This is a genomic window from Ruegeria sp. BC3 (genome assembly GCF_056539265.1).
In genome coordinates this window covers 221100-276556 of the sequence record NZ_JBQFUP010000004.1, presented here as the reverse complement: position 1 = coordinate 276556, position 55457 = coordinate 221100, and the positions used below count along the sequence as shown (strand labels likewise).

Sequence of the window (55457 nt, the reverse complement as noted above, 5' to 3'; positions counted from 1 at the left end):
ATTGGCCCGCGCCTATACCGGCCGCGACAAGATTCTGAAGTTCGAAGGCGGGTATCACGGCATGAGCGCAGAGGCGCAGATGAGCCTCGCCCCCAGTCGCCGCGTGAATTTCCCACAGGCCGTACCCGACAGTGCGGGCATCCCCGACAGTGTGGCCGAGCAAATGCTGGTCGCGCCCTATAATGATCTTGAGGCAGTCGAAAACCTGCTGAATGAGCATGACGACATCGCCGCCATCATGGTCGAACCCTTGCAACGGATCATTCCGGCGCTGCCAGGTTATCTTCAGGGATTGCGCGATCTGTGCGACAAACACAATGTCCTGCTGATCTTTGATGAAATCGTCACCGGGTTCCGTCTGGCCTTTGGCGGTGCGCAGGAACGATATGGGGTGACACCTGATATCTGTACGCTTGGCAAAATCATCGGCGGAGGCTTCCCTCTGGCCGCGTTGGGCGCAAGCGCCGAGATAATGAAACACTTCGATAAAGCCCAAGTCGGCGAGGAAGGCTGGCTGATGCAGCTAGGGACGTTGTCGGGCAATCCCGTCGCCTCGGTCGCGGGGTTGAAGACGATGGAGGTTCTGGGGCGCGAGGGCATGTATGACCGACTGCGCGAAATCGGGGCCGAGTTGCAGAAAATGCAGGTGGATGCGCTGACCCGGGCGGGGATCCCGCATCGGATCTGTGGCGATGAAACTCTGTTTGATATCTATTTCACCGATGCAGATTGCCGCGACTATCGCAGCGCGCAACATGACGATCCGCAGCGCGGCGCGCTCTACAACGCGACCCTGCGCTCAAATGGTGTGTTTAAGGCACCGGGCAAGGTGTATCCCTCGTTGGCTGTCACCGCAGCCGATCTGGAGCATACGCGATTGGCCGTCGAAAAAGCGGTTCAGGCGATAAGTGCAGCCTAAGAAACTAAGCGGGCCGCTGTCTTCTCAGACAACGGCCCTTACTGATCGGAGTTCGGGATGAGGCCTCGCCCCCTCGAATACCACTTACAAAAAAGAACGGACTAAAAAAACTTTCGACTTTTTCGAGACCGTCCCGACTTCTCAATCGGTATGACACAGTTGTGCCTTATTCGAACGGTCGCCTCAGTGAAGTAGTTCACTTTTCTTAAACTTTTTTAGTTTCTCCAGTCGAAAAATCCGGGCCCAGCCTGCTTTAGCAGGGAGTCCGCCAAGGCGCGGCCCATGTCTGACCCGTCTGCGATGGCACCTGTAACGTCTTCAGAGATTGCCTCGGACCCGTCGGGGCGCAGCACCTCTCCGCGCAGGCGCAGTTGGCCGTCTTGTATCTCGGCCAGACCCGCAATGGGGGTTTCACACGAGCCATCCAGCGCCGCCAGCAAGGCGCGTTCAGCGGCCAGGCGCTGTTGGGTTTCCGCATGGTGGATTGCTTCGAGCATTTCACCTGCACAGGTGTCGTCGCTGCGCCGTTCGATGCCGATTGTGCCTTGCGCGATGGCGGGCAGCATATCTTCGGTTGAAATGGCAGTGGCGGGCACCTCGTCCATGTTCAGGCGTCGGATACCGGCCATGGCCAGAAACGTGCAGTCGGCCACACCGTCGGACAACTTTTTCAGGCGCGTCTGCACATTACCCCTGAATTCAACCACGTTCAGATCGGGACGGCGGTTCAGCAATTGCGCCCGCCGCCGCAGTGATGAAGTTCCCACCACGGCCCCTTGGGCAAGCTCGTGGATCGAACTTAGGCTGGGTGAGATAAACGCATCCCGCACGTCTTCGCGTGGCAGGAAGGTGTCCAGCACCAGCCCGTGGGGTTGTGCGACCGGCATGTCCTTGGTGGAATGCACCGCGATGTCGATATCGGCGCTCAGCAGTGCCTCTTCGATTTCTTTTGTGAACAGACCCTTGTTGCCAATTTCTTTCAACGGCCGATCCGCATCGATCATTGCCCGGTTATCGCCGGTGGTTTTGATCACAACGATTTCGAACGCCTCATCGGGCAGATCAAAGGCTTTGCCCAGGCGTTCGCGGGTTTCATGGGCTTGTGCCAGCGCCAGCGGTGAGCCACGAGTGCCGATCTTGAGCGGTGATGCGGGGGTTGGCAGGGTCAGTGTCATACGCACAGCTTTAGTCGCGTCACATTGCCCTGACAATGGGGGCAGAGCTTGACAAATTGCCACTGAGGCACGACCCGTTGCGACAAACCAGACGATTGGGGAAAAAGATGGCCGAGACAAAGAAACTGCTGCGGGCGCTGGCGGGCGAGGTGCAGGATGTGCCGCCGATCTGGATGATGCGGCAGGCCGGGCGTTATCTGCCCGAGTATCGCGCAACCCGTGCGCAGGCCGGCGATTTCCTGTCTTTGTGTTACAACCCCGAACTGGCGGCCGAAGTGACGCTGCAACCGATCCGCCGATACGGGTTCGACGCGGCGATCCTGTTTGCCGATATCCTGCTGGTGCCACAGGCGCTGGGCGCTGATCTGTGGTTTGTCACGGGCGAGGGGCCGCGTTTGTCGACGATCACGCAGCAATCAGAATTTGATGCGTTGAAACCCGTCGCCGACATCCATGAAACCCTGTCGCCCGTCTATGAGACGGTTCGCATCCTGTCGCGCGAATTGCCATCCGAAACGACTCTGATCGGGTTCGCTGGCGCGCCCTGGACCGTGGCCACCTATATGATCGCCGGACGCGGCACGCCGGATCAGGGACCCGCCCATGCGCTGCGCGAAGGCAACACGGCGCTGTTTGAGGCGCTGCTGGAGCGGATTACGCTGGCGACGGTCGAATATCTTTCGGCCCAGATCGAGGCCGGGGCCGAGGTGGTCAAAATCTTTGACAGCTGGGCTGGGTCGCTGAAAGGCGACGCATTTCAAAAATACGCTGTTGAGCCGTGCAGAGTGATTACTCAGGCGATCAAGGAACGCCATCCTGGAATCCCGGTGATCGGGTTCCCGCGTGAGGCGGGCGACGCCTATGTCGGTTTTGCCAAGGCCACTGGCGTTGATTGCGTAGCACTGGACAACTCTGTATCGCCGGACTGGGCGGCAGAGTATGTGCAGGTGGATGGCTGCGTTCAGGGCAATCTGGCTTCGTCCCACATGGTGACGGGTGGGCAGGCGCTGGTGGATGAGACGCGGCGCATCGTGCAGGCGTTCTCTAAGGGGCCGCATATCTTCAACCTGGGCCATGGGATCACGCCCGATGCCGATCCTGAAAATGTTCAGTTGATGATCGACACTGTGCGGTCGTGGCGAGACGGGTAGAGGGGCCAGCCCCTCTTGGCCTGCGGCCAATTCACCCCGAGGTATTTTTAGCCAGGTGAAGAGGCGGGGGCTGCATTTGTGGCCAACTCCTCCAGAATGTCTTGTCGGTGTTCGCCGCGGCTTGGGATGGGCTTGGGCTGCCATTCGTGGTTCGCAAAACGCGGGGCGGCTGCGGCCTGAAACACGCCGTCATGGTCGATCCAGGTTTTGCGTGCGGTGTTCATGGGGTGGGCTTGGGCCTCTTGCGGGCTGAGAACTGGCGCAACGCAGGCATCGGTGCCCTTGAACAGGTCCGCCCAGTGGTCACGGGGGTGCTGCGCAAAAATCTCTGCGAGTCGCTGCGTAAGCGCAGGCCAGAGCGCCGGCACATACTGTTTTTGAAACTCGGGATCGTCGGTGAGGTTCAGTCTCTGCAGGAACTCGGTGTAAAACTTCGGCTCAAGGCATTGCACCGAAACAAACCCCTGATCTGCGCATACGTAAGTGCGGCTCCAATGGGGGCCGTCCAGCAGGCTTGCGCCGCGCGCGTCGGAGAGGTTGCCGGTTTGGCGCAGGCTCATCAATAGGTTCATCATATGGGCCGAACCGTCATAAATGGCAGCGTCAACAACAGTGCCCTGTCCGGTTCGCTGGGCGTTCAAAATCCCGGCTAATATCCCGGCGACCAGATACATCGCGCCACCGCCAATGTCACCAACCAGTGTGGCCGGGGTTTGCGGGGGGTGGCCGGGGGCGGAGGCATACCACAAGGCGCCCGACAAAGAGATATAGTTCAGATCGTGGCCAGCCGTATCGGAAAGCGGGCTGTTCTGTCCCCAACCGGTCATGCGACCATATACAAGCCGGGGGTTGGTACCCCTGAAGGCCTCGGGGCCTAAGCCCAGCTTTTCCATCACCCCCGGGCGGAACCCCTCGATCAGGGCATCGGCTGAGGCAATCAGGCGACGGGCGATGTCCAGATCGGCGGCATCTTTGAGGTCCAGATCGATTGAACGTTTGCCACGATCCAGTACGGATTGTTCCGGCATGCCCGGCGCGGCGTGTTGCCCTTTGCGGTGGATCGTGACGACATCTGCGCCCAGATCCGCCAGTAGCATCGCCGCGAATGGGCCTGGTCCCAAGCCCTCGACCTCTATGATCCGAATTCCGTTGAGCATAGGGTTCCTCCTTTCGGCGCAGGTTTTCGGGGATGGCTTGGAAATGCAAGGCTGGATTCTGCTGTCTTGTCAGATGGTCACGCAATCCTTAGCGTCTAACGCGGGATGGAGAGCGAGGCTCGGATGCGGTTGTGGATCCTTTTCGGGGGCGCCGTTGCGCTGGCTGTGGTTGTGGGTGTGCTTGCGCGCTTGCATCCGCCGGGCAGTTTGCTGTTGGCGGCTGGACCAGTGGGTGGGGCCTATGAAACGGTCGCTCAGGACTATGCGGCGATTCTGGCGCGCGACGATCTGCAGTTGGATATCGTGGATACCGCAGGGTCGGTTGAGAATGCCGAGTTGCTGAATACGGGACAGGTGGATGCGGCTTTTCTGCAGGGTGGTATCCGGGTTGATCCGGGAAAGGCCGAAGCTGTTGGGGCCGTGTTTTTTGAACCCATCATTTTTCTAGTGAACGCTGATGCAGATATTCCGCGCAACCCGGCGCTTTGGACTGGTTTACGGATAAACAGCGGCGCGCCGGGGTCCGGTACCGCAGCGGCGTTTCGTGATTTCGAAAAAGCGGTGGGGTTGAGTGAGGCACAGAATACGCATGCTTCAATCCCTTATGCCGATGCAGCAGCGGCTTTGCTGGCCGGAGAGTTGGATATCGCCGTTTTTGTCGCGCCGATTGAGGCACCGTACCTGAAAGCGGCCTATGACGAGCCGGGGCTGCGGGTGCTGGCGCTGGATCATGTTCAGGCGATCTCGCGCAGGTTGGAATACGCGACGGTGGTGACAGTCCCGGCCGGGGGCATGTCCCTTGATCCGGTTTTGCCGCCCCGGCCGGTGGACCTGATCGCACTTGAGGCCCGTCTGGTCGTGCGGCCAGACCTGCATCCTGCGCTGATCAACAGGCTGACCATGGCCGCGATCGAGCTGCACAGCACGCGCGGTATTCTCGCCGATCCTGGCGCGTTTCCGAACCTTGAAGGTGCCGGGATGGTCGTCAGCAATACGGCGCGGCAGCTGATCCTCGACGGTCCGTCGACCTGGCACAACTGGCTGCCCTATTGGATTGCGGCACAGATCAATCGGGTGTTGTTGCTGTTGCTGCCGTTCTTTTTCATCGTTGTGCCTCTGATGCGGCTGTTGCCGTTGGCCTATGCCTACGCGATGCGGTGGCGGGTCTGGCAGCATTACCCTGAGATCCGAGATATCGAACAGGAACTGGCCAATGATCCTGACGCTGACGCCTTGCAGGACATGCAGTCGCATCTGAGCGCTTTGGACGAACGGCTGGCGACGCTTCGGCTGCCTGCGGCCTATCGGCAAGGGCAATACGACGCCCGCCTGCATGTGGAGCTTGTGCAAAAGCGGATCGCCGAGATGCAGCAGCACGCCCGCACCTGACGCAGCATGTTACCCACAAAAAAGCGCAGAACTCTGTGCGGAATTGACCTGTTCTGCGCCGATCTGCCGGGGTAGTGTGCCCGCCAGAACAGGGAACGTGCATGACAACCATTCTGTCCATCAAGGAATTACGCAAGTCCTACGCCGACGGATTCGAGGCGCTGAAAGGCGTGACGCTGGATATCGAGCAGGGCGAGATTCTGGCGCTGCTTGGGCCGAACGGGGCCGGCAAGACCACGTTGATCTCGACCATTTGCGGCATCACGACGCCGACCTCGGGTTCTGTGACCGTCGGTGGACACGACATCCAGACCGAGTATCGCGCCGCGCGTCGGATGATCGGTCTGGTGCCGCAGGAAATCGCTTTGGAGCCGTTCGAGAAGGTTTGGAACACAGTACGCTTCTCGCGTGGGCTGTTCGGATATGGCAGCGACAATGCACGGATCGAAGAGATATTGCGTAAGCTGTCGCTTTGGGACAAACGCAAAAACGCGATCAAAGAGCTGTCCGGGGGCATGAAGCGCCGGGTGCTGATCGCCAAAGCTCTGGCGCATGAGCCGCGTGTGCTGTTTCTGGATGAGCCGACCGCAGGGGTGGATGTCGAACTGCGCAAGGATATGTGGGAGATTGTGGCCGAGCTGAAACAGGCCGGGGTCACGATTATTCTGACAACACACTACATCGAAGAGGCTGAGGCGATCGCCGACCGGATCGGTGTGATCGACAAGGGCGAGCTGCTGCTTGTGCAGGACAAAGACACCCTGATGGCCCAGATGGGCAAGAAGCAGATCGAGGTCATGCTAACCGAGCCCATTCAGGCCATTCCCGATAGTCTGGCGGCGCACAATCTGACACTGAACGGTAACGGTGATGCGCTGGTCTATACCTATGACACACACGCGGATCGCACCGGGATCACCACATTGTTGAACGATGTTGCGCAGGCCGGGCTGGTGTTGCGCGACGTGCAAACCCGGCAGTCGAGTCTGGAAGAGATATTCGTGAATCTGGTATCGGGAGAACCCGCATGAACTGGTCCGCCGTTGCCGCAATCTATCGGTTCGAGATGGCCCGGTTCTTCCGAACCCTGGCGCAGAGCTTTTTGTCGCCGGTCCTGTCGACCTCGTTGTATTTCGTGGTCTTTGGCACCGCGATTGGCAGCCGCATCCAAGAGGTTGAGGGCGTGTCCTACGGCGCGTTTATCGTGCCCGGCCTGATCATGCTGTCAGTCGTGATGCTGGCGATTTCGAACGCGTCGTTCGGAATCTACTTCCCCAAGTTTCTGGGCACGATTTATGAGCTGCTGTCCGCGCCCGTGAATTTCATCGAGATCGTCATCGGCTACGTTGGGGCCGCTGCAACGAAGTCCTTGTTCGTTGGGTTGGTGATCCTTGTGACGGCCACATTCTTTGTGGACATAAGGATCGAACACCCCTTTGCGATGGCTGCTTTCCTGATCCTCTCTTGCCTCAGCTTTTCTTTGTTGGGATTTATCATCGGCATCTGGGCCAGCAACTTTGAACAGATGTCCCTGGTTCCTCAGCTGGTCGTCACGCCACTGATCTTTCTAGGGGGCACGTTCTACTCGATCTCGATGCTGCCGCCGGTGTGGCAAACGATTTCGCTGTTCAATCCGGTCGTCTATTTGATCTCCGGGTTTCGTTGGTCTTTTTATGGCTTGGCGGATGTTCCGATCGGTCTGAGCCTGCTGGCGATTTTGGCCTTCACCGGTTTGTGTCTGGCTGTGATTGGCTGGATCTTCAAAACAGGTTGGCGCATTCGCAGCTAGAGCGCGGGCCGCAGGGTGCGTTGCATTTTTGCCCTCCATGTGTGGGAATTTAGTTCACGTCGCGTATTAGGCCGGAACGGTCCCTTGTTTCGCGCAGACCCGCACTCTACATCGGCACCCATGAAACTCAGCCTGCCGTTTGTCAAAAAACAGCCCCTTGTGGCCGTGGTCCGTCTGTCGGGCGCCATCGGAATGGCGGGGCGTGGGTCGTTAAACGACACCGCGCTGGCCCCCGTTCTGGAAAAGGCGTTTCGCAAAGGCAAACCCGCCGCTGTGGCGCTTGAGATCAATTCGCCCGGCGGTTCGCCGGTCCAAAGCTCTTTGATCGGGGCGCGCATCCGGCGGCTGTCAGAAGAACTTGATGTGCCGGTCATCGCCTTTGTCGAGGATGTCGCGGCATCTGGCGGGTACTGGCTGGCTGCGGCCGCCGATGAAATCTGGGCCGACGACAGCTCGGTTCTGGGGTCGATCGGCGTAATCTCGGCTGGGTTTGGTGCGCATGTGTTTCTGGCGCGTCAGGGGATCGAACGGCGCGTACACACAGCGGGCAAATCGAAGTCCATGCTCGACCCGTTCTCGCCCGAGAAAGAAGAAGATGTCGCGCGGTTGCAGGGTCTGCTTGGCGATATCCATGAAAACTTTATCAACCACGTCAAAACCCGCCGCGGGGACAAGCTGGACCAAAGTGCGGACTTGTTCACGGGCGAGGTCTGGCTGGCCAAACGCGCGCAGGAACTAGGCCTGATTGAGGGCGTCGCACATCTGAAGCCGAAACTGCAGGAACGTTTTGGCGACAAGGTCAAGTTCCGCCGCTATGGCCTGCGCAAACCGATCTGGTCGCGCTTCGGGGCCTCGCTGGCCCAGGACGCTATCACCGGCATTGAGGAGCGCGCAGCCTTCGCGCGCTTTGGTTTGTGACGTGATTATCAAGATTGTCACCCTTTTCCTGATTGCCATGGGTGTCTTGGCGATGTTCGGCAAGCTGCGCTTTCCGGGACAAAAAAGGCTGCAATCTGCAAGATGTCCGCGCTGCGGACGGTTCAGGATCGGTAAAGGCCCCTGTGCCTGCGAAAAAGGAGGCCGTACATGACGGCATGGCTGTTATCCGGCCTTGGATTGTTGATCCTGCTGCTGGCAGGGGATGCATTGGTGCGCGGCGCAGTAAACCTGAGCCTGCGTCTGGGCGTACCGGCCCTTATCGTCAGCCTGACCATCGTGGCTTTTGGTACCTCGGCCCCCGAGCTGCTGATCGCGATCAGCGCGATCAAGGAAAACGCGCCGGGGATCGCGCTGGGGAACGTCGTGGGTTCGAACACAGCAAACATCCTGTTGGTTCTGGGTGTGCCGGCGTTGCTTGCCACGCTGCACACAAGCGAGTGCGACAGTCGTAAGAACTATGTCTTTATGCTGCTGGCCACTGTTTTGTTCATCGGGTTGGCCTTCTGTGGTGTGTTCAATCTGACCAGTGGTGCAATTCTTTTGGCGGCTTTGGCGTTGGTTCTGTTCAACGCATTCCGCGAGGCCCATGCGCATCGCAAAGCTTGTGGCGACGCCTGTGCCGAGGATGACGAACTGGAAGGTCTGGAGGAGGCCGATCCAGACATGCCATATTGGAAGCTGTCGATCTATCTGGTCCTTGGCCTGATCGGCCTGCCCATGGGCGCGCATTTGCTGGTCGACAACGCAACGGTCATCGCGCGCACCTACGGTGTCAGCGAAACCGTAATCGGCCTGACCCTGGTCGCGGTCGGAACGTCGCTGCCGGAACTGGCCACAACAGTCATGGCGGCTTTGCGCAGGCAGGCCGATGTGGCGCTGGGCAATGTGATCGGGTCGAATATGTTCAACCTGCTGGCCATCGTCGGCATTGCAACGCTGTTCGGCCGCATTCCCGTGGATCCAGAGTTCCTGCATTTCGACCTTTGGGTCATGCTTGGCGCGTCGCTGCTGTTGATCCCGTTCGTGTTTTTCAAAAAAGATATCACGCGTGGGTGGGGCTTGGTGTTGACCCTGCTGTACGGGGTCTACATCGTCTCATTGCTGGCGTAATCTTGGAGTAAGGGGATAGGCATGGCCCGTGCATTGGTAACCGGTGCTGGAATTCGTCTGGGCCGGGCAATGGCCCTGTATCTGGCGCAGCGGGGATATGATGTCGCTGTGCATTATGCGACCTCTGAACAACCGGCGTCAGAGACCGTGGCCGAGGTGCAGGCGCTGGGGCGCAAAGCGGTCGCCCTGCAGGCCGACCTGTTGGACGAGACACAGGTGCAGGCTCTGCTACCCCGCGCGGCCGAGGCGTTGGGTGGACCGATCACTTGTCTGGTGAACAACGCATCCATCTTTGAATACGACAACATCCACACTGCGACGCGCCAAAGCTGGGACCGCCACCTGGACAGCAACTTGCGCGCACCTTTTGTCTTGACGCAGGCCATGGCTGAGCAGGGGTTGAAACCAGATACCGACGAGGCAGGCGAACCTGTAGCGACGGGTCTGATCGTCAACATGGTCGACATGCGGGTACGTAAGCTGACGCCGGAATTCATGACCTACACGATTGCCAAGATGGGTTTGTGGGCGCTGACCCGAACTGCGGCGCAGGCCCTGACACCAGCGATCCGGGTCAACGCCATTGGGCCGGGACCGACCATGCAGGGCCACAGGCAAAGCGAAGAACACTTCAAGACGCAGCGCGCGAATACAGTGCTTGAGCGCGGCTCCAACCCATCGGATATCACGGCTGCTTTGGGCTATTTTCTGGATGCGCACGCGGTCACCGGGCAGCTTTTGTGCGTCGATGGAGGCCAGCATCTTGGGTGGAAAACCCCGGATGTTCTGGGGGTTGAATAAGCATAACTGCTGCAAGTTTTGCACCGCTCTCGTTTCCGTTACGTGCGCGTTACAAAATTGTCTTTTTTTTCATACACTTGCCATGTGTACGAAAAAATTTTGTTCAAAATCAAAAGGTTATTTATGCGCCTATTTTTTGTGCAACTCAAGGAATGCCTATGTATACAAGGGAAAATCGACACCCTGAGAAACTTATCTTCACACTTATCCACAGAAACCGTGGATTTGTTTTCTCTTGAACTGAGACCGACAAGATTGCAGCCATAGTCAGAGAATCATATTTCAGGCAAATGACCACAGACAGCGACCCGACCTCTGAGACACAACTGACCGGCTATGCCTGCATCCAGCGCTATGTGAAAACGCTGGACAGTTCGCCGGGTGTGTACCGGATGTTAGATGCGGACAGCCGGGTTCTGTACGTGGGCAAGGCACGGAATTTGAAGGCACGAGTGTCGAACTACGCGCGGCCTGGTCACTCGGGGCGGATCGAACGGATGATCGCCGCGACAGCGTCGATGATGTTCCTGACCACCCGGACCGAGACCGAGGCGCTGCTGCTGGAACAGAACCTGATCAAGCAGCTCAAGCCCAAGTACAATGTGCTGCTGCGCGACGACAAAAGCTTTCCCAATATTTTGGTCGCCAAAGATCATGCCTTTCCGCAGATCAAGAAACACCGCGGTGCGAAGAAAGAAAAGGGGGCGTATTTCGGCCCCTTCGCCAGCGCAGGAGCGGTGAACCGGACGCTGAACCAGCTGCAGAAAGCGTTCCTGCTTCGGAACTGCTCGGACTCGATGTTCGACAGCCGTACGCGGCCTTGCCTGCTCTATCAAATCAAGCGGTGTTCGGGGCCGTGTGTCGGGCTGATTTCCGAGGCGGATTATCTTGAAAGCGTCAAAGATGCAGAACGGTTCCTGTCCGGCCGCTCGACCAAAGTGCAGGAAGAGCTGGCCGAGCAGATGATGGCCGCATCCGAGGCGATGGAGTTCGAGCGCGCCGCCGGGCTGCGCGACCGAATTCGCGCGCTGACGCAGGTGCAGACCTCGCAGGGCATCAACCCGCGCGGTGTGACTGAGGCGGACGTGATCGGCCTCTATATGGACAGCGGGCAGGCCTGTGTTCAGGTGTTTTTCATCCGAGCGAACCAGAACTGGGGCAACAAGGATTTCTATCCTCGGGTCGGTGCAGATGTGTCTCCGGCCGAAGCAATGGAGGCGTTCCTTGGTCAGTTTTACGACAACAAGGAACCTCCGCGGCAGTTGATCCTTTCGGACGCAATTGAAAACGCAGATCTGATGCAAGAGGCGCTGAGCGAGAAGGCAGGGCGCAAGGTTGAAATCCTTGTCCCGCAACGTGGCGAGAAACAGGAACTGATCGCCGGGGCGCTGCGCAACGCACGGGAATCTCTGGCGCGTCGTATGTCGGAAAGCGCGACACAGGCCAAATTGCTGCGCGGCGTGGCCGAGGCGTTTGATCTGGATAGCCCGCCGAACCGGATCGAGGTTTACGACAACTCGCACATTCAAGGGACGAATGCCGTTGGTGGGATGATCGTGGCAGGCCCCGATGGTTTTGTGAAGAACGCCTATCGCAAGTTCAACATTCGCGGCGACGACCTGACCCCGGGTGATGACTTTGGCATGATGAAAGAGGTTCTGACCCGGCGGTTCACTCGTCTGCAAAAAGAAGACCCTGACCGGGACAAAGGGCATTGGCCCGACCTGTTGCTGATTGACGGTGGCGCGGGGCAGGTGAGCGCTGTGCATGAGATCATGGTCGAATACGGCGTAGAAGACATCCCAATGGTCGGTGTCGCCAAAGGGGTCGACCGTGATCACGGCAAGGAAGAGTTTCACCGTACCGGACAGCGCCCTTTTGCGCTCAAGCGCAATGATCCGGTACTCTACTTCATTCAGCGCCTGCGGGACGAGGCGCACCGCTTTGCCATCGGCACGCACCGCGCGAAGCGGGCCAAGGCTGTGGGCGCGACACCTTTGGATGAAATTCCCGGTGTTGGGGCCGCACGCAAGCGTGCCCTGCTGGCGCATTTCGGCAGCGCCAAAGCCGTCAGCCGGGCGAATCTGGCGGATCTGAAAGCAGTCGAAGGGATTTCAGCGGGGCTGGCGCAGAAGGTTTACGACTTCTTCCACGACAAGGGCTAGGCCTTGCGCCCGCGCCAAAGGATGTACAGCCCCGACGCGACAATCAGCGCGCTGCCAATCCACATGGTCTGGTCCAGATCCTCGCCGAAGAAGAACACACCCAAGGCCACGCCGAACAGCAGCCGGGAATAGCGGAATGGGGTGACGGCGGATACCTCGCCGGTCCGCATGGCCTTCATCAGAGACGCATAGGCGATCGAACCCAGAACCACGGCTCCGGTCACATGCAGGCCGGTATTCAGACTGATCGGCGCGACCGGGGCTTGTTCCCAAAACCCATAGGCAACACCCGCGACGATCACGCTGACAAAGCCATAAAAACCCAACACCTCGGTGCTCAGACTCGCCGGGGCGACCCGGCTGGCCAGATCACGCCCGGCAAATCCAAGCATCCCAAGCACGGCGAGCAGCGACAGAATGGTGAAAATGTCTCCGGTCGGCTGGATGATGATCGCAACGCCGAGCAGGCCAACGAGAATGGCGCTCCATCGTCGCCATCCGACGGTTTCGCCAAACAGCAGGGCTGCACAGGCGACGACCACCAGCGGTGTGGCCTGAAGGATCACGGTTGCCGAAGACAAAGGTGTCAGCGTGAAGGCCAAGATGTAAAACAGTCGACCGAGGATCTCGAAAACGGCCCGAATTTTCATTGCTGGCGACAGAACATCCGGTTGCAGCAGGCGAGTGCCCCTGGCCAGTGCGACACAGGCGAAAATCACCGACCCACCCGCTCCGAACAGAACCAGAATCTGCCAGATGGGCAAGGTGATGGCCGCCGCCTTCAGCAACGCGTCTTCCAGCGCAAAACACGCCATCGCGCCAATCATCCATGCGCTGCCAATCAGGTTCGAGCGTGCGTCGGTTTGAATGTTCGGGGTCATCTGGGTCATTTCGCGGTGGGCCTGATTGCGCGCACTGTGACGGCAATCGGACCAAAGGCCAAGGTGAATAACCGGAACACGGGACACTGCGGCGCTTTGACCAAGCCCCTGTGATCGGTGCAGTTTTTTTCCGGCCCGTCTTTTCTGTCCTTCCCCGGCACTGTAGGGTCCGAGCATGAAGTGGAACCTGCCGAATATCCTGACCGTCCTGCGCTTGTTGGCTGCACCCGGTCTGGCCGTTATGTTTCTGTATTTCACCCGGCCTTATGCAGATTGGTTTGCGCTGATCCTGTTCCTGTCGGCGGCCATCACCGACTGGTTCGACGGCTATTTGGCGCGGGCGTGGAAGCAAGAAACCAAGATTGGTGCGATGCTGGACCCGATCGCGGACAAGGCGATGGTGGTAATCGCTCTGATGATCCTGGTGGGCTATTCGACCGAACACTGGACGCCGTGGCTAGTGCTGCCGGCGACGGTCATCCTGTTCCGCGAGGTCTTCGTTTCGGGCCTGCGTGAATATCTGGGCGATACGGCCGGCACGCTCAAGGTCACGAAACTGGCTAAGTGGAAAACGACCGCGCAGATGGTGGCGATTGCCGTCCTGTTTTCGCAGGGGATATTCGAGCACTATTTTGTGATGTCCACCTTCGGCATGGATGCTGCCAAAATGGATCTGGTGCTGACCGGCCAGCTGGAGGATATCAACCACATGCGCTGGCATCTGGAGGGGATGTTCTGGGCAGGCCGGATTGGGCTGTGGCTGCTGTGGATTGCTGCGGCGCTGACATTGATCACCGGCTATGACTACCTAAGTAAAGCTATGCCCCACCTGAAGGAGAGCTAAAGGATGGATGTGCTGTATTTCGCCTGGGTGCGTGAACGCATCGGTCTGCCGAAAGAGCGGATCGAGACCGAGGCCGCAACCGTATCCGACCTTGTCGCCGAGCTGAGCGCGCGCGAAGACCGCTATGCCGCCGCCTTTGAAGACCTGTCGGCCTTGCGCGTGGCACTGGATCAGGAGCTGTCCGATTTCGACGCGCCGCTTGCGGGTGTGCGCGAAGTGGCCTTTTTCCCACCAATGACCGGCGGCTGACGCATGCGCATCGCGGTTCAGGAACAACCGTTCGATCTGGGCGCTGAGGCTAATGCCTTTGCCGCCGGAGACGATGCGAACGGTGCCATCGTGACCTTTACGGGCGTCGTGCGCGATCTGGCATCCGGTGATCTGGATGTGATGGAAATCGAGCATTACCCCGGAATGACTGAGAGGGCGCTTACCAAGATCGCGCAAGAGGCGCAGGAACGCTGGTCTCTGGGAGATGTCCTGGTGATCCATCGCCACGGCCGGCTGGCCCCCGGTGATCGGATCATGATGGTCGCGACGGCCGCGCGACACCGCAAGGACGCATTTGAGGCGGCTGAATACCTGATGGATTACCTGAAATCCCGCGCCCCGTTCTGGAAGAAAGAGATTACTTCATCCGGCGCGGAATGGGTTGATGCCAAAGACGAAGACGAAGATGCGCTGACCCGCTGGTAGGCGCGGTACCCGGCACCGGGTCAACAGGTGCCGGGTTTGCCTAATGCAGACTAGGCGTTTTGTTCTGTGTTGCACTGCCGTGCTGCTTCGATGGCTTTCTTGGTGCCATCCAGGCTTACGGTGAACGCGAACTCTTTTTCCGGGAACACAGTCATTTCGTATTTGTTCATGACGTCGTCCACAAACTGCGCGTTGTTCGCAAGGATGTAGCCACCGGTATACCCTTCGGCCAGATGCTTGGTCTTCTTGTGCGCTTCGGCTTCATAGACATTGCCGTCAAGCGACAGGAAAATCTTTTCCTTCTTGCCCTTCAGGCCGATGTCATTTTGGGTGAATACGCCGAGGTAGCCCATTTCCTGATCTTTGGTCAGGCCCATTTGTACAACGTTTCCATTTGCGTCAACACGCTCGATCAGGCAGGAGCCACGTGTGTCATCCACAAAAATGGTCCATCCGGACTCTTCACCCCAGTTGGTGAATGTGTCGTTCTCTGAGGGGATCACGTCACTCGACGCCAGTACGGCAGATGCTGTGAAAGCGCTAAGTGTTGCGGCGGTCAGTATTGATAGTTTGAAATTCATAGTACACTCCAAGTTTCTTGATAGTGGACAGTGATGTGTGCAGGCAAAAATGCACCAATTCAGAATATTGAATTTATTGAGGTAAATGAAGGCATGTGTATGCGATCGGCCAATTTGTGCCGACAGCAAACGTGTGTCAGAGATTTTGTATCCTTGAAGCTGGGCGGTTAGCGTCAGTCGGCGTTGTTAATGCGCCCGCGCAACTCTTCGGCCTCTTGCCGGGCTGCGCGCAACCCGTCCATGGCGGCGGCCAGTTCCGCCTCGGTCTGGGTCAGCTGGTTGGTCAGCTCGGCCTCACGCTGCTGCAGATAGGTGATCGCCTGATCGCGGGTTTCTTCGGCCTCGTGCAGCTCCTGGCTCATGCGGTCAAGGTCGGCCACATCGCTTTGACGAACCCGAGACAGGCGATGCGCCAGCCAGTTGGCGAACCATCCCAGGCAGAAGGCTGCGAACAGGATGACGGCGGTGGCGATGATGAATTCGATTCTGTTCAACTTACTGGTCCCCTGCGTCCGCGTCTGCGTCCGTGGCTTCACCCTCGGTCGGCGCGTCTTGTGACGTCTCTGCTTCGGTTTCGACCGCCTCAAGCGTGGTCTCGGTTTCTGTGATGGCTTCGGGTCGGATCAAACTGAATACGATGCGTCGGTTTTCCTCACGACCCTCTTCGGTGTCGTTGTCGGCGATGGGCTGTGTTTCCCCGTAGCCCATGGCGGTATAACTGGCGGTTGGTACCCGCCGGGCGCGCAATTCGTTCAGAATGGACTGCGCGCGCGCCTGGCTAAGCTGCTGGTTCATCTCTTCACGGCCCTGGCTATCCGTGTGGCCCTGAATCTCCAGCCGGATCGGTCCGCATTCCCGCAGGATTTCGGCGATCTGATTGACCGTATCGCGCGAGTCCGATGCAACCGTGGCCGAGCCCGGCTCAAACGCGATCTTCGAGCCTGCCTGAACCTCGACGATCCGCTCCTCGCATACTTCTGGATCAGGCAGTTTGTCTTCGGGCTCTGGCGGTTCCTGATAGGTGATTGAAAGGGTGAATTCCTGTGCGTCGCCCAGCTTTTCCGACAATAGTCCTGCAACGTAGGCCCGGGTTTTCGGGTCATGACTGACACCGCTCAGAACCACATCATCCGGTGTCACCGTCAGCGCGCCGTTGTGCAGTTGCGACAGGGCCTCCAATCCGCTGAGAACGCGAATGGGCCAGTCGGCGGGCAGGTCTGGGGCGATGCGGGTTGCGGTGTGGACCTGTTCGTAGCCAAAAGCAGCGCGGGCATAGCTGTCGACCATGTCGCGCAAAGTCTCGTCCCCCAGTCGTCCGCGCATTTGCACAAGGCCTTCGGGGCTTCGCGTGGCCGAGAATTCGGGCGGGCCAGATTGGTCCTCGGTTTGCGGTTCGGGCAGAACGGCGTGAAGGACAAAAACCTCGGGGAGGGCGTTTTCCAACTCGCCAATGATCCGGTCGAACAGCGCGGTCTGCGTGCCCTCAACCGCGACCAGAGTAATATCGGCATCTGACAGCGTGACCGAGCCCTGGCCGATTTCCGACAGCGCACGAATACTTAGCACAGCGGCGTCAGGCCAGCGGGGTGAGGGTTCGCCCAGACCGATGGTGCAGGAGTAAGGACCGGATAGTCCCGCGTCCTCTGCCGCCGCGATGATCCGGTCGCGGGCTTTTTCGTCCTGTGCCGAGCAGGCGTCGAACCGGCCGCCGTCTTCGTCGATCAGATAGCGCACGGTGAAGGGCGTGATGACGGGGCGCGGGGCCGAAATCGACAGGCCAATGCGCAGGCTGGGCGGTGCAGCACGGGTCAGTTCTTGTTCCAGCCGTTCTTTTTCTTGCTGGCTGTCCGCGATTGCGGTGATCTTCACAAGGCCTGGGCTGGCCGAGATTTTCGCACGCGGCAAACGGGCCAGGGCCTCGACTGCATAGTCAATCGCATCTTCCCAGCCTTTGGGCTTGGGGTAGTCCGCGGTTTCCATCAGGTCCGAAACCGGCCCGCCATCCAGATCGCGCAACCTGTCGGTCAGCGCGTCACGATCTTCGCTGACCGGTATCAAGCCGATGACCGAAATCCCGCTGTCGTTACGCAGGATTTCCGCGGAAAACCGCGGGGCTGCCAGTTGGGTTGTGGGTGCGACCTCCATTTCATCGATGACGCGCGAGGTGTCGACTTCGGTTCCTGCTGCGGTCAGGGCGTTGAACCGTGTGGCTTCGTCCTTGGCGGTGCCGGTGAGAACCACCCGCAACCCGTCGGATTGAACCTCTGCCCAGTCGTGGCCCTTCAGATCCAGCGCGCGTCGCACCGCAAATTCCGAGGCTTCCTCGACCTTTGTCACCGAAAAGCTGGCTGCCAGCAGACACAGCCCGGCAGACACGAGAAAGACTAGTGTAACGACTAAGAAATAAGGCAGGCGCATGTGCGGGCAATCGACTCCTCAAGTGAGTGTGCAGGACTCTTACAGAGGCCTTGGCCGAGGTGCAATCAGAGCAACAAGGCGACGCAGAGGAAGATCAGCGGAATAAGGCCGGTATCGCGATTTGCACGGAACAATTGCAGCAGTTTGGCGTTGTCCTCTGTATCCAATCCGCGCAACTGCCATGCCATATGCCACCCCATCGCCCAAGGCCCGGCAAGTGCGACCACCAAAGCCATGACCGATGCCTGCGGTGTCGCCGCGTCAATGATGGCCATTCCCATCAACGCCACCGTCGCCACTAGGAAATACTTCAACCACCTTGCGGTATCCGTGCCAAAAAGCCGCGCGGTGGATTTAATCCCGATCAGTTCATCATCTTCAGCGTCTTGGTGTGCATAGATCGTGTCATAGAACAACGTCCACGCGATGCCCGCGAGATACAGGATGATCGCCGGTATTCCGACCGTCCCTTTATGCGCTGCCCAAGCCAACAGGATACCCCAGTTAAAGGCCAGACCCAGAAACGCCTGCGGCCACCATGTGAACCGTTTGGCGAAGGGATAAATTGTCACCGGCAATAGCGACAAAACACCCATCGCAATTGCGGCCTGATTAAAGGTCAGAAGAATCATCAGACCCAGCAGGCACTGCAGCCCCATCCAGATCACCGCCTGCTTTATGCTGACCTGCCCCGACGGGATCGGGCGCGACCTTGTGCGTTCGACCTGACCGTCGAACTCTCGGTCGGTGATGTCATTCCAGGTGCAGCCCGCACCGCGCATCAGGAAAGCACCAATCGCGCACCCAACGGCGGTCCACAGATCCTCCCACCTTGGATTGCCGTCGCTGAGGATGGCCAGAGCCAAGCCCCACCAGCACGGAATCAGCAGCAGCCATGTCCCAATGGGCCGGTCCGCACGGCTGAGCCGCAGATAGGGGCGGGCGAACGCGGGCGCATGGGTGTCGACCCAGTTGCCGCTGACTGCATCGGCGACTTGTCCGTCTGGTGTTGGCGCATTGCCTTGCATATGTAAGGTCTCATGAGTGCAAAGATCAGACTGTATGTAGAGCACCCTCTGGGGCAGGGGCAATCGGTTCCTTTGACGCGCGATCAGGCCCACTACCTGTTTGGCGTCATGCGCCTGGCCGTTGGCGGGCAGGTCGCCCTGTTCAACGGGCAGGACGGAGAGTGGCTGACCGAGGTGGCCGAGGCGGGCAAACGCGGCGGGTCTCTGACTTGCGTGGCACAGACCAAACCGCTGCAATTGCCACCCGATCTGTGGTTCCTGTTCGCGCCGATCAAGAAGGCGCGGACTGACTTTATCGTTGAAAAAGCGGCAGAAATGGGCGCGGCGCGGATCATGCCTGTGCAGACCGAATTCACCAACTCCGAGCGTATTCGTCAGGACCGCCTGCAGGCCCATGCGGTTGAGGCGGCCGAGCAGTGTGGCGGCACCTATGTGCCCGAAGTCGCCGAATTACAGCGGCTCGACCGGGTGCTGGACAGCTGGCCGGAAGGTCGCCAATTGATGTTCTGCGATGAGGCTGAGGTTGGTTCGGCCCTGCGTCTGGCGGCCAGTGAACCGGGTCAACCATGGGCAATCCTGATTGGGCCTGAGGGCGGATTCTCGGACCGTGAACGCGCGCGCCTGTCGGCGTTGCCTTATGCCCATGTGGTCAGCCTTGGCCCTCGTATCCTCCGCGCGGACACAGCAGCCGTTGCGGCGCTGACCATGTGGCAGCAAGCGCTGGGGGATTGGGCGTGAGCTGGCAAGAAGCGCGGGAGGTGGACGTTCCCAAGATCGACAGGTTTCTGTTCGACCATATCCAGACGTCTATGTTCCCTTTGGCTAATCTGAGGGATTTTGGCATGCGCGGACCAGACCCGCGCGCCGTTAATCTGTGGACACTTGGCGACGGTCCGCGTGCTGTTTTTGGGATCACCAACGAAGGCATGGTCCTGCCGCAGTGCCCCGAATGTTCAGACGAGGAACTCAGCGCGGCGATTCGGTTGATCCGGGGCCAAAAACTGTTTGGCATGGCGGCCGAAGCGTCTCAGGCGCGCCGGATCATGAGCCTTGCAGGATGGCAGGACCGACCTGCCACGCTAAACAGTGACGAGCCCGGATTCACGTTGGATTTGCAACAGATTGTCGTGCCGGATGCGACCGGGGCTGATCTGTTACCGCTTGGTGATCTCGACCGTACCGTTCCTGAAGGCTGGCGGCAGAGCTATCTGGTCGAAGCGATGGATTTCGACGTGGACCGTGCGAAAGGGCAGGCCAAGAAGGATATCGCGGCCTATATTGAACGCAACTCGCACCGGGTACTTTTGATGAATGGCCAACCGGTTGCGATGACCGGGTTCAATGCCCGCTTGCCCGAGGTGGTTCAGATCGGGGGCGTTTACACGCCGCCGGACCTGCGGGGTCGCGGCTATGCGCGACTGGCCGTGGCGCTGCATCTTCGCGAGGCGCAAAGCAAAGGTGCCACACGCGCGATCCTGTTCGCCGCTAGCGATGCTGCTGCGCGTGCCTATATTGGAATTGGGTTTCAGCCTGCGGGCCATTACTCACTGATTCTGTTCAAGAACCCCGAGGACACGGCATGAGCTTTATCCGACCCGAAGCCAAACTGACCCTGTGGCGCTGGCGCGAAGTGTTGATCGCTGGTGCTGTCCTTCTGGTTGGTCTCAGCTGGATCAGCGGACCCGGCGGGTTGCTGGGCTGGCTGGGATGGGTGCTGATCGCAGCGTCCGCCGCCCTGGCAGTCATTGGCGTACAGCGTGCCCGGTTCCGCACCGGTGCAGGCGGTCCCGGTCTGGTGACAATCGACGAAGGTCAGATCACTTATCTCGGCCCACTGACAGGGGGCATTGTCGCGACGCGGGAGATTGAGCGTCTAGCTCTGGACCCGACATCGTCTCCGGCGCATTGGGTTCTGGATCAACCAGGGCAGCCAACGCTTCACATTCCTGTGAATGCGGAAGGTGCCGAGGCTTTGTTTGATGTGTTCTCGGCCCTGCCGGGGCTGAAAACCGAACAAATGCTGTCGGAACTGAACGGTGGCGGGGCGCATCCGGTCGTAATCTGGGAGCGGACGCCTTCGCGGCCTGCGCATCTTCGGTTGCATTGACACCGGCGCGGTTTGCGCTCAGGACTGACCCAACGACAGACACATCAGGATCGGAGCACGGGTCTCATGTCCATCCCTCAGTCAGGCGGCGGTCCTATCGAGCGCCACGAGCAACTGGCCGAATATCTGGAATCGGGCTGCAAGCCCAAGCAGGATTGGCGCATCGGAACCGAGCATGAAAAGTTCGGCTATTGCAAAGACACGCTCAAGCCGCTGCCCTTCGAAGGCGAACGCTCGATTCTGGCCGTGCTGCAGGGGCTGCGCGATCTGCATGGCTGGGCCCCGGTGGAAGAGGCTGGCAAACTGATCGGTCTGGAAAAAGACGGCGCCAATGTCTCGTTGGAGCCCGGTGGGCAGCTGGAACTGTCCGGCGCGCCGCTCGAGACCATTCACGAAACCTGCGACGAGGTGAACGCGCATCTGCGCGACGTGAAAGACATCGCCGACAAGATTGGTGTTGGGTTTATCGGCCTTGGGGCCGCTCCGATCTGGACGCATGAGGAAATGCCGCTGATGCCCAAGGGGCGCTATCGGCTGATGAACGACTATATGGAAAAAGTCGGCACGATGGGCCGGTCGATGATGCGCCGGACCTGTACGGTTCAGGTGAACATCGACTTTGGGTCCGAGTCCGACATGGTGCAGAAACTGCGCGTCGCACTGGCCTTGCAGCCGGTGGCAACCGCACTGTTCGCCAATTCTCCGTTCTTCGAAGGCAAACCTAACGGTCAGAAAAGCTGGCGCAGCTATATCTGGCGGCATCTGGATGATGCGCGCACCGGTATGTTGCCTTTCGTGTTCGAGGACGGGTTCGGGTTTGAACGCTGGGTTGAGTACGCTTTGGATGTGCCGATGTATTTCGTCTATCGCGATGGCAAGTATATCGACGCGCTGGGTCAATCCTTCCGGGACTTTCTGGAAGGCAAGCTGCCCGCCCTTCCGGGCGAAACGCCAACCCTGTCCGACTGGGCCGATCACTTGACCACCGCCTTCCCCGAAGCGCGGATCAAGAAGTTCATGGAGATGCGCGGGGCCGATGGTGGCCCGTGGCGGCGTCTGTGCGCTTTGCCCGCCTTCTGGGTTGGCCTGACCTATGATCAGAGCGCGCTGGATGCGGCATGGGATCTGGTCAAAGGCTGGGATGCCGAGACGCGCGAAGAGTTGCGGATTGTGGCAGCTAAAGATGGTCTGCAGGCTAGAGTTGGTAACATCAACATGCACGATCTCGCGGGTGAAGTGGTTTCAATCGCCGAAGCCGGGTTGAAAGCGCGGGCACGCCCCGGTGCGGGGGGAATGGTCCCGGATGAGACGCATTTCCTGAATGCTCTCAAAGACAGTATCGAAACCGGCAAGGTTCCGGCGGATGAGTTGTTGGACCACTACAACGGTGACTGGAACGGCGATCTGACGCGGATTTACCCCGAATTCAGTTACTGAACTGTCTCGGCGCTGTGTTGCCTTTAGGAGAGCATTTGCCAATTCATTCGATGTGACCTTGCCAGCAAGCGGGGTGTATCGGGTATCCTTGGCAGGAAACTCCTGAGCTTGATGACATCATGGCCCGTATCAGTGAACTGCACTATTCCAATGCCTACGCTGCGCAGACGGGTGTCTCGGAGTTCCTCGAAGTTGCGCTCAGGTCTGATGAGGACCCGGCGAATTTCACGGTTTCGTTTTATCAGGCAAATGGTCAAGTCGGGATCGAAATTCCGCTAAACCATCCTTTGGTTCAGGTTTCGACCGACCCCGACAATAACGAACAGGTCTTTGTGATTTCAGCGGATTTCTTTCCGATCCTGCTGACAGACCCAAATGGCGGCGGTTCAACCAACTATGAGGCCTACGCGCTGACCGACACCTCTACGGGAGAGGTCATCGATTTCTACGATATCGGCGGCGGGACTACTAACATCGTTGCATAAAACGGGCTGGCCGCAGGTGAAACGTCTGAGAACCTGCCGGTTCTTGTCGGGCCGAACCAGACGACGACGACTCTGCAGTTCAATCAGCCCAATCCCGATACGCTGGTCTATGGACCATTATCCCCCGGTGATACCGGCCCACCTTGCTTTGCGGCTGGTACGCTGGTGGATACACCGGATGGCCCGCGCCGGGTTGAAAGCCTGAGGCCGGGCGATCTTGTGCTGACGCAAGATGATGGGCCCTGTCCGATCCGCTGGGTTGGTGGCCGCACCGTGGCCGGGCGTGGTCGCTTCGCACCGGTGCGTATCCATGCCGGAGCGTTTGGCGCGGAACGGGACATTTTTGTCTCGCCTCAGCATCGTCTGTTGGTAAGCGGCTGGCAGGCGGAATTGCTGTTTGGTGAGGATGAGGTTCTCGTCGCGGCCAAATCGCTGATAAATGACGCGACTATCACGTCAGCACCGTGCGACATTGTCCACTACGTGCACTTGTTCTTTGACCGGCATCAGTTGGTCTCGACCTCGGGTCTGATCTCGGAGAGTTTCTTTCCCGGCGCTCAGGCGCTGTCGAGCCTGGACTGCGCAGCTGCGGATGAACTGTTCTCCTTGTTCCCTGAATTGCGCAACTACCCGCAAAGCTATGGTCCGACCAGCCGCCCGGTACAGTGCGGCCCGCAAGCGGCAATGCTGCAGGCGATCTGATCGCCCCTCTTGCTTTCGCGGACTGCTGTGATAGCAGAGCCTCAACAGCATTCAGGGAACCGTCATGGACGATCTTAAGGCAAAATATCTGGGTCAGATCGCCGATGCAGGCGACGAAAACGCGCTCGAAGCGATCCGTGTCGCGGCCGTCGGCAAAAAAGGCGAAGTCGCGCTGAAGATGCGCGAGCTGGGCAAGATGACGCCCGAGGAACGCCAGGTCGCAGGCCCTGCGCTGAACGCCCTGAAGGATGAGATCAACTCGGCACTGGCCGCCAAAAAGGCTGCTTTGGCGGATGCGGCATTGGATGAGCGCCTGCGCACCGAATGGCTGGACGTCACGCTGCCGACCCGCGCGCGCCGTCAGGGTTCGATCCACCCGGTCAGCCAGGCGACCGAAGAACTGACCGCGATCTTTGCCGAACTGGGGTTCTCGGTGGCCGAAGGGCCGCGGATCGAGACCGACTGGCATAACTTCGACGCCCTCAACATCCCCGGCCACCACCCCGCACGCGCCGAGATGGACACGTTCTACATGCACCGCGCCGAGGGCGATAATCGCCCGCCGCATGTGCTGCGCACCCATACGTCGCCGGTGCAGATCCGTTCGATGGAGCTGCAGGGCGCGCCGATCCGCGTGATCTGCCCGGGCGGTGTCTATCGCGCCGACTATGACCAGACCCACACGCCGATGTTCCATCAGGTCGAGGGGCTGGCCATCGACAAGGACATCTCGATGGCGAACCTGAAATGGGTTCTGGAAGAGTTCGTGAAAGCGTTCTTCGAAGTCGACGACGTCGAACTGCGCTTCCGCGCCTCGCACTTCCCGTTCACCGAGCCATCGGCAGAGGTCGATATCCGCTGTTCGTGGGATAACGGTCAGCTGAAGATCGGCGAGGGGGACGACTGGATGGAGATTCTGGGGTCCGGCATGGTCCACCCCAAGGTGATAGCGGCTGGAGGCATCGACCCCGAGGTCTATCAAGGCTTTGCCTTCGGCATCGGCATCGACCGTCTGGCGATGTTGAAATACGGCATCCCGGATTTGCGGGCGTTCTTTGACAGCGACCTGCGTTGGTTGCGGCACTATGGGTTTGCAGCGCTGGATATGCCGAATCTGCATGGTGGTTTGTCGCGGTGAATGATGTCGAAGTGATCACGGCGTGTGAAAACTTATGCCGAGACTTTCACTTCTTTAGCCATTTTGGAGGTTGGGTAAGCAATTTTGGCCCCGCCATTACGTTTCTCGGTGCTGTTTGGTTGTTTTTCATGCAGCGCAAAACTGACCGAACTGAAGCGCTGAAAGCGCGCCGCCTCGTAGTTTACCAAGAAGCTATCGCCGCGTTTAGGAATGTGACAACCGAAATTCGGTTCAATTCAGAAGTTTTGGAAATCGGATTGTCGTTTAAGCAGTTTGAACTCTGCTATGCAAAAATTCTAGTTTCGGGCGTGGATGAAGTGATTGAAGTCACGACAAATGCCAGAGCATCCCTAATTGATTTAATGGAAGCATACGCTTCCGACGAGCAGGAAGGCTTCACCAGAGCTAACGCGGAAACGGAACGTTTGTTTGTCCAGTGCATCGACAGAATGAGGCTGGATATGCACTTGGGAACCGAGCTTACTTCTGAATATTCTTCTGACGAAATTGGAAAGCGCATAAGTGACCTGATCCTCAAAAAAGACGTTAATCCTTAGGTTCGCCGTAGTTCGCGCGGAGCAAGGGCCGATAGGCCGCCGCGCTATCGCCAGACCGCCCGCACGGGCTGGCGATTTGCCTCCGTTAGCGCAACGCTCGAACGACGCACGGACTTGGCCAGAATAAATCGCCCATCACGGCCCGAAGATCGCCATCCCGCGGTCTGGCGAAAGCGCGGCTTGTTGCGTTGCCCCACGGGCTTGTGACGTGACATGGGCCGCAAGGCGGTTAGGGTCGGTCGCATGATCTATCGACTGCTTGCCCTCTTTTTCATGTCCGCGTCTGTTGCCTATGCCATGGGACCATGGCGGGATGATTGTCATGGCGATACGGCCTGTCAGATCGGGGACCGCTCGTACCATGTGCTGGAGCCGGACGGATGGGATGGAAAGACGCCTCTGCCGGTGTTGATGCACTTCCACGGCTGGGCGCGGCAGGGGACCGTGGTGGTCAACCACGAACGCATTGCGGGGGCCACGAAACTGCGTGGCGTGCTGCTGGTTGCCCCGAACGGGCTGGGCAAAAGCTGGGATTTCTGGACCTCGGACACCGGTGATGTGCCCTTTGCGGATCAGGTGCTAGAGGATGTGGCCAAGCGCTATCCCATTGATCCGGAACGTATCTATGTCTCGGGCTATTCCTACGGCGGCGCGATGGCGTGGCGTTATGTCTGCCAGTCGGGCAATGACACGGCGGCTTTGCTGGGTATTGCAGGCAGCATCCGGCAGACCGAGGATTGCCCTCAGGCCCCGGCAGAGGTGCGCCATGTGCACGGGACCAGCGATACGGTGATGGATTTCCCCTTTGGGCCGGGCGGGGATACGACCTATCCGGTGGCGCTGTGGCGTCAGAAATTCGGCTGCGACTCGACCACGCCGCGCGGCGATTGGAGCGTGGTTCCGATCCTGACGCTCAATCGTGTGGAATGGACCGACTGCGCGCAGGGGCGGGTTGCGCTGGATACCCATCCGGGCGGGCACTTTATCCCCCACGGCTGGGTCGGGCGGCAATTGGATGAGCTGTTGGGGCGCGAACCGACTTATCCCTGAACCGGAAACGACCCAGCCCTGTCGCGAACAGGTTTGCTGGGGTGCGTGCCGCCCGTTTATCCATGTGAAAACGGGGATGTCATGACCACAATTCTGATCGTTGAAGGCAATACACCGGACATGGTTGCCAAGGGCCATGCGGGCGCGAACGGGTTCATCCGGACCTTCTCGGGCTTGGCGCCGGAGGTCCGTGTTCGTCTGGTCAATCCCTATGCCGCAGCATTGCACCCCGATGAACTGCAGGGCGTGGACGCCGTAGTGCTGACCGGATCGGGTGTCAGTTGGTCTGTGGGCGCCCCCGAGGCGGCCCCCCAGCGCACCGCTGCTGAGGTCGTGTTGGCCGCCGGTCTACCGGTCTGGGGGTCATGCAACGGGCTGCAGCTTGCGATGTTGATGCTGGGCGGCTCTGTCGGAGCGTCTCCGGTTGGCATGGAGGTCGGCATAGCGCAGAACAACGTGCTGACCCAAGAAGGGGGCCAGCATTCCATGATGGCAGGGCGGAACGCTGGTTTCGGCGTTCCGTGCATCCACCGGGATGAGGTTCAGAAGCTGCCTGACGGAGCAATTCTGTTGGCAGGCAACGCCCATTCCCCGGTTCAGGCTGCGGTTTATGAGCAGGGCGATCTGCAGTTTTGGGGCACGCAGTATCATCCCGAGTTGAGCCCTTCTGATATCGGCGTCTACGTTCGTGCGCGGGGTATCTTTTCCGACCACGCCAATTTGGCTGATGATCTTGAGCAGGCTGAAACGGATTTCTCGGCTGCAGCGCGTCTGGGAACCGACCCGGACGCCTTGGTGTTGCCCCAGCGCAGCCGTGAGCTGGCCAATTGGCTGCAATTCGTCTCTGGCCGCTAAGCGGCCCTTCCACCTGCGGGGAATATCCGCTACATGCGATCCGACCCGAAAATTCTGGCGGATAGCGACCGATGAAATTCACTCTTTCCTGGCTGAAAGACCACCTCGACACCGATGCGTCGGTTGATGAGATTGCTGAGACGTTGACCGATCTTGGACTTGAAGTCGAAGAGATCGTGAACCCTGCGGACCGGCTGGCGGGCTTTACGCTGGGCTATGTGAAGCATGCCGAGAAACATCCCGACGCCGATAAGCTGCGCGTCTGCACGGTTGCGACGGATGAGGGCGATCTGCAGATCATTTGCGGCGCGCCGAATGCGCGCGAAGGGATCACCGTCGTCGTCTGCAAACCGGGCATGTATATCCCCGGTCTGGACCTGACCATCAGCGTCGGCAAGATCCGAGGTGTTGAGAGCTTTGGCATGATGGCATCCGAGCGCGAGTTGGAGCTGTCGGACGAGCATGACGGCATCATCGAGCTGCCTTCGGGCGAAGTGGGCGACAAGTTCGTCGACTGGCTGGCCGAGAATGAGCCGTCAAAGGTCGACCCGATGATCGAGATTGCGATCACGCCGAACCGTCCTGACGCGCTGGGCGTGGCCGGCATTGCCCGCGATCTGGCAGCCCGTGGCGTTGGCACGCTGAAAGAGCGCGATTACGTGCCGGTTCCGGGTGACTTCGAAAGCCCGATCAAGGTGACGATTGATGAGGATACGCTGGATGGCGCACCGCATTTCACCGGTCGTCTGATCAAGGGCGTCAAGAACGGCCCCAGCCCGCAATGGCTGCAGGATCAGTTGAAGGCGATTGGTCTGCGCCCGATCTCGGCTTTGGTCGATATCACCAACTACATGACCTTCGACCAAAACCGCCCGCTGCACGTATTCGATGCGGATAAGGTTCAAGGCAACCTGCGTGTTCACCGCGCCAAGGGCGGTGAAAAACTGGTTGCGCTGGATGAAAAGGAATACACTCTGCAGCCCGGCATGATGGTGATTTCGGATGACAAAGGTCCCGAGTCCATTGCTGGCATCATGGGCGGTGAGGAAACCGGCTGTACCGAAGAGACCGTGAACGTCTTCCTCGAAAGCGCATTTTGGGATCACGTGCAGATTGCTCTGACCGGGCGCGCGCTGAAGATCAACTCGGACGCGCGCTACCGCTTTGAACGCGGTGTGGATCCTGAATACACGCTGGAAGGTCTGGAACAGGCGACGCAGATGATCCTGGATATCTGCGGCGGTGAGGTCTCGAAAGTGGTCGAAGCAGGGAAGGCTCCGAACCACGCGCGGGTCTACAAACTGGATGCCGAGCGTGTACAATCGCTGGTCGGCATGGACATTCCCGAGGCTGAACAACGCCAGACCCTGACCCGATTGGGCTTCCGCCTGGAAGGCGAAATGGCTCATGTCCCCAGCTGGCGTCCCGATATCATGGGCGAGGCTGATCTGGTGGAAGAGGTCGCGCGGATCGCGTCTTTGACCAAGCTGCAGGGCAAGCCTCTGCCGCGCGTGACTGCTGGTATCCCGAAACCGGTGATGACCCCGACACAACGCCGTCAGTCGATGGCGCGCCGCACCTGTGCAGCTCTGGGGTACAATGAATGCGTTTCCTACACGTTCATCGATCAGGCCTCGGCCGCTTTGTTCAGTGGCGGCGATGAAGCGACCCAGCTCGAGAACCCGATCTCGTCCGAGATGAGCCATATGCGCCCCGATCTGCTGCCTGGTCTGCTGCAGGCCGCTGCCCGCAATCAGGCGCGCGGCTATGCAGATGTGGCCTTGTTCGAGGTTGGCCCAGTGTTCCACGACGGTGAGCCCGGCGATCAGAAAACCCAGATCACCGGTCTGCTGGTCGGTCGCAATGGTCCCAAGGACGTGCACGGAGCCTCGCGTTCCGTTGACGTGTTCGACGCAAAAGCGGATGCCGAGGCCGTACTGGCCGCCATCGGTGCACCGGCCAAAGTTCAGATCCTGCGCGATGGTGACGCTTGGTGGCATCCGGGCCGTCACGGCAAGATTTGCCTGGGCCCGAAAAAAGTGCTGGGCGTGTTTGGCGAACTGCACCCGCGCATCCTGCAGGCGATGGATATCAAAGGCTCTGCGATGGCCTTCACGATCTGGCCGGACGAGGTGCCTTTGCCCCGTAAATCCGGTGCCACCCGCGCCGCACTTGAGTTGCGTGACCTGCAAGCGGTCGAGCGGGACTTTGCCTTTGTCGTGGATGAGGGCGTCGAGGCGCTGACGCTGGTGAATGCTGCGGCGGGTGCCGACAAGGCGCTGATCGAAGACGTCCGCGTCTTTGACGAGTTCATCGGCGGCAGCCTGGGTGAGGGTAAGAAATCTCTGGCCATCACCGTGCGTTTGCAGCCGACTGATGAGACGCTGAAGGAAAAAGACATCGAAGCGGTGGCTGAGAAGATCATCGCCAAGGTCACCAAGGCAACCGGCGGCGTTCTGCGCGGGTGACGCCGGATCGTAAACGGCGCGAATAGAATGGAAAATGAAAGGGCGGGTGCGCCCTTTCGTTGTTTAAGGAGGAGCAAAAGTTGCTGAACGTTTACCTTTCTGGCGAAATCCACACCGACTGGCGCGAACAGATCATCGATGGCGCGCAAGACTTGGATGTCACCTTCAATAGCCCCGTCACCGATCACGCAGCCAGCGACGATTGTGGCGTGGCCATTCTGGGCGAAGAGCCGAACAAGTACTGGCATGACCATAAAGGTGCGATGGTGAACGCGATCCGTACCCGCAAGGGCATCGCGGATGCGGATGTGGTCGTCGTTCGTTTCGGTGAGAAATACAAACAGTGGAACGCGGCCTTTGACGCGGGGTACGCGGCGGCTTTGGGCAAATCGCTGATCGTATTGCACGGCCCCGACCACCAGCATGCGCTGAAAGAGGTCGATGCCGCAGCACTGGCCGTGGCCGAACATCCCGCACAGGTCGTGGAGATTCTGCGCTATGTCCTGACCGGTCAGCTGCCGCAGTAAATACGTTACGTTTTTCTTGCCCGAAATCAGGCTGCTTTCTACCGTTTGAGGAAACGAAACGGGAGAGGCAGCCATGGAATTCGATTATGTCATCGTTGGAGGGGGATCCGCTGGCTGCGTGATGGCCGCGCGCCTCAGCGAAGATCCAGAAACATCTGTGTGCCTGATTGAAGCGGGCGGTGCGGGCGAGGATCTTGTGATCCGCGCGCCAGCACTGGTGGCTGCCATGATCTCGGGGCGGCCCAAGCTGAATAACTGGGCTTTTGAAACGGTACCGCAGCCTGGCCTGAACGGGCGCAAAGGGTTTCAGCCCCGGGGAAAGACCTTGGGGGGATCCTCGGCGATCAACGCCATGCTCTATGTGCGTGGCCACGCCAGCGACTACGACGAATGGGCCGAGTTGGGGTGCGAGGGATGGGATTGGCAAAGCGTGTTGCCTTACTTCCGCAAGGCCGAGGGCAACGCGCGCGGTGCGGATGACCTCCACGGCGCGGATGGGCCCCTGCAGGTCGCGGATCAGTCTGAGCCGAGGGCGATCTCTCATGCCTTTGTCGAGGCGTGCGGCCAGCATCAGATTCGCGAAACAAAAGATTTCAACGGACCCGAACAGGAAGGGGCCGGGCTGTATCAGGTGACACAGTTCTATGACGGCGATCACAAGGGCGAACGCTGTTCCGCAGCGGCTGCCTATTTGCGGGACGTCAAATTGCGGCCGAACCTGACCATACTGACCAGCGCCGAAGCTCAGAAGGTTCTGTTCGACAAAAAACGCGCCACCGGTGTGCAACTGCGTCAGAAAGGCAATGTGATCGAAGTCCGCGCGCGTCGCGAAGTGATCTTGTCTGGCGGTGCTTTTGGGTCACCTCAACTGCTGATGCTGTCAGGGGTCGGACCAGAGGCGGAACTGCGCCAGCATGGCATTCCGGTCGTACATGATCTGCCCGGCGTTGGTCAGAATCTGCAGGATCACCTGGACTATGTGCTTAGTTATAAATCCAAGCGAAAGGATGTCATCGGCCTGACACCGGGTGGATTGTGGGATCTGGCCAAGGCCGGATTGGACTGGCGGCGAACCGGCTCGGGGTTGTTTTCGACGCCTTTTGCCGAAGGTGGCGCGTTCTTCAAATCCGACCCTTCTGTGTCCAAGCCTGATCTTCAACTGCATTTTGTCGTCGGAATTGTCGACGACCACATGCGGAAGATCCACCTTCAGCACGGGTTCTCGTGTCATGTCTGCGTGCTGCGACCGTTCAGCAAGGGAAGCGTGGGGCTAAGCTCGGATAAAGCCGGCGCGCCGCCGCGGATAGATCCCGCCTATCTGAGCGATGACCGTGACCTTGACCTGTTGAAAAGCGGCGCGCGGATCATGGAATCAATCCTCGAGGCACCGCCGCTGGCGCCGTGGCGTGCGAAGCGCCTTTACCCGAATGATGGCAGCGATCAGGCGCTGGAAGCCGATATTCGCAACCGCGCCGACACGATCTATCACCCGGTGGGCACCTGCAAGATGGGCATCGACGATATGGCCGTCGTCGATACCGAAGGCCGAGTGCATGGGGTCGACGGGTTGCGGGTTGTGGACGCCTCGGTCATGCCGACGCTGGTGGGCGGCAACACTAACGCGCCCACCATCATGATCGCAGAAAAGATCGCAGACGGGATCAATCCCGCGGCGGCGTAACCAATCCCTTCTGCACAGCAGGGCGGTCCAGGAACCGATCAAGATACGATATGACGTTTGCATAGTCTTCCCAGCCCACAAGCTCGTGGGCCTGGTAGAACTCTAGCCCGCGCAGCCAGGGGGCGATGGCGATGTCCGCGATCGAATAGTCGCCGGCAATCCAATCCTGCCCTTCAAGCTGTTGGTTCAGGACGTTCAACAGGCGTTTTGCTTCGGCGACATAGCGTTCGCGGGGGCGGGGGTCCGGGATTTCGCTTCCGGCGAATTTGTGGAAATAGCCCAATTGCCCAAACATCGGGCCAATCCCGCCCATCTGAAACATCACCCATTGGATGACACGGTACTTGTCGGACTGGGTCTGGCCCAGAAACATGCCGCTTTTTTCGGCCAGATACACAAGAATTGCACCGCTTTCGAACAAGCCAAGAGGCTGCCCGTCCGGGCCGTTCGGATCGATAATCGCCGGGATCTTGTTGTTGGGATTCAAGGACAGGAAAGCGGGGCTTTTGACATCCGTGTCCGACAGCGTGACCTTGTGGGCCTCATATGGCAGGCCGGTCTCTTCCAGCATGATCGACGCTTTGACACCGTTCGGTGTTGGGAAGGAGTACAGCTGGATACGGTCCGGAAACTTGGCAGGCCAACGGGCCGTGATCGGGTGAGAGGCGGTGTCCAGCATGATTTGCTCCTGTCTGTGGCTGCATTCAAAAGGTAGGCAGAGCACCCTCGTGTTACCAGTCATTGGGTTGTGCACAGCCGGTCAGAGCCTGTTTACACGGGAACAACGGGGAAATCCTGCGAAACTGCCACCTAGACCGATGCGGGCGAATAGATCAATATTCCGGAATTCCCGCGCTGTTGACGCGGGTTTGTCGTGAATCGAAAGGAGAAGCGCGTGGATGACGTCGTAACACAGGTGGGTGCGTTCGCCCCGCTTATCATGAACGCGGTCAAGGCGTTGGTCGTTCTGATCCTTGGTTGGATCGTAGCCGGGGCCATTGGTGGCATGGTGCGCCGTCGGATCAATGCGACGCCGCATATTGACCAGACGCTTGGGAACTTTGTCGCCAGTCTGGTGAAATGGGTGATCCTGGCCATGGTGTTGGTTGCCGTGCTCGGCATCTTTGGCATTCAGGCGACCAGCATCGTTGCCATTTTGGGCGCTGCATCTCTGGCCATCGGTCTGGCCTTGCAGGGCACTTTGAGTGACCTTGCTGCGGGCGTTATGCTGGTCGTTTTTCGCCCCTATAAACTGGGTCAATATGTCGATATCGGTGGCACTGCGGGAACGGTCAAGGACCTGAATTTGTTCACGACTGAACTGGTCACTCCAGACAACGTTCAGATCATCGTGCCCAACGGTCAATCCTGGGGTTCGATCATCACCAACTACTCGGCCCATGATACGCGCCGTGTCGACCTGGTGTTTGGTATCGACTACGGGGACAGCGCAGACGAGGCGATGAAGATCATTCTTGATGTCGCGCAAGCGGATGAGCGTATTCACTCCGACCCGGAACCCTGGGTGCGTGTGACCAACCTTGGCGACAGTTCAGTCGATCTGACCGCGCGCCTGTGGTGCAACGCTGCGGATTATTGGGACGTGAAGTTCGAGGTTACCAAGGCGGTCAAAGAAGCGTTCGACGCCAAAGGCGTTTCGATTCCGTACCCGCACTCGGTCGAGATTCAAAAACAGGGCTAAGCCCTCCCGCCCGTCGATCGGGCATTGAAATGCCCTCCTCCGGTTGGGCCCGGCGCCGCGCTGATCGCGCGGCGCTGTTTCATTTCTTGCAACCGTTGTTCCCCAAAACAAACGCGCCGCGTCCAGGGACGCGGCGCTTGGTCCAACGCTGTAGCGCACCCCCGATGGGGGTGCTTTCAGGGACGGGAGAGGTCAGGCCTTGATCACAACGTTGGGGGATACGACGTCGATACCCAGTGCTTTGCCAACCGCGTAGTAGGTCAGCTGACCTGCGTGCACGTTCAGGCCGTTCAGCAAGTGCGGATCGTCCTGGCAGGCCTGTTTCCAACCTTTGTCGGCCAGCGCCAGCATGAAGGGCATCGTCGCGTTGCCCAATGCAATGGTCGAAGTGCGCGCAACGGCACCCGGCATGTTGGCTACGCAGTAGTGCATGATGCCGTCGACGTCGTAGATCGGATCGGCGTGGGTCGTCGCCTTCGAGGTTTCGAAGCAACCGCCTTGGTCAATCGCAACGTCAACCAGAACTGCGCCGGGTTTCATGGTCGACAGTTGGTCGCGGCTGATCAGCTTGGGCGCGGCGGCACCCGGGATCAGAACCGCACCGATGACCATGTCGGCGTCCTGGATCAACTCCGCAGTGGCGCCGGCGGTGGAGTACTGGCTTTTGAAGGTGCCGCCGAACACGTCATCCAGATAACGCAGGCGCGGCAGTGAGCGGTCCAGCACGGTGACATCCGCACCCATGCCTGCCGCGATCTTGGCCGCGTGCGTACCCACGACGCCGCCGCCGATCACGATGACCTTTGCAGGGCCAACGCCAGGCACACCGCCCATCAGAACGCCGCGGCCACCATTGGCCTTCTGCAACGTCCAAGACCCGACCTGCGGTGCAAGGCGACCCGCAACTTCGGACATCGGCGCCAGCAGAGGCAGGCCGCCATTGGCGTCGGTTACGGTTTCATATGCAATAGCGGTGCAGCCGGATTCGATCAGGTCATGGGTTTGATCCGGATCTGGTGCCAGGTGCAGGTAGGTGAACAGCAACTGGCCTTCGCGCAGCATTTTGCGCTCGACGGCTTGGGGTTCTTTGACCTTTACGATCATGTCTGCGGTGGCAAACACTTCTTCGGCGGTGTCGACAATGCGCGCACCGGCCGCGATGTAGGACTCGTTGTCAAAGCCGGAACCCATACCGGCATTGGTTTCGATGATGACTTCGTGACCACGAGCAACCGCTTCCTGCGCGGCGTTCGGGGTCATGCCGACGCGGAATTCCTGGGGTTTGATTTCCTTGGGGCAACCGATCTTCATTTTTGCTCCTCCGTTCATAAACTGCTCAAATTATGTGCAAGTTGGGATGCAATTTCTGTGAAACTCTGCCCGCGTTTCGGTTTTTCTTTGCGAGAAAATTCGATACATTGGTGTATCTGTGCAAAGGATTTGCGTGAATGAGCCTTGATACGACCGATAGAAAGATTCTGGCCGCCTTGCAGCGAAACGGCAGGATGTCGAACGCAGAACTGTCCGATCAGGTGAATCTGTCTCCGTCCGCCTGCCACCGGCGCGTTCAGCGGCTTGAAACGGAAGGTTACATTCGCAACTACGTGGCGTTGCTGGATGCGCGCAAGATGAACGTTCCAACAACCGTCTTTGTCGAAATTACACTGCAAGGGCAGGCAGAAGAACTGTTGGATGCCTTTGAAAAAGCGGTAGCGCGCATCCCGGATGTGCTTGAGTGTCACCTGATGGCAGGCACTGCGGATTACATCCTGAAGGTTGTTGCGGAAAACACCGAGGATTTCGCCCGTATCCACCGCCAGTACCTGTCGCGCTTGCCTGGGGTGGCGCAGATGCAAAGCTCGTTTGCCCTGCGTACCGTGTTCAAGACCACGGCTTTGCCAGTATGAAAATTGCGCCTCCTCAATAAGTCTTTGATTTACGTGATGTTTCAGGCCAGTGGCCGCGCCAGATACTTACCCTTGCGGCAATTCTGACGCTTGTATCCCGGCGCGGCTGGGTCCACAAACGTATAAAGACCGTACAATTGCCTGTTTTCTCAGATCCCGTCGCGCCCGGAATTGAACCCGCGCGGGGCGTCATCAATTCTTCGGATGACATCAGGCGGTTACACTCTCCCGGTACGGTCGCAACCCGTTGACTATAAGGAGCAGATCTTGGCTTACGAAAACAATGGTGCCCCAAAGGATTGGCTGGAAGCCGAGTTGGAAGACACGTTGGACGAAGATTTTGAGATTGAGTTTAGCGAGCCGATGCTCTCTATGGAGATCCGCAAGATCTATAAGGATCAGCATCCCGACATGCTGGATCGCAAGGTCTATTTTCGCAATCTGCTGCGCTTGCAAGCCGAACTGATCAAGGTACAGGATTGGGTTCAGCACACGGGTGCCAAGGTCTGTATCCTGTTCGAAGGACGCGACAGTGCCGGGAAGGGGGGCGTGATCAAGCGTATCACTCAGCGTCTGAACCCGCGGGTCGCGCGCGTGGTGGCCCTGCCTGCCCCCAGCCGCCGCGAGCAAAGCCAATGGTATTTTCAGCGTTACGTACCGCACCTGCCAGCGGCGGGTGAGATCGTTCTGTTCGACCGGTCCTGGTACAACCGCGCGGGCGTTGAACGCGTGATGGGTTTTGCCACTGAAGACCAGGTTGAACAGTTCTTTCAGGACGTTCCGGAATTCGAACGGATGTTGGTGCGCTCGGGTATTATCCTGCTGAAATACTGGTTCTCGATTACAGACGAGGAACAGCAGTTGCGATTCCTGATGCGCATTCACGATCCGATGAAACAGTGGAAACTGTCGCCGATGGACCTGGAATCCCGCATTCGGTGGGAATCCTATACCAAGGCCAAGGAGGAAATGTTCTTCCGCACCAATATCCCCGAGGCGCCGTGGTATATTGTTGAAGGCAACGACAAGAAGCGCGAGCGTCTGAATTGCATCGAGCACTTGCTGACCAAGATCCCCTATTCGGATGTGACGCAGGAAAAGGTCAATCTGCCGGATCGCAAGTATAACCCGGAATATGAACGCCGGACGTTGCCGGACGAGTTGTACGTGCCCAAAATCTACTAAAAAGGAAGAGGCCGGTGGGGAACCGGCCTCTTTTCGTTTTCTTTGTTAGGCGATTTCGAATGAGCAATTGACGTCGAACTCGCTGAACCAGTCATAGTCCCAGAATGTGTTCGTTTCCGCCGCTGGCTCGGTCGTTTCGACATCTGTATCGGGGGTTCTGACCGAAACGAAATCGACGGTGTCCGAGTTGGACGCAGGGGCTGTGCCTCCCGATGGGGCCCAGAAAAAATCGTCGAATTGTGCCTGCAGTGAGTCGAAGATCATCTCGAGCTGCGCCAGTAGAGCGGCGGAATCAAAGTCGTCTTCGCCCATGTCCACCGGCTCGGGGGCTGGCATTGGGGGTTCGGGAGTTTCGGTTTCGACGACTTCTGGTTCCGGCGCCTCGGCAGCCGGTGCCTCGGGTACGACGACCTCCGGCTCGGGGTCTGCGACAACTGTCTCGGGGGCCTCAGGCTCTGGCGCGGTGGGCTCGACCGCCACAGGGGTAGGTTCCGGTGTTTGCGGCGGAGTAACTGGCGCTTCGGCTTCCGGCTCGGCGGGTTGCTCTTCAACCACCGGGACTTCGACGTCTGCGGGGTCATCAACCACAACAACCGGCGGGGTCGGGGCCGGAGCTGCAGGTGCATTGCCAGTATCCAGCACGACATCTGCATCGGTGGTCGCAAAGTTCTGCGTAACCACAACGGCGTCATAGCCCTGCATATCGCCGCGCTCGATCCCGATCCCGATGTATTTGAAATCCGGGTTGAGGATATTTGCCCGGTGGCCGGGGCTGTCCATCAGGCTTTGATGCAGCTGGGCCACATCATCGCTGATACCCGGCGCGCCGCGCTCGGATTGCCAGGCGATGTTTTCGCCCGAGCGCCAGCTACCGGAAAAATCAAAACCGGCATCGCGCATACGCTGAGTGGCCGAGGATCCGCCAGCTCCGGTGTGGCTGAAGGTATCGGTGTTCAGCATCCAGGCGCTGTGGTCTTCGGAAGACTCGTTCAGGCGGGTTTCAAGTTGTAGCGGTTGCAAACCGCGGGAAGTGCGCTCTTCGTTGATGAGCGCCAGCATTTCTAGCTCGAATGAACTTGCAGTCGACATATTGCCTCCGTGGGGGTGTCTCGGTTCGGACGGCGTCAGTTAATGAAGGGACTGGAGGCTACGACAGGGGGCTTTGGATTTCGGGCCGGATTCGGCGTCAGAGTGCTTTTGAAGGATGATTCGTGCGCTGTATTATGCTGGGCAAAGTTCTGCTGGCCCTCAAATGGCAGCTTGTTGCACATGCCGCTTGGCCGATCGGCGGATTCGCACAGGTCCAGAAACGACAAACCCCCGGGCGGGGCCTCGGGGGTCGTCAAATAGTGTCATCCAAAGCTGGACGAGCGTCAGGTGCTTAGAGCAAACCTTCGCGCTGGGCTTTCTTGCGTGCCAGTTTACGGGCACGGCGGATCGCTTCAGCTTTCTCGCGCGCTTTTTTCTCGGACGGTTTCTCGAAATGTTGCTTCAGCTTCATTTCACGGAACACGCCTTCGCGCTGCAGCTTTTTCTTCAGGGCACGAAGCGCCTGATCGACGTTATTGTCGCGAACACTAACCTGCATGTGGTTGTCACCACCTTTCTAGATAGAGTTGCAAGGAAATTGCAGGAGTTGGCCGTATAGCAAAGCGGCTCTATCTTGTCTAGTACTGGCCCCGAGAACCGGAGAACCGCCATGACCGTGACCTATGAAGACGCCAAGCAACAGTTGCTGGATGCGATTGTGATCCATGTTCCGTTTGACGGCTGGTCCGAGGCCAGCTTTCGCGCGGCGGTTTCGGATTGCGATATGGATGACACTCTGGCCCGCGCGATCTGTCCGCGGGGCGCGGTTGATCTGGCGCTGGCATTCCATGCCCGTGGCGATGCGGTAATGGTCGAAAAGCTGAACGCGACGGATCTGAGCGCGCTGAAATTCCGCGATCGTATCGCTACTGCGATTCGGTTCCGGCTTGAGGCGGTTTCCGACAAGGAACTGGTTCGACGCGGAATGACTTTGTTCTCGCTACCCAGTATCGCGGCGGACGGGGCCAAGGCCCTTTGGCAGACCTGCGATCTGATTTGGGACACGCTGGGTGATACCTCGGACGATGTGAATTGGTATACCAAGCGCGCGACGTTGTCGGGCGTCTATTCCTCGACCCTGCTGTATTGGCTGGGTGACGATTCCCCCGACCACCAGAAAACGTGGGAATTTTTGGACCGTCGTATCTCGGACGTGATGCAGATCGAAAAGATCAAAGCGCAGGTGAATGGCAACCCATTGTTCAAGCCGTTCTTGGCGGTTCCGAACTGGCTGGCCGGTCAAGTGAAGCCTCCGTTGAAAATGCGGGCTGACCTGCCAGGTATGCTGAACCCGCGCAAGTAAGCGTCTGGGCCTTCCAGAAATTGCCTGCTAGGCATTGGGCAAAGGAGATTTGCCCATGACCCAGATGATGCGCGCTGTCGAGATCACCAAGCCGGGTGGTCCGGATGTTCTGCAGGTGACGGAACGACCGGTCCCGGAACCGCAAAACGGCCAGGTGATCCTGAAATTGGCCTATTCGGGCGTGAACCGTCCCGATGCGTTGCAGCGCGCTGGGGCGTACGATCCGCCTCCGGGTGCGAGCGATCTGCCCGGTCTTGAGGCCTCGGGCGAGGTCGTAGCGCTCGGTGACGGGGTCGACGGCCTGGCGATAGGCGATCAGGTATGCGCTTTGCTGCCGGGTGGGGGTTATGCGGAGTACGTTGCAACACCGGCCGCGCACTGCCTGCCCGTGCCAAAGGGTATGGGAATGAAAGAGGCCGCGTGCCTGCCCGAGACTTTCTTTACCGTATGGTCCAATGTCTTCACGCGTGGTGGGCTGAAGGCGGGCGAGCGGTTTCTGGTCCACGGCGGTTCCAGCGGAATCGGCACTACGGCGATCCAATTGGCCAATGCCTTTGGCGCCCGGGTTTTTGCGACTGCAGGATCTGCCGAGAAATGCGAAGCCTGCGTAAAACTGGGGGCCGAAAAAGCGATCAACTACCGAGATGAGGATTTTGTTGGCGTCATGCGGGCTGAAGGCGGGGCGAATCTGATCCTCGACATGGTTGGCGGGGATTACATCCCGCGCAACGTCAAGGCGTTGGCCGAAGACGGGCGGCTGGTTCAGATCGCGTTCTTGCAGGGGCCGAAGGTCGAGTTGAACTTTGCAATGATGATGGTGAAACGCCTGACCCTGACCGGCAGTACGTTGCGTCCGCAATCCGATCTTGCAAAAGCAAAGATCGCGCAGGATCTGCACGAGGCGGTTTGGCCGTTGTTGGATGCCGGGAAGGTCGCCCCCGTCATGGACAGCGAGTTTGATCTGACCGAAGCCGCGGCGGCACACGCGCGGATGGAAAGCTCGGGCCATATCGGCAAGATCGTCCTGAAAGTCGCCGGTTAAACGCCTGGGGCTGGTGCCGCGTGGTCGCTCAGGCCACCGCGCGGCGATACAGGTGCCACGTCGCGTGACCAAGTACCGGTATGACGACGATCAGCCCCAGCAGCATCGGGATCGCCCCGATGATCAGCAAAGCTGCCACTATAAACCCCCATGCCAGAATGACGCCGGGGTTTTGCCGCAGCACGCGGACCGATGTCACCACGGCCACGGGCAGACCGACCGGACGGTCCAGTAACAGTGGGAAACTGACCACACTGATGGCAAGCGCGATCAGTGCAAACAAGAACCCGACCGCGTTTCCGAACAGGATCATGGTCCAGCCCGCGCTTGTGGTGAAGACTTCGCCCAGGAACGCGCCAAAGGACGTGGGCAGATCAGGCCCGATCGTATGCGCAAAAATGCTCTGCGCCGCCATCAGCCAGATCAACAGCAGCATCACAAGGTAGAACCCCAGCGCTAGAATCGCGCCGAAGGACGGGGATCGGAACACACCGAAGGCATCCAGCCAGTGGGTCTCTTTCCCCATTTCACGCTTGCGACTGATTTCATAAAGACCAACGGCGGCAACTGGGCCGATCAGCGCAAATCCCATGATCAGCGGTGCCAGCAGTGGTACCATGTTGCGGTTCAGGCCGAACCCGAACATCAACAGGCCGGCGATCGGGTAGATCAACACGACAAATATGGCGTCCGCCCGCGTTTCCAGAAAATCGTTGTACCCCGCGCGCAGGCAGTCTTTCAGGTCCTGCATCGTCAGAGTTTGAACTTTTGGCAGGTGCCGGGTGTCAGCACTGCCGATGCGGTTGACGCTTTCTGCAATATGATCTCCGGTCGCCCCGATGTTGCGGGCGGCCCAACTTACCGGATTCCCAATTGTTTTGGCCATCGTGATCCCCTCCCTTAGCCAGTGGCGTAGCGGGGTGAATCCGGTGCAGGTTGCCCTTGGCCGGACCAGCCGGCAACGCTCGGCCCCTATTATAGCACAGTTTTTCGCCTTGCGGTTGCGCTGCGGCGGAATCCTACCAATTGCCCTTATTTTCAGCCGTGTTAGCTTGGCGTCAGGCAACAGGAGGTCAGCATGCAGCAAACGGCAAGAACCGTCGTCATCCATGAACACGGCGGCCCCGAAGTTCTACAGATCGAAAACCGCCCCTTGGGTGAACCCGGCCCGGGCGAGGTTCGCATCCGTCACAAGGCCTGCGGACTGAACTTCATAGACGTCTATCAGCGCACCGGTCTGTACCCTCTGGATCTGCCGCACGCGCTGGGCATGGAAGCCGCTGGCGTAATCGAGGCAGTCGGCGAAGGTGTCACGCATCTGGAGCCAGGACAGCGTGCGGCCTATGCGTCGGCCCCGTCGGGAGCATATTGCGAGGCGCGCGTGATGCCTGCAGCGCAGGTTTGCCCACTGCCTGACGGGATTTCCTATGACGCGGCTGCAGCCATGATGCTAAAGGGCATGACGGTCGAGTATTTGTTCCACCGCACAACGCCCCTGAAACGCGGTGACACGGTTCTGTTCCACGCAGCGGCCGGTGGCGTTGGTCTGATCGCCTGCCAATGGGCCAAGTCCGAGGGGATAACTCTGATCGGAACAGCAGGAACGGATGAGAAATGCAGTCTGGCGCAGTTCAACGGTGCCGCCCATTGCATCAACTACAGGACCGAGAATTTTGCGGAACGCGTGGCCGAGATCACGGGCGGCAAAGGCGTGGATGTGGTGATGGATTCGATCGGGGCGGATACGTTCAACGGGTCGCTGGATTGTCTGAAACCCTTGGGGATGATGATCTCCTTCGGGAATGCCTCGGGACCCGTGCCGCTGATGGACATAGGCATTCTGGGCAAGAAGGGGTCTCTTAAGATCACCCGGCCCACCCTGTTCACGCATATTGCCGATCACGCCGTCTGTCAGGCGATGGCGCGGCGGCTGTTCGGCAAGGTCGAAGGGGGAGAGGTCAAGATCCACATCGATCAACGTTTCCCGCTGGATCAGGTGGCCGAAGCGCACCGGGCGCTCGAGGCGCGCCAGACCACTGGCAGCACGGTGCTAGAGCTTCAGGACTAACCATCAGATCCCGAAACGCAAAACGGCGGCAGGGTTTTCTGCCGCCGTTCTGTTTTTTGCTGAGAGAAATTACTGCTGCAGCTCAGCTGGTGTCTTGTCAGCAATGGTCTCCCAGTTTGCGCTGGCCTGGTCGATAAAGCCCGGGATGTCGCCTTCCCAGCGTTGCTGGATGTCTTGCGACAGGTTCAGGTACAGCTTGTTGTCGACGATCTTCCAGTAGTTCGGGTCACCGTCAAACTTGAAGCCCATCGCGGCACCAAATGCGCAGTAGCCACCGTATGCGGGCAGGTATGCCTCGGGGTTCTCTTCGAACGCGGCTTTGTTCTCTTCATTGGCAAAGCGGTACAGCGCGTCGTTGTGCAGCGCGGTGATGCGGTAATCCCCTTTGGTCGGCTCACCTTCGGTGAAGTAGGCAACCGGGTCATAGCCCTGCAAGGCCAGACCGGTCGAGCTTGCGTTCAGTTCGACACCTGCGGCCAGAGCCGAGCTTGCGATCGCGACAGACAGCGCAACGCCGCCGATGAGAGATTTGAACTTGTTCATGGTTTTCACCTTTCGTGAACAGGGCCACCCGATGACGAAGAAAATTGCGTCCAGACAACCCGTTGTTTTTGTCCGTGCAGCCGGTAATTGGCTGTCACGAAACCCAAGTGGGCAGGCGGCTCATCACGTTCAAAGCAATCAATTGTGAATGTGCGGTGGTGAAGAGCTGGTGTTCAGAAATGCAGGGCTGGGCCTAGGGATCGGCAATGAAATCCAAGACAAAATCCATGACTTTTTCTGCGGGCATCTCGCAGGGACGCAGTAAGTCGCCGCCGTGCGTCTGGTAGAGGTTGAGGCTGATGTAATCCCCGCCGCCCAACTGATGGGCGACCAGCTTATGGGATTTCCCGCCGGCCAATTCCGTCCGGCTGACGATGTAACGTCTGCCATGCGCGCGCCCGGTCGATGATCCCTTGGGGATGCGGAAAAAAGCGTTCAGAAAGGCGACAGGGGCGCTCAAGATCGTCCAATTTTGGGCTCGGTGCCCGCCCTGATACGGCCGATGTTGGCGCCGTGACGCCAAAATACCAGACCGGTCAGCAGAATGCCCAACAGTAGCGCGTTTGCATCCGTCAGAACCAGAACCCAGACGATCGACATCGCGGCGGCAACAAGGGCGGCAAGCGATGAGATCCGCCAGATCGCGGCGGCCACCAGCCAGGTCAGGCAGCAGGCGGCGCCGATGCGCCAGTCCAGTGCCAGCCAAATCCCCAGAAAGGTGGCAACGCCCTTACCGCCCTTAAAGCCCAGCCAAACCGGAAAGCAGTGGCCCAGAAACGCAGCCAGCGCGGCGATTTGGGCGGCGTCTTCTCCGGCGATGGTGCGGGCCAGCAACACCGCGACCGCGCCTTTGGCGGCATCGAAAATCAGGGTCAGGGCTGCTGCAGCCTTGTTGCCGGTGCGCAGCACGTTGGTTGCGCCGATGTTCCCCGATCCAATGTTGCGCAGGTTGCCCAAGCCCATTACCTTGGCGATCACCATGCCAAACGGGACAGACCCCATCAGATACCCAAGCACGGCCCACAGGATCAGCTGGGTCATTGTACTGTCGATGATCGGCATCAGGGTCTCCGGTAAACTTCTTGTCCTGCAACGAAAGTTGCGGTGACCTTACCCTGCATGCGCTGACCGTCAAACGGCGTGTTCTGGGATTTCGACTTCAGCGAAAACCGGTCCAGGACAAAGGGTACATCCGGGTCGAACAGCACCAGATCCGCCGGTGCGCCTTCGGAGAGGCGACCGCTATCCAGACCCAGCCGCTTTGCCGGGTTCAGAGACATCGCGCGGAACAGGGTCGGCAGGTCCAGCTGGCCCGCGTGATACAGACGCAGCGCGGCGGGCAACAGCGTCTCCAGCGCCACCGCGCCCGAGGCCGCCTCTTCAAAGGGCAGCCGCTTGCTTTCCTCGTCTTGCGGCGTATGCATCGAGCTGATCGTGTCGATCAGGCCAGTCCGGACCGCTTCGATCACCGCTTGCCGGTCGTCTTCGGACCGTAGCGGCGGCTTGACCTTGAAGAAGGTCCGATAGTCGGCCGCGTCCAACTCGTTCAGCGTCAGATGGTGGATCGAGGTGCCTGCTGTAATGTCCAACCCATTGCGCTTGGCGCGCTCCAGAGCAGGCAAAGCGCGGGCGGTGGTGATTTGGTCCGCATGGTACTTGGCCCCGGTCATTTCCAGCAGGGCGATGTCACGGTCCAGCCCCATGCGTTCCGCCATAGGCGAAACAGCAGGCAACCCACGCAGCACAGCGAACTTGCCGCTGGTGGCCGCTGCCCCGTTGCTGAGCACAGGCTCTTGTGGGTGCGCAATAACCAATGCGCCGCAAGAACGGGCATAAGTCAGCGCGCGGGAAAACACCTTGGTATTGGCAACGACATGGTCGCAATCAGTAAAAGCGACCGCCCCGGCATCCTGCAGAAACCCGATCTCGGTCATCTCGCGGCCTTCGCGGCCCTTGGTCAGTGCCGCCATGGGCAGAACGTTGACCGGCGTATCCGCCTGGGCGCGGCGGGTTACGAACTCCAGGCTTTCGGGCGTGTCGATAGCAGGGTTGGTGTCTGGACGGGTAACCATGGTCGTCACCCCGCCTGCGGCTGCTGCCAGCCCTGCGGATTTATAGCTTTCCTTGTGACGCTCACCTGGCTCACAGACTTTGACACCGATGTCGACAATGCCTGGGGCAAGGCAGTGACCGCCGCAATCGATGACCTGTGCGCCCGAGGTTGGGGCATCGCCCGCGCCAAGAGCGGTGATCCGACCATCCGAGACTTGCAACCATCCGATGCTGTCCGTTCCCTGTTCCGGGTCGATCAGACGGGCGTTGGTGAAGGTGATGTTGCTCATGCCATTGCCCTTTCGATAGCGGCTTTGGTTGCAGCTGGATTGGCCTGGTATTTGATGAGATGCTTGTCGCCGCCCTTGGTGACGATTTGGACAAAGCTGCCCAGGATGTTCACGGCGGCAATCTGGTTCAGGGCGACCTTGCGCGGGCCAGGGCCGGTCAGGGTGGTTTCCGTCATTTCCCAGTTGGCGACCAGCTCTTCCGAGGCCAGATACCACGCGCGAACAACTACGGCGGCCAGTCCGGCCGGAGCGCCGGTCCAGACATAGGGATTGCCGATCAGCCAAAGCACGATCATCGCACCTGCCATAGCCCCGGCAGCAAGCCAGGCGTTGGTGCGGATATAGGTGCCTCTGTCGGGGGTGAAAATCACAGGATCAGCCACAGAAGTCCTCCGATGGCCAAAAGGATGATCACCGCTAGAACAGCCGACCCGACGCGACGCGGGGTTTCATCCGAAGCTGGAGTCTGGGGGGCCGAATACGGTTTGGCGCTTTCGGTTTCGATGGTCCCGCCAGCCCAGTTCGTAGCCTCTTCGGTGTACAGGCCGATCAGGCGCAGCCGCGGATCGGGTTTCAGCGTAGCCGCGCGGTCGTGGAACGCCGCACTGCGCAGGACCATGACCCAGCCGTCGATACCGGCCAACATATCCTGATCCAATTGTTCCTTGGACACGCCGCAGCCTTCGTTCAGGTAGCCATAAAGGCCCAGATCCTCGAGGTCAGAGACAGGGAAAATGTCGATCTGATCAGGGTCCAGCCCCTCGACGCCCAAGATCTGATCTGCGGCTCCGGGCTCGCGCAGAAACTTCGCTTCTTCCGGGCGCATGTCCAGCGCGAACAGGCGGATTACACCGCGTTCATGGGGGGCGACGGCCAGATCACTCATGCGGCCTCGCTCAGGTTGCGGGCCAGCAGTTCCATTGCGGCCATGCGGACGGCGACGCCCATCTCAACCTGTTCCTGAATGACGGACCGATTGATGTCATCGGCCAGCGTGCCGTCAATCTCGACCCCGCGGTTCATTGGACCGGGGTGCATGACGATGGCGTCGGGCTTGGCCTGCGCCAATTTGGCGGCGTCCAGGCCGTAGCGATGGTAATACTCACGTTCCGAAGGGATAAAGCCGCCATCCATCCGCTCTTTCTGTAGACGCAGCATCATCACGACGTCGACGTCTTTCAGGCCTTCGTTCATGTCGTCGTAAATCTCGGCTCCGAACTCGGCGAACTGGCCGGGCACCAGCGTTGGGGGGCCGATCAGACGAATGCGGTTTTCCATCTTGCCCAGCAGGATAAGGTTCGACCGGGCCACACGGGAATGGGCAACGTCTCCGCAGATCGCGATATTCAATCGGTGCAGGCGACCTTTGGCCCGGCGGATGGTCAGCGCATCCAACAGGGCCTGCGTCGGATGTTCGTGCTTGCCATCACCCGCGTTCAGCACGGCACAATTCACTTTCTGAGCCAGCAGGTCGACCGCGCCGGAATGGGGATGCCGCACAACCAACAGATCGGGATGCATCGCGTTCAGCGTCATCGCCGTGTCGATCAGTGTCTCGCCCTTTTTGATCGAACTGGCCTGCATTGCCATGTTCATCACATCCGCGCCCAAACGTTTGCCTGCGATTTCGAAACTGGCCTGCGTGCGGGTCGAGTTCTCAAAGAACATATTGATCTGCGTGAGCCCCGACAGCACGTCGGAATGCTTGGTCGACTGGCGGTTCATGTCGACATATTTTTCGGCCAGATCAAGAATGGCGGTGATATCGTACTGCGACAGATGCTCGATGCCAAGAAGGTGACGATGGGCGAAACGCATGGGCGGGCTCCTGTCTGACAATCGAGCCGCTTATAAGAAGCCGCGCTGCGCAAGGCAACCTAAGGATCAGACCCTTCTAGCAGTTTCTCGCATCCCCCCTCGGGCAGGCACTGTTCTCCGGGCTTGCACCATTTGCCATAGCCGCAATCGACGGCCTTGACCGGTACGCATCCCTGATTTCGCGAACACTTGAACCCTTGGCGGCATTGTGAGCCGGTTTTCTCACAAAAGTACCAGCCCGGGCGTGAACATCCCCCGCCCGGCAGGCATGACGTGCCCGAGGCACAGGTCCGGCCGTCGTCACAAGTGCGTGGTGGCAGGGTCAGGATGTCGGGGGTGTTTTTCTCGCATTCGCCTCGCGCATTGCAAAAGCTGCCGCCGGGGCAATCCAACCGTGACCGGCATTTGTTCAACCCGGCAGGTGCACAACGCGTACCGCCGGCAACGCAACGCTCGAATGGTCCGCAGGTTCTGCCGCCGCCGCAATAGGTGCCGCCCAAGGGGATACAGCGGCCGTCAAAGCTGCACCTTTGGCCGCCGGAACAGCAACTGCTGCCGCATTTGAATTGCCCGGCGCGGCATTGGCCATATCTGTCCGGAAACTGCGCAGAGACCGGGCCGCTGAGCACGGTCAGCAGCAAATTGAACAAAAGGAATCGCAAAACACACAACATGAACAGGCCAATGGTCGGCGCGACGGACCGCCCGATCAAGGCCTATCTGCTTTCCCTCGGTCAAAAGGTGGTTAGATTGAGGGTTATGGAATCGGCTTTGGACTATCATACCGCGCGGGCGCTGCTGGAATGGCAGATCGAACTGGGCGCATCGGATGCGATCGGGGATGTGCCGGTGGATCGCTATGCGCTGCCTGATACCGCGCCGAAAGCCAAAAAGCCTACGCAGGCTCACGCTGTGCCGGAAAAGCCGAAAAAGGTGGATCCCGTCGCAGTAGCCAAATCCGCGGCTATGGCCGCGGGATCGCTGGATCAATTGCAAGCGGCCATGGGTGCGTTTGAGCATTGCGAACTCAAGCGCGGCGCGCGGCAGTTGGTTTTTGCCGACGGCACGCCGGGTGCCCGTGTGATGATTATTGGAGAAGCACCCGGCCGCGATGAGGATCGCGAGGGTAAGCCTTTCGTGGGACGCGCCGGGCAATTGCTGGACCGGATGCTGGCAGCGATTGACCTGAACCGGACCGGGAACGTGTATATCACCAACGTCCTGCCATGGCGGCCGCCCCAGAATCGCGATCCCAAGCCCGAAGAGATTGGCATGATGAAGCCGTTTCTTGAACGGCATATAGCGCTTGCCAAGCCTGAGGTCCTGGTGGTGATGGGCAACATCAGCTGTCAGGCGGTCCTGGGCAAACGCGGCATCACGCGGCTGCGCGGTCAGTGGGATCAGGCGATGGACCTGCCTGTGATCCCGATGTTCCACCCGGCCTACCTGCTGCGCCAGCCACAGATGAAACGGCAGGCTTGGGCTGATTTGCTAGAGCTGAAAGCCAGGCTGGAGGGGAAGGCGTGAAAATCTTGGCGTTCTCGGACCTGCACATGGCGCGCAATCGCGCGGTCGATCTGGTGGCGGCCAGCGACGAGGCGGATCTGGTCATCGGAGCCGGAGACTATTGCAACATGCGGCAGGGGCTGGACGAGGCGATGGCGATGCTGTCGGGCATCAACGCCCCGCTGGTTTTGGTTCCGGGCAATGCCGAAAGCGCCGGTGAACTGACGGACGCCGCACCCGAAGGTGTGCACGTATTGCATGGGACCGGCATGACGGTGGACGGGTTGCGTTTGTTCGGCCTTGGCTATGGTGTTCCGGTGACGCCATTTGGCGACTGGTCCTGCGACCTGACCGAGCCCGAAGCGGCCGAGCTTTTGGACAGATGTGAAGGTGCGGATATTCTGATCGCCCATTCTCCGCCAAAGGGTTACGGCGATACGACGTCGATGGGGGACGCGGTCGGTTCGGTTGCTGTTCGGGATGCGATCGAACGGTTGCAGCCGCAATTTGCCTTGTGCGGCCACATTCATGACAGCTGGGGGTTTCGTGGCACGATCGGCGTAACGCAGGTCGCCAACCTGGGCCCCAAAATAAATTGGTTCGAGGTCACCACATGATTGACACGGTTACGCTGCTGGCCTTCATCCCGGCAGCTCTGGCGTTGAATTTCACGCCCGGCGCTGACATGATGTTCTGTTTTGGTCAGGGTCTGAAGTCAGGCGCCAGACCGGCGCTGGTGGCCAGCGCGGGTGTCGCGACCGGGTTGTTGGTGCATGTTCTACTGGCCGGTCTGGGCTTGGGCGCAGCGGTGAACAGCTTGCCGTGGCTGTTCGATGTTATCCGTTGGGTAGGCGTCGGGTATCTGCTTTACTTGGCGTGGGGTGCCATACGAAACGGCGCCGTCTCGGCGGATGCGCCACCTAGACCCACGCGGTTCGCGTTTCGGGACGGGTTGATCGTGAATCTGACCAACCCCAAGGTGATCCTGTTCGTACTGGCCTTTATCCCACAATTCGTGAACCCGGCCGCGGGCTCGATCCTTGTGCAGTTCCTGACGTTTGGCGCGATTATTGCGGTCGGCGGTTTTGTGGTGAACGGGCTGGTTGGCATTTTTGCCGGTGGCGCAGGGAAAGTGCTGATCTCGAACCCGCGCGCCTCACGCATCATGGGTTGGGTGACCGGAGGGATTTTTACAGCCCTCGCCATCCGCCTTGCCATTATGGAAAGGGCCTGACGCAAAATGTCACGCATTGACGAAAGCCTAGAGTTCATTCCGGTCCGGATCGCTGTTTTGACTGTCTCAGATACACGATCTATCGAAGATGATCGCTCGGGGCAGACACTGGTCGAACGGATCGAACGCGCGGGCCATGTCTTGGTAGACCGAAAGATCATCCAAGACGAACGCGGTGAAATCGCGGCGCAACTGCGCCTGTGGGTCGGTGATCCCGAAATTGATGTCGTGATCTCGACCGGCGGCACGGGTCTGACAGGCCGAGACGTAACGGTCGAGGCGCATCGGGATGTGTATGAGAAGGAAATCGACGCCTTCGGCACCGTTTTCACGATTGTTTCGATGCAGAAGATCGGCACTTCAGCGGTCCAATCCCGTGCCACGGGTGGCGTCGCGGGTGGTACGTATCTGTTCGCGCTGCCCGGAAGTCCGGGGGCCTGCAAGGATGCATGGGACGAGATTCTGGAGAAACAATTCGACTATCGCCACCGCCCCTGCAACTTTGTGGAAATAATGCCCCGATTGGACGAACATTTGCGACGGAAGTAGACTGGTCGCACGTTTAATCGTTCGTAACCGCTTTGTGGCTTGGCATTTTCTGTTGTCCGGCTACCTTTTGCGTATGGCAGCCTGATGCAACCGGGGTAAATTTTATATGCGATTTCTAAGGCAAAGCCTTGTTGGGGTCTTTCTGACGTCGCTGACGTTGGCTCTGCTGTTTGTGGCCGCGCAGATGATCTCGGGCGCGGTGCAGGATGTTCTGACGCGCGAAGACTCTGCCCCGCAGGCCCGCGAACGTGTCTTTGCGGTGACCGTTCGGCCCGCGGAATTTGAAACAGTTACCCCGAACCTTGAAGCCTTCGGCGAGGTTCAAAGCCGCCGCAGGTTGGAACTACGGGCCGCTTTAGGTGGTCGTGTTGTTGGGCTGTCCGAGGATTTCGAAGATGGCGGCGCAGTCACCGCGGGCGAGGTTTTGGTCGAGCTTGACCCTGCCGATGCCCAATCTGCCTTGGATCGCGCCAAGTCGGACTTGCTGGATGCGCAATTCGAAGAGCGGGACGCAGAACGGTCTTTGCTGTTGGCGCAGGACGAGTTGAACGCGGCCGAGGCGCAGGCGGAACTGCGTGGGCGTGCGTTGCAGCGCCAGCAAGACTTGCAAACCCGTGGTGTTGGGGCTGCAGCCGCAGTGGAAGAGGCTGAACTGGCCAAGGCCGCTGCGCAGCAGGCAGTTCTGGCGCGTCGGATTGCGTTGGCTCAGGCCGAGTCCCGCGTGGATCAGGCGACCACGTTGCTGGCCCGGGCCCGCATCGCACTGGAAGCCGCGGAACGTGATCTTGACGACATGACCATTCGCGCCCGATTTGGCGGGACGCTGACCGATGTGACACTGGTCGAAGGGCGGCTGGTGTCCGCAAATGAAAAGCTGGCCGAGCTTGTTGACCCTACCGCGCTTGAGGTCGCTTTTCGTGTCTCGACCGCACAATACGTTCGGTTGCTGGATGCCAATGGCGATCTGATCGACGCACCGGTCACCGTTTCGCTCGAGGTTACGGGAACCGATCTGACGGCACAGGGCCGTATCAGCCGTGACAGCGGCTCGGCGGGTGAAGGCCAGACCGGACGCTTGATCTATGCTCGAATGGACGACGCCTCGGGGTTCAAGCCGGGCGATTTCGTAACCGTTACGGTACAGGAACAACCGCTGGATAACGTGGTGCGGCTGCCGTCGTCCGTTCTGGACGCTGTTGGAACGGTTCTGGTGTTGGACGAAAATGATCGGCTCGAGGCACTGCCAGTGCAGTTGATCCGCCGCCAGGGGGATGAGGTTCTGCTACGCGGCGATGGGCTGGCCGGGCGCGAGGTGGTGATCGGTCGTACGCCTCTGTTGGGCGCAGGTGTTCGTGTACGACCCTTGCGCGTTGATGAAAACGCAGGGGCCGCGCCTGATATGGTCGAGTTGTCTGAGGAACAACGTGCCCGGTTGGTGGCTCAGGTCGAGGCCAGCACTCGCATGCCGCAGTCGGTTAAGGACCGTGTGTTGGGGCAGTTGAGCGAGGCCAAGGTACCCGCCTCGCTGGTGCAGCGGCTTGAAAACCGGGCAGGGGGTTAAGCGCCATGATGCGCGAGATCCCCGACGCGGCGGGCGGCATCCTCAGCTACTTCACGCGGCACCGGACGGTCGCCAACCTGCTGCTTCTTGTGATGTTGGTTCTAGGTGCGGCGGCGATTCCGAACATGCGGGCTCAGTTCTTTCCCGATGTTATCCTAGAACGCGTAGACGTGAATGTGGATTGGGACGGGGCCGGTCCTGAAGATGTCGACAACGGCATCGTTCAGGTCCTGGAGCCTGCTTTGCTGGCCGTCGAGGGGGTTGCCAGTACCGAGGCGACCTCACGAGAGGGCCGGGCCAGTATCCGGCTGGAGTTCGAACCCAATTGGGACATGTCGCGCGCCGTCGAAGAAGTGCGTACTGCGGTCGACAGCGTCACAAGTCTTCCAGACGACTCGGAAGAGCCTACAATCCGCCGCGGGGCATGGCGGGATCGTGTGACTGATGTGGTGGTCACAGGGCCTGTCGACCCGGATCAATTGGCCAAATTCACGGATGAACTGATCAACCGTCTGTTCGCCGTCGGGGTGACGCGGACAACGATCCGGGGCCTTGCTGCGCCGCGTGTCGTGGTCGAAGTCCCCACCGCCCAGCTGATTGCCAATGACATCACACTGTCCGAAGTCGCATCAGCTGTCGCGGCCGAAGTGAACGCCAACCCGGCGGGCGATGTGACCGGGGCGAATGCTCGCATTCGCACGGGCACGGAAAAGCGCACCCCCGAGGAAATTGAGGGCATCGCCCTGCGCAACTTTACTGACGGTTCCAAACTGCTGGTCGGCGATGTGGCGCAGATCCGGGTCGAAGGGGTCAACCGCGACCGCAGCTATTTTGTCGGTGAAAACCCTGCGATGTCGGTGCGGATTGATCGCTCGAACCTTGGCGATGCAATTGAAATTCAACACACGGTCGAAGACGTCGTGCGCGAGATGCAGGCCAGCCTGCCCGAAGGCGTCACGGTCGAGCTGATCCGCACCCGCGCACAAGCCATTACAGACCGTCTGGATATTCTGGTCGATAATGGCTTGGTCGGGCTGGGCCTTGTGGTCTGCTTGCTGTTTTTGTTCCTGAACGCGCGCATCGCCTTCTGGGTTGCCGCGGGGATTCCGGTCGCCATGTCGGCGGCGATTGCCTTCATGTATATCGGCGGGCTGTCGATAAACATGGTTTCGCTGTTCGGGCTGATCATCACGCTCGGCATTGTCGTAGATGACGCCATCGTTGTGGGCGAACATGCCGACTTTCGCGCGCGCCGCCTGGGCGAGGCTCCGGTGGTAGCCGCCGAGCGCGCCGCGCGGCGCATGGCGATGCCGGTCTTTGCCGCGACCCTGACAACGGTGATTGCCTTTTTTGGTCTGACCGCAATCGGAGGCAGGTTCGGGGAATTGATCCGCGACATCCCCTTCACCGTGATCGCTGTTCTGATCGCCTCCCTGATCGAGGTGTTTCTGATCCTGCCCAACCACATGGCCCATGCCATCGCGCATTCGGCCAAGGAACACTGGTATGATATGCCCAACCGCGTGGTCAATCGCGGGTTCCGTTGGGTGCGCGATCATCTGTTCCGCCCGCTGATCGCCTGGGTCGTCTGGGCGCGCTACGTGGTCGTGGCGCTGATGGTGGTGATCCTGGCCAGTCAGTTGGCATTGTTCATCCGAGGCGACGTGAATTGGCGGTTCTTTAACGCGCCGGAACGTGGCTCGGTCACCGGCAATTTCATTATGGTCGAAGGGGCCACGCGGGCCGATACGCTGGCTATGATGCATGAGCTGCAGCGTGCGACCGAAGAGTTGGGCAAAATCTATGAAGAGCGCCATGGCCGGAACCCAATCGATTATGTGTTGGCCGAGGTTGGCGGAAGTGCGGGTTTTGGGCTGTCCGCCGCGGATGGTAAGGACAACGACCTTCTTGGTGGAATTTCGATCGAGTTGATCGATGCCGATCTGCGCCCCTATTCCAGCTTCGAGTTTGTGGGCGAGTTGCAGGACTTCGTCCCCCGTCATCCCAAGGTCGAACTGCTCAGTTTCCGCGGCTGGCGGTCCGGTCCGGGCGGCGATGCCATCGACGTCCAGTTCTATGGCGCGGATGTGAATACGCTCAAGTCAGCATCCGAAGACTTGCAGACCGAATTGTCTAAGTACCCCGAGGTTTCAGCGCTGGAAGACAATCTGGCCTATGACAAGGAAGAATACATCCTCGACCTGACAGCGCAGGGAGAGGCGCTGGGCTTCCGCATCGAAACGCTGGGCCGGGTGTTGCGTGACCGGTTGAACGGGATCGAGGCCGCGACCTTCCCCGACGGTCCGCGTAGCGCCGAGATTAGGGTTGAGCTGCCCGAGGGCGAGCTGACAGCCGACTTCCTGGAGCGCACGCTGATGCGTACTCCGGACGGTGTCTATGTGCCTTTGGCGGACATCGTATCGGTTGAGCGGAAATCTGGTTTCTCGACTGTCCGGCGCGAAAACGGTCTGCGGGTGATTTCCGTGAATGGCGATATTTCGGAAGACGACCCGGCGCGCGCGGCAGAGATCGCGCGGGCCATGGGCGAGGAAATCCTGCCCAAGATCGCCTCGGAACGGCAGGTCGAATGGCGCATGGCCGGCCTGAGCGAGCAAGAGGACGAATTCCTGTCAGAGGCGCGTACGGGCCTGATATTGTGCCTGACCGGTATCTATCTCGTGTTGGCCTGGGTCTTTGCCAGTTGGTCGCGGCCTTTGGTGGTGATGGCGATTATTCCGTTTGGTTTGGTGGGCGCGATTTGGGGGCATTACCTATGGGATGTGCCGCTCAGCATGTTCACGGTTGTCGGCCTGCTGGGGATGACGGGGATCATCATCAACGACTCGATCGTTCTGGTGACGACCATCGACGAATACCAAAAGGAACGAGGTCTTTTGCCGTCCATCGTCGAAGGTACGGCGGATCGATTGCGGCCTGTTATGCTGACGACTCTAACTACGGTGCTGGGATTGACCCCATTGCTGTATGAGGGATCACAGCAAGCTCAGTTCCTCAAACCCACGGTGATTACCCTTGTCTATGGGCTGGGCTTTGGGATGTTGTTGGTGCTGCTTCTGGTACCTGCGCTTCTGGCCATATTGAACGATCTGTCCCGCCCAATGACAGCGATGCGCCGTGCTGCACGCGCGCCGGATCGCGTGGTGCAGGGGGCCTTGGCCTGCACGGGGCTTGCCATGTTTGTCTGGTTCGCGCTGACAATGGTCTGGCCTGCGGTCTATGACGCGCCTATCGGGGCGCTGTCCGGCCTGTACGCCGCTGCGGACGGTCCGGCCATTTTGCAGATGGGCCTTGGTGCATTTCTTGCCGGGGCTGCCGTGATACTGGTGCTTAGCGTCACGGTTTCGGGGCTGGTTTACACTCGGCTCAGAGGGTCAACGACTTAGCCGCGACGCAGGGCAGTTTCAAGCAAGTCGATGACGCGGTTGCTCATTGGCAGATCGCCTTGATGGATTTGATCTAACGGGAACCAACGCGCGTCTAATGCATCATCCCCTGCGAACGGCGTGCCGGATTGGTACCGGCACGCAACGCCAACCA

58 protein-coding genes (2 of these 58 cut by a window edge) are annotated in these 55457 nt (G+C 59.4%); 37 read left to right on the top strand and 21 right to left on the bottom strand.

The genetic code is table 11. The features are described from left to right. On the top strand, window positions 1–919 hold the 3' portion of the coding sequence (locus tag ACR0MV_RS13320) for an aspartate aminotransferase family protein (RefSeq protein WP_480702419.1). 359 nt of this gene lie to the left of the window's left edge; only the last 919 of its 1278 coding nucleotides appear in the window; the start codon falls outside the window, past its left edge; the stop codon is at window positions 917–919. Between the two features lie 215 nt (window positions 920–1134). On the opposite strand, the gene hemC is transcribed toward ACR0MV_RS13320, so the two are convergent. After that, a complete protein-coding gene (hemC, locus tag ACR0MV_RS13315) occupies window positions 1135–2094 on the bottom strand; it encodes a hydroxymethylbilane synthase (RefSeq protein ID WP_480702417.1) in 960 nt (319 codons plus the stop codon). Between the two features lie 107 nt (window positions 2095–2201). Between hemC and hemE the strand changes: the two genes are divergently transcribed. Beyond that, window positions 2202–3245 (top strand): uroporphyrinogen decarboxylase, encoded by a 1044-nt coding sequence (hemE, locus tag ACR0MV_RS13310; protein ID WP_480702416.1) that lies wholly within the window; start codon window positions 2202–2204, stop codon window positions 3243–3245. A gap of 47 nt (window positions 3246–3292) precedes the next feature. Here hemE and ACR0MV_RS13305 read toward each other — a convergent pair whose 3' ends face one another. Continuing rightward, the gene (locus tag ACR0MV_RS13305) at window positions 3293–4402 is read right to left on the bottom strand and encodes a CaiB/BaiF CoA transferase family protein (RefSeq protein WP_480702415.1); all 1110 of its coding nucleotides are present in this window, start codon (window positions 4400–4402) and stop codon (window positions 3293–3295) included. Window positions 4403–4525: 123 nt separating this feature from the next. Here ACR0MV_RS13305 and ACR0MV_RS13300 point away from each other — a divergent pair, with 123 nt between their 5' ends. From ACR0MV_RS13300 to uvrC, 7 genes are all read left to right on the top strand, one after another. Next, entirely contained in the window at window positions 4526–5791 is a 1266-nt protein-coding gene (locus ACR0MV_RS13300) for a TAXI family TRAP transporter solute-binding subunit (RefSeq protein WP_170426922.1), read from the top strand. A 101-nt stretch (window positions 5792–5892) separates the two neighbouring features. Further along, window positions 5893–6822 (top strand): ABC transporter ATP-binding protein, encoded by a 930-nt coding sequence (locus ACR0MV_RS13295; RefSeq protein WP_170426923.1) that lies wholly within the window; start codon window positions 5893–5895, stop codon window positions 6820–6822. Continuing rightward, window positions 6819–7580 (top strand): ABC transporter permease, encoded by a 762-nt coding sequence (locus tag ACR0MV_RS13290; RefSeq protein WP_170426924.1) that lies wholly within the window; start codon window positions 6819–6821, stop codon window positions 7578–7580. Before ACR0MV_RS13295 ends, ACR0MV_RS13290 begins: the two co-directional genes overlap by 4 nt. A gap of 120 nt (window positions 7581–7700) precedes the next feature. Next, the gene (locus ACR0MV_RS13285) at window positions 7701–8498 is read left to right on the top strand and encodes a S49 family peptidase (RefSeq protein ID WP_170469341.1); all 798 of its coding nucleotides are present in this window, start codon (window positions 7701–7703) and stop codon (window positions 8496–8498) included. A 168-nt stretch (window positions 8499–8666) separates the two neighbouring features. Beyond that, entirely contained in the window at window positions 8667–9629 is a 963-nt protein-coding gene (locus ACR0MV_RS13280) for a calcium/sodium antiporter (protein WP_170426925.1), read from the top strand. Window positions 9630–9650: 21 nt separating this feature from the next. Next, window positions 9651–10430, top strand: a complete 780-nt coding sequence (locus ACR0MV_RS13275; RefSeq protein WP_170426926.1) for an SDR family oxidoreductase — start codon at window positions 9651–9653, stop codon at window positions 10428–10430. A 290-nt stretch (window positions 10431–10720) separates the two neighbouring features. Then, window positions 10721–12595: an excinuclease ABC subunit UvrC gene (gene uvrC / locus ACR0MV_RS13270; protein WP_170426927.1), complete on the top strand. Its 1875-nt coding sequence runs from the start codon at window positions 10721–10723 to the stop codon at window positions 12593–12595. Here the strand turns inward: uvrC and ACR0MV_RS13265 are convergent. Beyond that, window positions 12592–13476 carry a DMT family transporter gene (locus ACR0MV_RS13265; protein WP_480702562.1) on the bottom strand — a complete coding sequence of 295 codons (885 nt, stop codon included), beginning with the start codon at window positions 13474–13476 and terminating at the stop codon, window positions 12592–12594. The two genes, uvrC and ACR0MV_RS13265, sit on opposite strands and share 4 nt — an antisense overlap. A gap of 175 nt (window positions 13477–13651) precedes the next feature. On the opposite strand from ACR0MV_RS13265, the gene pgsA reads away from it, so the two are divergent. Genes pgsA through ACR0MV_RS13250 form a run of 3 tightly spaced genes read left to right on the top strand, consistent with a single transcriptional unit; the run spans window position 13652 to window position 15016 of the window. Further along, the gene (gene pgsA, locus ACR0MV_RS13260) at window positions 13652–14320 is read left to right on the top strand and encodes a CDP-diacylglycerol--glycerol-3-phosphate 3-phosphatidyltransferase (RefSeq protein WP_480702414.1); all 669 of its coding nucleotides are present in this window, start codon (window positions 13652–13654) and stop codon (window positions 14318–14320) included. 3 nt (window positions 14321–14323) lie between these two features. Next, window positions 14324–14569 carry a molybdopterin converting factor subunit 1 gene (gene moaD / locus ACR0MV_RS13255; protein ID WP_170426929.1) on the top strand — a complete coding sequence of 82 codons (246 nt, stop codon included), beginning with the start codon at window positions 14324–14326 and terminating at the stop codon, window positions 14567–14569. 3 nt (window positions 14570–14572) lie between these two features. After that, window positions 14573–15016, top strand: a complete 444-nt coding sequence (locus tag ACR0MV_RS13250; protein ID WP_170426930.1) for a molybdenum cofactor biosynthesis protein MoaE — start codon at window positions 14573–14575, stop codon at window positions 15014–15016. 50 nt (window positions 15017–15066) lie between these two features. Here ACR0MV_RS13250 and ACR0MV_RS13245 read toward each other — a convergent pair whose 3' ends face one another. The 4 genes from ACR0MV_RS13245 to ubiA all read right to left on the bottom strand — a co-directional run bounded on the left by ACR0MV_RS13245 (window position 15067) and on the right by ubiA (window position 19043). Beyond that, window positions 15067–15597 (bottom strand): hypothetical protein, encoded by a 531-nt coding sequence (locus ACR0MV_RS13245; RefSeq protein WP_170426931.1) that lies wholly within the window; start codon window positions 15595–15597, stop codon window positions 15067–15069. Between the two features lie 173 nt (window positions 15598–15770). Next, window positions 15771–16091, bottom strand: a complete 321-nt coding sequence (locus ACR0MV_RS13240; RefSeq protein ID WP_170426932.1) for a hypothetical protein — start codon at window positions 16089–16091, stop codon at window positions 15771–15773. Between the two features lies 1 nt (window position 16092). Next, window positions 16093–18015, bottom strand: a complete 1923-nt coding sequence (locus ACR0MV_RS13235) for an OmpA family protein (protein ID WP_480702413.1) — start codon at window positions 18013–18015, stop codon at window positions 16093–16095. Window positions 18016–18080: 65 nt separating this feature from the next. Continuing rightward, entirely contained in the window at window positions 18081–19043 is a 963-nt protein-coding gene (ubiA, locus tag ACR0MV_RS13230; RefSeq protein ID WP_480702412.1) for a 4-hydroxybenzoate octaprenyltransferase, read from the bottom strand. 12 nt (window positions 19044–19055) lie between these two features. On the opposite strand from ubiA, the gene ACR0MV_RS13225 reads away from it, so the two are divergent. From ACR0MV_RS13225 to ACR0MV_RS13165, 13 genes are all read left to right on the top strand, one after another. After that, window positions 19056–19781 (top strand): 16S rRNA (uracil(1498)-N(3))-methyltransferase, encoded by a 726-nt coding sequence (locus ACR0MV_RS13225; RefSeq protein WP_170426935.1) that lies wholly within the window; start codon window positions 19056–19058, stop codon window positions 19779–19781. After that, window positions 19778–20626, top strand: a complete 849-nt coding sequence (locus tag ACR0MV_RS13220) for a GNAT family N-acetyltransferase (RefSeq protein WP_367647700.1) — start codon at window positions 19778–19780, stop codon at window positions 20624–20626. The genes ACR0MV_RS13225 and ACR0MV_RS13220 overlap by 4 nt, the downstream gene beginning before the upstream one ends. Next, complete coding sequence (locus tag ACR0MV_RS13215) at window positions 20623–21150, top strand: hypothetical protein (RefSeq protein WP_170426936.1); 528 nt, start codon at window positions 20623–20625, stop codon at window positions 21148–21150. Before ACR0MV_RS13220 ends, ACR0MV_RS13215 begins: the two co-directional genes overlap by 4 nt. Window positions 21151–21216: 66 nt before the next feature. Next, window positions 21217–22587, top strand: a complete 1371-nt coding sequence (locus ACR0MV_RS13210; RefSeq protein ID WP_170426937.1) for a glutamate--cysteine ligase — start codon at window positions 21217–21219, stop codon at window positions 22585–22587. Window positions 22588–22706: 119 nt separating this feature from the next. Next, window positions 22707–23072: a hypothetical protein gene (locus ACR0MV_RS13205; protein WP_480702411.1), complete on the top strand. Its 366-nt coding sequence runs from the start codon at window positions 22707–22709 to the stop codon at window positions 23070–23072. A 6-nt stretch (window positions 23073–23078) separates the two neighbouring features. After that, a complete protein-coding gene (locus ACR0MV_RS13200; protein WP_480702561.1) occupies window positions 23079–23774 on the top strand; it encodes a Hint domain-containing protein in 696 nt (231 codons plus the stop codon). Window positions 23775–23838: 64 nt separating this feature from the next. Further along, window positions 23839–24912, top strand: coding sequence for a phenylalanine--tRNA ligase subunit alpha (gene pheS, locus ACR0MV_RS13195; protein ID WP_170426939.1), 1074 nt, complete (start codon window positions 23839–23841; stop codon window positions 24910–24912). Next, entirely contained in the window at window positions 24909–25469 is a 561-nt protein-coding gene (locus ACR0MV_RS13190) for a hypothetical protein (RefSeq protein WP_480702410.1), read from the top strand. The genes pheS and ACR0MV_RS13190 overlap by 4 nt, the downstream gene beginning before the upstream one ends. A gap of 243 nt (window positions 25470–25712) precedes the next feature. Next, window positions 25713–26519, top strand: coding sequence for a CE1 family esterase (locus tag ACR0MV_RS13185; RefSeq protein WP_480702409.1), 807 nt, complete (start codon window positions 25713–25715; stop codon window positions 26517–26519). Between the two features lie 81 nt (window positions 26520–26600). Next, complete coding sequence (locus ACR0MV_RS13180; protein ID WP_480702408.1) at window positions 26601–27374, top strand: type 1 glutamine amidotransferase; 774 nt, start codon at window positions 26601–26603, stop codon at window positions 27372–27374. A gap of 71 nt (window positions 27375–27445) precedes the next feature. After that, window positions 27446–29842, top strand: coding sequence for a phenylalanine--tRNA ligase subunit beta (gene pheT, locus ACR0MV_RS13175; protein ID WP_480702407.1), 2397 nt, complete (start codon window positions 27446–27448; stop codon window positions 29840–29842). Between the two features lie 80 nt (window positions 29843–29922). Next, window positions 29923–30369 (top strand): YtoQ family protein, encoded by a 447-nt coding sequence (locus ACR0MV_RS13170; RefSeq protein ID WP_480702406.1) that lies wholly within the window; start codon window positions 29923–29925, stop codon window positions 30367–30369. Window positions 30370–30442: 73 nt separating this feature from the next. After that, complete coding sequence (locus tag ACR0MV_RS13165) at window positions 30443–32050, top strand: GMC family oxidoreductase (RefSeq protein WP_480702405.1); 1608 nt, start codon at window positions 30443–30445, stop codon at window positions 32048–32050. Here the strand turns inward: ACR0MV_RS13165 and ACR0MV_RS13160 are convergent. Further along, entirely contained in the window at window positions 32031–32729 is a 699-nt protein-coding gene (locus tag ACR0MV_RS13160; RefSeq protein WP_480702404.1) for a glutathione S-transferase family protein, read from the bottom strand. The genes ACR0MV_RS13165 and ACR0MV_RS13160 overlap by 20 nt on opposite strands. Before the next feature lie 216 nt (window positions 32730–32945). Between ACR0MV_RS13160 and ACR0MV_RS13155 the strand changes: the two genes are divergently transcribed. Next, window positions 32946–33752 carry a mechanosensitive ion channel family protein gene (locus tag ACR0MV_RS13155; protein WP_170426947.1) on the top strand — a complete coding sequence of 269 codons (807 nt, stop codon included), beginning with the start codon at window positions 32946–32948 and terminating at the stop codon, window positions 33750–33752. Window positions 33753–33944: 192 nt separating this feature from the next. Here the strand turns inward: ACR0MV_RS13155 and ald are convergent, their stop codons facing one another. After that, window positions 33945–35063, bottom strand: coding sequence for an alanine dehydrogenase (gene ald / locus ACR0MV_RS13150; protein ID WP_170426948.1), 1119 nt, complete (start codon window positions 35061–35063; stop codon window positions 33945–33947). 137 nt (window positions 35064–35200) lie between these two features. Here ald and ACR0MV_RS13145 point away from each other — a divergent pair, with 137 nt between their 5' ends. Together ACR0MV_RS13145 and ppk2 are read left to right on the top strand one after the other, a co-directional pair. Continuing rightward, on the top strand, window positions 35201–35659 hold the full coding sequence (locus ACR0MV_RS13145) for an Lrp/AsnC family transcriptional regulator (protein ID WP_480702403.1): 459 nt from the start codon (window positions 35201–35203) through the stop codon (window positions 35657–35659). Window positions 35660–35926: 267 nt separating this feature from the next. After that, window positions 35927–36844: a polyphosphate kinase 2 gene (ppk2, locus tag ACR0MV_RS13140; RefSeq protein WP_170426949.1), complete on the top strand. Its 918-nt coding sequence runs from the start codon at window positions 35927–35929 to the stop codon at window positions 36842–36844. A 45-nt stretch (window positions 36845–36889) separates the two neighbouring features. Here the strand turns inward: ppk2 and ACR0MV_RS13135 are convergent, their stop codons facing one another. Next, window positions 36890–37933, bottom strand: coding sequence for a CAP domain-containing protein (locus tag ACR0MV_RS13135; protein WP_480702402.1), 1044 nt, complete (start codon window positions 37931–37933; stop codon window positions 36890–36892). A 292-nt stretch (window positions 37934–38225) separates the two neighbouring features. Beyond that, on the bottom strand, window positions 38226–38432 hold the full coding sequence (gene rpsU, locus ACR0MV_RS13130; protein WP_005614280.1) for a 30S ribosomal protein S21: 207 nt from the start codon (window positions 38430–38432) through the stop codon (window positions 38226–38228). Between the two features lie 111 nt (window positions 38433–38543). On the opposite strand from rpsU, the gene ACR0MV_RS13125 reads away from it, so the two are divergent. Together ACR0MV_RS13125 and ACR0MV_RS13120 are read left to right on the top strand one after the other, a co-directional pair. Then, window positions 38544–39236: a COQ9 family protein gene (locus ACR0MV_RS13125; protein ID WP_480702401.1), complete on the top strand. Its 693-nt coding sequence runs from the start codon at window positions 38544–38546 to the stop codon at window positions 39234–39236. 55 nt (window positions 39237–39291) lie between these two features. Beyond that, window positions 39292–40278 carry an NAD(P)H-quinone oxidoreductase gene (locus ACR0MV_RS13120; protein ID WP_480702400.1) on the top strand — a complete coding sequence of 329 codons (987 nt, stop codon included), beginning with the start codon at window positions 39292–39294 and terminating at the stop codon, window positions 40276–40278. A 28-nt stretch (window positions 40279–40306) separates the two neighbouring features. On the opposite strand, the gene ACR0MV_RS13115 is transcribed toward ACR0MV_RS13120, so the two are convergent. Continuing rightward, window positions 40307–41164 carry a DUF2189 domain-containing protein gene (locus tag ACR0MV_RS13115; RefSeq protein ID WP_170426953.1) on the bottom strand — a complete coding sequence of 286 codons (858 nt, stop codon included), beginning with the start codon at window positions 41162–41164 and terminating at the stop codon, window positions 40307–40309. Window positions 41165–41356: 192 nt separating this feature from the next. Between ACR0MV_RS13115 and ACR0MV_RS13110 the strand changes: the two genes are divergently transcribed. Continuing rightward, window positions 41357–42346: a quinone oxidoreductase family protein gene (locus ACR0MV_RS13110; RefSeq protein ID WP_480702399.1), complete on the top strand. Its 990-nt coding sequence runs from the start codon at window positions 41357–41359 to the stop codon at window positions 42344–42346. Window positions 42347–42415: 69 nt separating this feature from the next. On the opposite strand, the gene ACR0MV_RS13105 is transcribed toward ACR0MV_RS13110, so the two are convergent. The 8 genes from ACR0MV_RS13105 to ACR0MV_RS13070 form a co-directional block, all read right to left on the bottom strand. Beyond that, window positions 42416–42889 carry a YHS domain-containing (seleno)protein gene (locus ACR0MV_RS13105; RefSeq protein WP_170426955.1) on the bottom strand — a complete coding sequence of 158 codons (474 nt, stop codon included), beginning with the start codon at window positions 42887–42889 and terminating at the stop codon, window positions 42416–42418. A 193-nt stretch (window positions 42890–43082) separates the two neighbouring features. Beyond that, window positions 43083–43349: a hypothetical protein gene (locus ACR0MV_RS13100; protein WP_480702398.1), complete on the bottom strand. Its 267-nt coding sequence runs from the start codon at window positions 43347–43349 to the stop codon at window positions 43083–43085. Further along, complete coding sequence (gene plsY / locus ACR0MV_RS13095) at window positions 43346–43951, bottom strand: glycerol-3-phosphate 1-O-acyltransferase PlsY (protein WP_170426957.1); 606 nt, start codon at window positions 43949–43951, stop codon at window positions 43346–43348. Before plsY ends, ACR0MV_RS13100 begins: the two co-directional genes overlap by 4 nt. Then, on the bottom strand, window positions 43951–45231 hold the full coding sequence (pyrC, locus tag ACR0MV_RS13090) for a dihydroorotase (RefSeq protein WP_480702397.1): 1281 nt from the start codon (window positions 45229–45231) through the stop codon (window positions 43951–43953). The genes plsY and pyrC overlap by 1 nt, the downstream gene beginning before the upstream one ends. Next, window positions 45228–45614 (bottom strand): hypothetical protein, encoded by a 387-nt coding sequence (locus tag ACR0MV_RS13085; protein WP_367647702.1) that lies wholly within the window; start codon window positions 45612–45614, stop codon window positions 45228–45230. Before ACR0MV_RS13085 ends, pyrC begins: the two co-directional genes overlap by 4 nt. After that, window positions 45599–46117, bottom strand: a complete 519-nt coding sequence (locus tag ACR0MV_RS13080; protein WP_480702396.1) for a hypothetical protein — start codon at window positions 46115–46117, stop codon at window positions 45599–45601. Before ACR0MV_RS13080 ends, ACR0MV_RS13085 begins: the two co-directional genes overlap by 16 nt. Next, on the bottom strand, window positions 46114–47049 hold the full coding sequence (locus ACR0MV_RS13075) for an aspartate carbamoyltransferase catalytic subunit (protein ID WP_480702395.1): 936 nt from the start codon (window positions 47047–47049) through the stop codon (window positions 46114–46116). The genes ACR0MV_RS13080 and ACR0MV_RS13075 overlap by 4 nt, the downstream gene beginning before the upstream one ends. Window positions 47050–47458: 409 nt before the next feature. Beyond that, window positions 47459–47638: a hypothetical protein gene (locus tag ACR0MV_RS13070; protein ID WP_480702394.1), complete on the bottom strand. Its 180-nt coding sequence runs from the start codon at window positions 47636–47638 to the stop codon at window positions 47459–47461. A 170-nt stretch (window positions 47639–47808) separates the two neighbouring features. On the opposite strand from ACR0MV_RS13070, the gene ACR0MV_RS13065 reads away from it, so the two are divergent. The 6 genes from ACR0MV_RS13065 (at window position 47809) to ACR0MV_RS13040 (ending at window position 55303) form a co-directional block, all read left to right on the top strand. Next, window positions 47809–48576, top strand: a complete 768-nt coding sequence (locus tag ACR0MV_RS13065) for a uracil-DNA glycosylase (RefSeq protein ID WP_480702560.1) — start codon at window positions 47809–47811, stop codon at window positions 48574–48576. Continuing rightward, window positions 48573–49172, top strand: coding sequence for a metallophosphoesterase family protein (locus tag ACR0MV_RS13060; protein WP_480702393.1), 600 nt, complete (start codon window positions 48573–48575; stop codon window positions 49170–49172). The genes ACR0MV_RS13065 and ACR0MV_RS13060 overlap by 4 nt, the downstream gene beginning before the upstream one ends. Continuing rightward, window positions 49169–49789 carry a LysE family translocator gene (locus ACR0MV_RS13055; RefSeq protein ID WP_170426963.1) on the top strand — a complete coding sequence of 207 codons (621 nt, stop codon included), beginning with the start codon at window positions 49169–49171 and terminating at the stop codon, window positions 49787–49789. Before ACR0MV_RS13060 ends, ACR0MV_RS13055 begins: the two co-directional genes overlap by 4 nt. 6 nt (window positions 49790–49795) lie before the next feature. Further along, window positions 49796–50338, top strand: a complete 543-nt coding sequence (moaB, locus tag ACR0MV_RS13050; RefSeq protein ID WP_170426964.1) for a molybdenum cofactor biosynthesis protein B — start codon at window positions 49796–49798, stop codon at window positions 50336–50338. A gap of 106 nt (window positions 50339–50444) precedes the next feature. Further along, entirely contained in the window at window positions 50445–51899 is a 1455-nt protein-coding gene (locus ACR0MV_RS13045; protein ID WP_170426965.1) for an efflux RND transporter periplasmic adaptor subunit, read from the top strand. Between the two features lie 5 nt (window positions 51900–51904). Then, the gene (locus tag ACR0MV_RS13040; RefSeq protein WP_480702392.1) at window positions 51905–55303 is read left to right on the top strand and encodes an efflux RND transporter permease subunit; all 3399 of its coding nucleotides are present in this window, start codon (window positions 51905–51907) and stop codon (window positions 55301–55303) included. Here the strand turns inward: ACR0MV_RS13040 and ACR0MV_RS13035 are convergent. Next, window positions 55300–55457 carry the 3' portion of an NUDIX hydrolase gene (locus ACR0MV_RS13035; protein ID WP_480702391.1) on the bottom strand. Its footprint extends 262 nt past the window's final position, so the window shows 158 of its 420 coding nt (coding positions 263–420); the start codon falls outside the window, past its right edge; its stop codon occupies window positions 55300–55302. The two genes, ACR0MV_RS13040 and ACR0MV_RS13035, sit on opposite strands and share 4 nt — an antisense overlap.

What these genes read in the sequence shown, in the direction of transcription:
- hemC (WP_480702417.1), bottom strand. Translation starts at nt 2,094, where the DNA reads ATGACACTGACCCTGCCAACCCCCGCATCACCGCTCAAGATCGGCACT.
- hemE (WP_480702416.1), top strand. Translation starts at nt 2,202, where the DNA reads ATGGCCGAGACAAAGAAACTGCTGCGGGCGCTGGCGGGCGAGGTGCAG.
- ACR0MV_RS13305 (WP_480702415.1), bottom strand. Translation starts at nt 4,402, where the DNA reads ATGCTCAACGGAATTCGGATCATAGAGGTCGAGGGCTTGGGACCAGGC.
- ACR0MV_RS13300 (WP_170426922.1), top strand. Translation starts at nt 4,526, where the DNA reads ATGCGGTTGTGGATCCTTTTCGGGGGCGCCGTTGCGCTGGCTGTGGTT.
- ACR0MV_RS13295 (WP_170426923.1), top strand. Translation starts at nt 5,893, where the DNA reads ATGACAACCATTCTGTCCATCAAGGAATTACGCAAGTCCTACGCCGAC.
- ACR0MV_RS13290 (WP_170426924.1), top strand. Translation starts at nt 6,819, where the DNA reads ATGAACTGGTCCGCCGTTGCCGCAATCTATCGGTTCGAGATGGCCCGG.
- ACR0MV_RS13285 (WP_170469341.1), top strand. Translation starts at nt 7,701, where the DNA reads ATGAAACTCAGCCTGCCGTTTGTCAAAAAACAGCCCCTTGTGGCCGTG.
- ACR0MV_RS13280 (WP_170426925.1), top strand. Translation starts at nt 8,667, where the DNA reads ATGACGGCATGGCTGTTATCCGGCCTTGGATTGTTGATCCTGCTGCTG.
- ACR0MV_RS13275 (WP_170426926.1), top strand. Translation starts at nt 9,651, where the DNA reads ATGGCCCGTGCATTGGTAACCGGTGCTGGAATTCGTCTGGGCCGGGCA.
- uvrC (WP_170426927.1), top strand. Translation starts at nt 10,721, where the DNA reads ATGACCACAGACAGCGACCCGACCTCTGAGACACAACTGACCGGCTAT.
- ACR0MV_RS13265 (WP_480702562.1), bottom strand. Translation starts at nt 13,476, where the DNA reads ATGACCCCGAACATTCAAACCGACGCACGCTCGAACCTGATTGGCAGC.
- pgsA (WP_480702414.1), top strand. Translation starts at nt 13,652, where the DNA reads ATGAAGTGGAACCTGCCGAATATCCTGACCGTCCTGCGCTTGTTGGCT.
- moaD (WP_170426929.1), top strand. Translation starts at nt 14,324, where the DNA reads ATGGATGTGCTGTATTTCGCCTGGGTGCGTGAACGCATCGGTCTGCCG.
- ACR0MV_RS13250 (WP_170426930.1), top strand. Translation starts at nt 14,573, where the DNA reads ATGCGCATCGCGGTTCAGGAACAACCGTTCGATCTGGGCGCTGAGGCT.
- ACR0MV_RS13245 (WP_170426931.1), bottom strand. Translation starts at nt 15,597, where the DNA reads ATGAATTTCAAACTATCAATACTGACCGCCGCAACACTTAGCGCTTTC.
- ACR0MV_RS13235 (WP_480702413.1), bottom strand. Translation starts at nt 18,015, where the DNA reads ATGCGCCTGCCTTATTTCTTAGTCGTTACACTAGTCTTTCTCGTGTCT.
- ubiA (WP_480702412.1), bottom strand. Translation starts at nt 19,043, where the DNA reads ATGCAAGGCAATGCGCCAACACCAGACGGACAAGTCGCCGATGCAGTC.
- ACR0MV_RS13225 (WP_170426935.1), top strand. Translation starts at nt 19,056, where the DNA reads ATGAGTGCAAAGATCAGACTGTATGTAGAGCACCCTCTGGGGCAGGGG.
- ACR0MV_RS13215 (WP_170426936.1), top strand. Translation starts at nt 20,623, where the DNA reads ATGAGCTTTATCCGACCCGAAGCCAAACTGACCCTGTGGCGCTGGCGC.
- ACR0MV_RS13210 (WP_170426937.1), top strand. Translation starts at nt 21,217, where the DNA reads ATGTCCATCCCTCAGTCAGGCGGCGGTCCTATCGAGCGCCACGAGCAA.
- ACR0MV_RS13205 (WP_480702411.1), top strand. Translation starts at nt 22,707, where the DNA reads ATGGCCCGTATCAGTGAACTGCACTATTCCAATGCCTACGCTGCGCAG.
- pheS (WP_170426939.1), top strand. Translation starts at nt 23,839, where the DNA reads ATGGACGATCTTAAGGCAAAATATCTGGGTCAGATCGCCGATGCAGGC.
- ACR0MV_RS13185 (WP_480702409.1), top strand. Translation starts at nt 25,713, where the DNA reads ATGATCTATCGACTGCTTGCCCTCTTTTTCATGTCCGCGTCTGTTGCC.
- ACR0MV_RS13180 (WP_480702408.1), top strand. Translation starts at nt 26,601, where the DNA reads ATGACCACAATTCTGATCGTTGAAGGCAATACACCGGACATGGTTGCC.
- pheT (WP_480702407.1), top strand. Translation starts at nt 27,446, where the DNA reads ATGAAATTCACTCTTTCCTGGCTGAAAGACCACCTCGACACCGATGCG.
- ACR0MV_RS13165 (WP_480702405.1), top strand. Translation starts at nt 30,443, where the DNA reads ATGGAATTCGATTATGTCATCGTTGGAGGGGGATCCGCTGGCTGCGTG.
- ACR0MV_RS13160 (WP_480702404.1), bottom strand. Translation starts at nt 32,729, where the DNA reads ATGCTGGACACCGCCTCTCACCCGATCACGGCCCGTTGGCCTGCCAAG.
- ald (WP_170426948.1), bottom strand. Translation starts at nt 35,063, where the DNA reads ATGAAGATCGGTTGCCCCAAGGAAATCAAACCCCAGGAATTCCGCGTC.
- ACR0MV_RS13145 (WP_480702403.1), top strand. Translation starts at nt 35,201, where the DNA reads ATGAGCCTTGATACGACCGATAGAAAGATTCTGGCCGCCTTGCAGCGA.
- ACR0MV_RS13135 (WP_480702402.1), bottom strand. Translation starts at nt 37,933, where the DNA reads ATGTCGACTGCAAGTTCATTCGAGCTAGAAATGCTGGCGCTCATCAAC.
- rpsU (WP_005614280.1), bottom strand. Translation starts at nt 38,432, where the DNA reads ATGCAGGTTAGTGTTCGCGACAATAACGTCGATCAGGCGCTTCGTGCC.
- ACR0MV_RS13125 (WP_480702401.1), top strand. Translation starts at nt 38,544, where the DNA reads ATGACCGTGACCTATGAAGACGCCAAGCAACAGTTGCTGGATGCGATT.
- ACR0MV_RS13120 (WP_480702400.1), top strand. Translation starts at nt 39,292, where the DNA reads ATGACCCAGATGATGCGCGCTGTCGAGATCACCAAGCCGGGTGGTCCG.
- ACR0MV_RS13115 (WP_170426953.1), bottom strand. Translation starts at nt 41,164, where the DNA reads ATGGCCAAAACAATTGGGAATCCGGTAAGTTGGGCCGCCCGCAACATC.
- ACR0MV_RS13110 (WP_480702399.1), top strand. Translation starts at nt 41,357, where the DNA reads ATGCAGCAAACGGCAAGAACCGTCGTCATCCATGAACACGGCGGCCCC.
- ACR0MV_RS13105 (WP_170426955.1), bottom strand. Translation starts at nt 42,889, where the DNA reads ATGAACAAGTTCAAATCTCTCATCGGCGGCGTTGCGCTGTCTGTCGCG.
- plsY (WP_170426957.1), bottom strand. Translation starts at nt 43,951, where the DNA reads ATGCCGATCATCGACAGTACAATGACCCAGCTGATCCTGTGGGCCGTG.
- pyrC (WP_480702397.1), bottom strand. Translation starts at nt 45,231, where the DNA reads ATGAGCAACATCACCTTCACCAACGCCCGTCTGATCGACCCGGAACAG.
- ACR0MV_RS13080 (WP_480702396.1), bottom strand. Translation starts at nt 46,117, where the DNA reads ATGAGTGATCTGGCCGTCGCCCCCCATGAACGCGGTGTAATCCGCCTG.
- ACR0MV_RS13075 (WP_480702395.1), bottom strand. Translation starts at nt 47,049, where the DNA reads ATGCGTTTCGCCCATCGTCACCTTCTTGGCATCGAGCATCTGTCGCAG.
- ACR0MV_RS13070 (WP_480702394.1), bottom strand. Translation starts at nt 47,638, where the DNA reads ATGGCCAATGCCGCGCCGGGCAATTCAAATGCGGCAGCAGTTGCTGTT.
- ACR0MV_RS13065 (WP_480702560.1), top strand. Translation starts at nt 47,809, where the DNA reads ATGGAATCGGCTTTGGACTATCATACCGCGCGGGCGCTGCTGGAATGG.
- ACR0MV_RS13055 (WP_170426963.1), top strand. Translation starts at nt 49,169, where the DNA reads ATGATTGACACGGTTACGCTGCTGGCCTTCATCCCGGCAGCTCTGGCG.
- moaB (WP_170426964.1), top strand. Translation starts at nt 49,796, where the DNA reads ATGTCACGCATTGACGAAAGCCTAGAGTTCATTCCGGTCCGGATCGCT.
- ACR0MV_RS13045 (WP_170426965.1), top strand. Translation starts at nt 50,445, where the DNA reads ATGCGATTTCTAAGGCAAAGCCTTGTTGGGGTCTTTCTGACGTCGCTG.
- ACR0MV_RS13040 (WP_480702392.1), top strand. Translation starts at nt 51,905, where the DNA reads ATGATGCGCGAGATCCCCGACGCGGCGGGCGGCATCCTCAGCTACTTC.